At 43.3% G+C, this 57,671-nt stretch carries 46 protein-coding genes; 32 read left to right on the plus strand and 14 right to left on the minus strand.

Annotated features, from left to right (window positions below; genetic code table 11):
• Nucleotides 1-218 precede the first annotated feature (218 nt).
• From AACX38_RS06680 to AACX38_RS06770, 19 genes are all read left to right on the plus strand, one after another.
• Nucleotides 219-2,387 carry a type VI secretion system Vgr family protein gene (locus AACX38_RS06680; RefSeq protein ID WP_228862820.1) on the plus strand — a complete coding sequence of 723 codons (2,169 nt, stop codon included), beginning with the start codon at nucleotides 219-221 and terminating at the stop codon, nucleotides 2,385-2,387.
• A gap of 22 nt (nucleotides 2,388-2,409) precedes the next feature.
• A complete protein-coding gene (locus tag AACX38_RS06685; RefSeq protein ID WP_228862821.1) occupies nucleotides 2,410-4,989 on the plus strand; it encodes a DUF2169 family type VI secretion system accessory protein in 2,580 nt (859 codons plus the stop codon).
• Nucleotides 4,986-6,050 (plus strand): pentapeptide repeat-containing protein, encoded by a 1,065-nt coding sequence (locus AACX38_RS06690; protein ID WP_228862822.1) that lies wholly within the window; start codon nucleotides 4,986-4,988, stop codon nucleotides 6,048-6,050. Before AACX38_RS06685 ends, AACX38_RS06690 begins: the two co-directional genes overlap by 4 nt.
• A 14-nt stretch (nucleotides 6,051-6,064) precedes the next feature.
• Nucleotides 6,065-6,691 (plus strand): DUF3540 domain-containing protein, encoded by a 627-nt coding sequence (locus tag AACX38_RS06695; RefSeq protein ID WP_228862823.1) that lies wholly within the window; start codon nucleotides 6,065-6,067, stop codon nucleotides 6,689-6,691.
• 9 nt (nucleotides 6,692-6,700) lie between these two features.
• Nucleotides 6,701-7,090, plus strand: a complete 390-nt coding sequence (locus AACX38_RS06700; RefSeq protein ID WP_099108116.1) for a DUF4150 domain-containing protein — start codon at nucleotides 6,701-6,703, stop codon at nucleotides 7,088-7,090.
• Between the two features lie 160 nt (nucleotides 7,091-7,250).
• Nucleotides 7,251-7,739, plus strand: a complete 489-nt coding sequence (tssJ, locus tag AACX38_RS06705) for a type VI secretion system lipoprotein TssJ (protein ID WP_099121516.1) — start codon at nucleotides 7,251-7,253, stop codon at nucleotides 7,737-7,739.
• A gap of 13 nt (nucleotides 7,740-7,752) precedes the next feature.
• The gene (gene tssK, locus AACX38_RS06710; protein WP_099121517.1) at nucleotides 7,753-9,102 is read left to right on the plus strand and encodes a type VI secretion system baseplate subunit TssK; all 1,350 of its coding nucleotides are present in this window, start codon (nucleotides 7,753-7,755) and stop codon (nucleotides 9,100-9,102) included.
• Between the two features lie 17 nt (nucleotides 9,103-9,119).
• Nucleotides 9,120-10,346 carry a DotU family type VI secretion system protein gene (locus tag AACX38_RS06715; protein WP_228862885.1) on the plus strand — a complete coding sequence of 409 codons (1,227 nt, stop codon included), beginning with the start codon at nucleotides 9,120-9,122 and terminating at the stop codon, nucleotides 10,344-10,346.
• Nucleotides 10,347-10,356: 10 nt separating this feature from the next.
• The gene (gene tssM, locus AACX38_RS06720; RefSeq protein ID WP_228862824.1) at nucleotides 10,357-14,049 is read left to right on the plus strand and encodes a type VI secretion system membrane subunit TssM; all 3,693 of its coding nucleotides are present in this window, start codon (nucleotides 10,357-10,359) and stop codon (nucleotides 14,047-14,049) included.
• Nucleotides 14,050-14,054: 5 nt separating this feature from the next.
• A complete protein-coding gene (gene tssA, locus AACX38_RS06725) occupies nucleotides 14,055-15,173 on the plus strand; it encodes a type VI secretion system protein TssA (protein WP_099121519.1) in 1,119 nt (372 codons plus the stop codon).
• A gap of 82 nt (nucleotides 15,174-15,255) precedes the next feature.
• Entirely contained in the window at nucleotides 15,256-15,810 is a 555-nt protein-coding gene (gene tssB / locus AACX38_RS06730; protein WP_099121520.1) for a type VI secretion system contractile sheath small subunit, read from the plus strand.
• Between the two features lie 3 nt (nucleotides 15,811-15,813).
• The gene (gene tssC / locus AACX38_RS06735) at nucleotides 15,814-17,316 is read left to right on the plus strand and encodes a type VI secretion system contractile sheath large subunit (RefSeq protein ID WP_099121521.1); all 1,503 of its coding nucleotides are present in this window, start codon (nucleotides 15,814-15,816) and stop codon (nucleotides 17,314-17,316) included.
• Between the two features lie 166 nt (nucleotides 17,317-17,482).
• Nucleotides 17,483-17,974: an Hcp family type VI secretion system effector gene (locus AACX38_RS06740; RefSeq protein WP_099121522.1), complete on the plus strand. Its 492-nt coding sequence runs from the start codon at nucleotides 17,483-17,485 to the stop codon at nucleotides 17,972-17,974.
• A gap of 88 nt (nucleotides 17,975-18,062) precedes the next feature.
• Nucleotides 18,063-19,883, plus strand: a complete 1,821-nt coding sequence (locus AACX38_RS06745) for a type VI secretion system-associated FHA domain protein (RefSeq protein WP_228862825.1) — start codon at nucleotides 18,063-18,065, stop codon at nucleotides 19,881-19,883.
• A 154-nt stretch (nucleotides 19,884-20,037) separates the two neighbouring features.
• The gene (gene tssE / locus AACX38_RS06750; RefSeq protein WP_228862826.1) at nucleotides 20,038-20,592 is read left to right on the plus strand and encodes a type VI secretion system baseplate subunit TssE; all 555 of its coding nucleotides are present in this window, start codon (nucleotides 20,038-20,040) and stop codon (nucleotides 20,590-20,592) included.
• Nucleotides 20,593-20,618: 26 nt separating this feature from the next.
• Nucleotides 20,619-22,493 carry a type VI secretion system baseplate subunit TssF gene (gene tssF, locus AACX38_RS06755; protein WP_099121525.1) on the plus strand — a complete coding sequence of 625 codons (1,875 nt, stop codon included), beginning with the start codon at nucleotides 20,619-20,621 and terminating at the stop codon, nucleotides 22,491-22,493.
• A 14-nt stretch (nucleotides 22,494-22,507) separates the two neighbouring features.
• Nucleotides 22,508-23,539, plus strand: a complete 1,032-nt coding sequence (gene tssG / locus AACX38_RS06760; protein WP_099121526.1) for a type VI secretion system baseplate subunit TssG — start codon at nucleotides 22,508-22,510, stop codon at nucleotides 23,537-23,539.
• Between the two features lie 131 nt (nucleotides 23,540-23,670).
• Nucleotides 23,671-26,328, plus strand: a complete 2,658-nt coding sequence (tssH, locus tag AACX38_RS06765) for a type VI secretion system ATPase TssH (protein WP_228862827.1) — start codon at nucleotides 23,671-23,673, stop codon at nucleotides 26,326-26,328.
• Nucleotides 26,329-26,534: 206 nt separating this feature from the next.
• Nucleotides 26,535-27,536 carry a serine/threonine protein kinase gene (locus AACX38_RS06770; protein WP_193757169.1) on the plus strand — a complete coding sequence of 334 codons (1,002 nt, stop codon included), beginning with the start codon at nucleotides 26,535-26,537 and terminating at the stop codon, nucleotides 27,534-27,536.
• 49 nt (nucleotides 27,537-27,585) lie between these two features.
• Here AACX38_RS06770 and tyrR read toward each other — a convergent pair whose 3' ends face one another.
• The 6 genes from tyrR to pspA form a co-directional block, all read right to left on the minus strand.
• The gene (tyrR, locus tag AACX38_RS06775) at nucleotides 27,586-29,160 is read right to left on the minus strand and encodes a transcriptional regulator TyrR (RefSeq protein WP_228862828.1); all 1,575 of its coding nucleotides are present in this window, start codon (nucleotides 29,158-29,160) and stop codon (nucleotides 27,586-27,588) included.
• Between the two features lie 136 nt (nucleotides 29,161-29,296).
• Complete coding sequence (locus tag AACX38_RS06780) at nucleotides 29,297-30,406, minus strand: YcjF family protein (protein WP_228862829.1); 1,110 nt, start codon at nucleotides 30,404-30,406, stop codon at nucleotides 29,297-29,299.
• Nucleotides 30,403-31,800: a YcjX family GTP-binding protein gene (locus AACX38_RS06785; RefSeq protein ID WP_228862830.1), complete on the minus strand. Its 1,398-nt coding sequence runs from the start codon at nucleotides 31,798-31,800 to the stop codon at nucleotides 30,403-30,405. The genes AACX38_RS06780 and AACX38_RS06785 overlap by 4 nt, the downstream gene beginning before the upstream one ends.
• 120 nt (nucleotides 31,801-31,920) lie before the next feature.
• Nucleotides 31,921-32,280: an envelope stress response membrane protein PspC gene (gene pspC / locus AACX38_RS06790; protein ID WP_228858577.1), complete on the minus strand. Its 360-nt coding sequence runs from the start codon at nucleotides 32,278-32,280 to the stop codon at nucleotides 31,921-31,923.
• The gene (pspB, locus tag AACX38_RS06795) at nucleotides 32,280-32,501 is read right to left on the minus strand and encodes an envelope stress response membrane protein PspB (RefSeq protein ID WP_099108134.1); all 222 of its coding nucleotides are present in this window, start codon (nucleotides 32,499-32,501) and stop codon (nucleotides 32,280-32,282) included. The genes pspC and pspB overlap by 1 nt, the downstream gene beginning before the upstream one ends.
• A gap of 167 nt (nucleotides 32,502-32,668) precedes the next feature.
• Nucleotides 32,669-33,340 (minus strand): phage shock protein PspA, encoded by a 672-nt coding sequence (pspA, locus tag AACX38_RS06800; RefSeq protein ID WP_228858576.1) that lies wholly within the window; start codon nucleotides 33,338-33,340, stop codon nucleotides 32,669-32,671.
• Nucleotides 33,341-33,575: 235 nt separating this feature from the next.
• Between pspA and pspF the strand changes: the two genes are divergently transcribed.
• The 7 genes from pspF to fabI all read left to right on the plus strand — a co-directional run bounded on the left by pspF (nucleotide 33,576) and on the right by fabI (nucleotide 41,274).
• Nucleotides 33,576-34,592: a phage shock protein operon transcriptional activator gene (gene pspF / locus AACX38_RS06805; protein WP_228862831.1), complete on the plus strand. Its 1,017-nt coding sequence runs from the start codon at nucleotides 33,576-33,578 to the stop codon at nucleotides 34,590-34,592.
• A gap of 325 nt (nucleotides 34,593-34,917) precedes the next feature.
• Nucleotides 34,918-36,663: an ABC transporter substrate-binding protein SapA gene (gene sapA, locus AACX38_RS06810; protein ID WP_228862832.1), complete on the plus strand. Its 1,746-nt coding sequence runs from the start codon at nucleotides 34,918-34,920 to the stop codon at nucleotides 36,661-36,663.
• On the plus strand, nucleotides 36,660-37,625 hold the full coding sequence (sapB, locus tag AACX38_RS06815) for a putrescine export ABC transporter permease SapB (protein WP_228862833.1): 966 nt from the start codon (nucleotides 36,660-36,662) through the stop codon (nucleotides 37,623-37,625). Before sapA ends, sapB begins: the two co-directional genes overlap by 4 nt.
• A complete protein-coding gene (gene sapC, locus AACX38_RS06820) occupies nucleotides 37,612-38,499 on the plus strand; it encodes a putrescine export ABC transporter permease SapC (protein WP_228862834.1) in 888 nt (295 codons plus the stop codon). Before sapB ends, sapC begins: the two co-directional genes overlap by 14 nt.
• On the plus strand, nucleotides 38,499-39,491 hold the full coding sequence (gene sapD / locus AACX38_RS06825; RefSeq protein ID WP_099121538.1) for a putrescine export ABC transporter ATP-binding protein SapD: 993 nt from the start codon (nucleotides 38,499-38,501) through the stop codon (nucleotides 39,489-39,491). The genes sapC and sapD overlap by 1 nt, the downstream gene beginning before the upstream one ends.
• Nucleotides 39,492-40,301 carry a putrescine export ABC transporter ATP-binding protein SapF gene (sapF, locus tag AACX38_RS06830; RefSeq protein WP_099121539.1) on the plus strand — a complete coding sequence of 270 codons (810 nt, stop codon included), beginning with the start codon at nucleotides 39,492-39,494 and terminating at the stop codon, nucleotides 40,299-40,301.
• A 184-nt stretch (nucleotides 40,302-40,485) separates the two neighbouring features.
• A complete protein-coding gene (gene fabI / locus AACX38_RS06835) occupies nucleotides 40,486-41,274 on the plus strand; it encodes an enoyl-ACP reductase FabI (RefSeq protein ID WP_099108142.1) in 789 nt (262 codons plus the stop codon).
• 123 nt (nucleotides 41,275-41,397) lie between these two features.
• On the opposite strand, the gene AACX38_RS06840 is transcribed toward fabI, so the two are convergent.
• Nucleotides 41,398-42,366, minus strand: a complete 969-nt coding sequence (locus tag AACX38_RS06840) for a helix-turn-helix transcriptional regulator (protein WP_228862835.1) — start codon at nucleotides 42,364-42,366, stop codon at nucleotides 41,398-41,400.
• A 298-nt stretch (nucleotides 42,367-42,664) separates the two neighbouring features.
• Between AACX38_RS06840 and AACX38_RS06845 the strand changes: the two genes are divergently transcribed.
• Genes AACX38_RS06845 through AACX38_RS06860 form a run of 4 tightly spaced genes read left to right on the plus strand, consistent with a single transcriptional unit; the run spans nucleotide 42,665 to nucleotide 49,466 of the window.
• Complete coding sequence (locus tag AACX38_RS06845) at nucleotides 42,665-44,668, plus strand: TonB-dependent receptor (RefSeq protein ID WP_228862836.1); 2,004 nt, start codon at nucleotides 42,665-42,667, stop codon at nucleotides 44,666-44,668.
• Nucleotides 44,665-45,909: an MFS transporter gene (locus AACX38_RS06850; RefSeq protein WP_228862837.1), complete on the plus strand. Its 1,245-nt coding sequence runs from the start codon at nucleotides 44,665-44,667 to the stop codon at nucleotides 45,907-45,909. The genes AACX38_RS06845 and AACX38_RS06850 overlap by 4 nt, the downstream gene beginning before the upstream one ends.
• Entirely contained in the window at nucleotides 45,899-47,728 is a 1,830-nt protein-coding gene (locus AACX38_RS06855) for an ABC transporter ATP-binding protein (protein ID WP_228862838.1), read from the plus strand. The genes AACX38_RS06850 and AACX38_RS06855 overlap by 11 nt, the downstream gene beginning before the upstream one ends.
• Nucleotides 47,715-49,466 (plus strand): ABC transporter ATP-binding protein, encoded by a 1,752-nt coding sequence (locus AACX38_RS06860; protein WP_228862839.1) that lies wholly within the window; start codon nucleotides 47,715-47,717, stop codon nucleotides 49,464-49,466. The genes AACX38_RS06855 and AACX38_RS06860 overlap by 14 nt, the downstream gene beginning before the upstream one ends.
• 99 nt (nucleotides 49,467-49,565) lie before the next feature.
• On the opposite strand, the gene AACX38_RS06865 is transcribed toward AACX38_RS06860, so the two are convergent.
• The 5 genes from AACX38_RS06865 to anmK form a co-directional block, all read right to left on the minus strand.
• Nucleotides 49,566-50,260, minus strand: a protein-coding gene (locus tag AACX38_RS06865; protein WP_228862840.1) for an IS1 family transposase whose coding sequence is annotated in 2 segments (ribosomal slippage) — nucleotides 49,566-50,023 and nucleotides 50,023-50,260 — 696 coding nt in all. Because the reading frame shifts where the segments join, the coding sequence is not laid out codon by codon here.
• A gap of 224 nt (nucleotides 50,261-50,484) precedes the next feature.
• Nucleotides 50,485-51,363, minus strand: a complete 879-nt coding sequence (gene pdxY / locus AACX38_RS06870) for a pyridoxal kinase PdxY (protein ID WP_228862841.1) — start codon at nucleotides 51,361-51,363, stop codon at nucleotides 50,485-50,487.
• A 102-nt stretch (nucleotides 51,364-51,465) separates the two neighbouring features.
• Nucleotides 51,466-52,737, minus strand: a complete 1,272-nt coding sequence (gene tyrS / locus AACX38_RS06875; RefSeq protein ID WP_228862842.1) for a tyrosine--tRNA ligase — start codon at nucleotides 52,735-52,737, stop codon at nucleotides 51,466-51,468.
• A 218-nt stretch (nucleotides 52,738-52,955) separates the two neighbouring features.
• The gene (gene pdxH / locus AACX38_RS06880) at nucleotides 52,956-53,609 is read right to left on the minus strand and encodes a pyridoxamine 5'-phosphate oxidase (RefSeq protein ID WP_228862843.1); all 654 of its coding nucleotides are present in this window, start codon (nucleotides 53,607-53,609) and stop codon (nucleotides 52,956-52,958) included.
• A 44-nt stretch (nucleotides 53,610-53,653) separates the two neighbouring features.
• Nucleotides 53,654-54,763 (minus strand): anhydro-N-acetylmuramic acid kinase, encoded by a 1,110-nt coding sequence (gene anmK / locus AACX38_RS06885; RefSeq protein WP_099121549.1) that lies wholly within the window; start codon nucleotides 54,761-54,763, stop codon nucleotides 53,654-53,656.
• Nucleotides 54,764-55,097: 334 nt separating this feature from the next.
• Here anmK and AACX38_RS06890 point away from each other — a divergent pair, with 334 nt between their 5' ends.
• A complete protein-coding gene (locus tag AACX38_RS06890) occupies nucleotides 55,098-55,571 on the plus strand; it encodes an outer membrane lipoprotein (protein ID WP_099121550.1) in 474 nt (157 codons plus the stop codon).
• Nucleotides 55,572-55,646: 75 nt separating this feature from the next.
• Here AACX38_RS06890 and slyA read toward each other — a convergent pair whose 3' ends face one another.
• Both slyA and AACX38_RS06900 read right to left on the minus strand, forming a co-directional pair.
• Entirely contained in the window at nucleotides 55,647-56,084 is a 438-nt protein-coding gene (gene slyA, locus AACX38_RS06895; protein WP_099108148.1) for a transcriptional regulator SlyA, read from the minus strand.
• A gap of 679 nt (nucleotides 56,085-56,763) precedes the next feature.
• Nucleotides 56,764-57,003 (minus strand): DUF1289 domain-containing protein, encoded by a 240-nt coding sequence (locus tag AACX38_RS06900; RefSeq protein WP_099108149.1) that lies wholly within the window; start codon nucleotides 57,001-57,003, stop codon nucleotides 56,764-56,766.
• Between the two features lie 252 nt (nucleotides 57,004-57,255).
• Here AACX38_RS06900 and gloA point away from each other — a divergent pair, with 252 nt between their 5' ends.
• On the plus strand, nucleotides 57,256-57,663 hold the full coding sequence (gene gloA / locus AACX38_RS06905; protein WP_228862844.1) for a lactoylglutathione lyase: 408 nt from the start codon (nucleotides 57,256-57,258) through the stop codon (nucleotides 57,661-57,663).
• Nucleotides 57,664-57,671 lie beyond the last annotated feature (8 nt).

A 57,671-nucleotide genomic window follows, 5' to 3' on the forward strand; every position in this document is an offset into this window, starting at 1 on the left:
AGATAAAATATAAACACAAGTTATATATTTCTTAAATAAAACATTCTTTGGTGATTACACATTCTGACTACTGTGCTTAACTCAATATCAGAAACCAACAACTACATACTTATATAGTATATCCGAAATGCCTCACAACAGTAAGTTCCACCAGCTATCATATATTCCCGCATCCGGCCGGAATAGGCGGTAGCTTTGCATACAAGCGAGTCCATATTATGGAAAGACAGTTTATCGCACATACTTCATCCGGCGAAGAGTTATACTTTAAATCACTTAAAGGAATAGAAAGATTATCGGAACCTTATGAATTTGAGATCGAATTACTGAGTAAAAATAGATTATCTGATCCTATATCTCTTCATAATACTGTACTTACCGTAGAAATAAAAACCCCGTCAAAACAAACAAGATATTTAAGTGGCTATATAGAAAAAATCTCTTATTCGCCATTTTATAAATATGATGACAGGCTTTATTTATATACTGCTACAGTAAGGCCTAAGCTTTCGGAACTAAAAAAGAAATCCGGTTATAGCATCTGGCAGGAAAAAACCGTACCTGAGATTGTCACTACAGTATTACAGGGTGCCGATGTTAATTTTGAAGATAATCTCATAGAAAATTATCGCCCATGGGAATATTGCGTTAAATATAACGAAACTGATTTCGATTTTATTCATCGTCTAATGGCGCATGAAGGTATTTATTATTACTTTAAACATGAGAATGGCAACCACACTATGGTATTAGTCGATATGCCCCAAATGCATTATCCAATGCCGGGGTATGACACGATTAAATATTTCAGTGTCGGTAGCATATTCAAGAAACTGGACCAAGAATATATCTATACTTGGAATATTAGCAGTTCGACTATCCCCAACAGTTTCAGTACTGATGACTACGATTTTCGTAAGCCCCGGGCTAAATTACAGTCTCTCACTCAAACATCGCTCAGTTCTGTTGATAGTACAGAGATATTTATGTGGCCGGGACGCTTTATAAAAGGTGATCAGGGGCAATTTTATGTTCGTATACTTCAACAGGCTTCAGAAGCACAAAGTGAGCTGATTAATGGGGAAGGCAATGTATTGGGAATGGCTCCGGGCCACACTTTCACACTCTCTCTGCCTAATAGTATTAAAGGGGATGATTACAATGATTATCTGATTACCGGGGCACAATATTCATTTTATGAATCCGATTATGGCTCAGTCTTTGAGTATGATAGTGATGACGATGATAGTGATGATGATAATCCTGACAAAAATATTGTTCAGTTTGAAGCTATCCCCTCCAATGTCCATTGGAAACCACAAGCCATCACGCTCTGGCCAAAAGCAACCGGTGTTGAAACTGCGGTCGTAACAGGCCCTAAAAATAAACCGATATGGACTGATAAGTATGGCCGGATAAAAGTGAAATTCCGTTGGGATAAAACAGATAAAAAAGACGATACCAGTTCCTGCTGGATACGTGTAGCAACACGTTGGGCTGGCTGGCGTTACGGCAGTATCAACGTTCCCCGTGTGGGAGAAGAAGTTGTTATCAGTTTTGTCAATGGCGACCCGGATAAACCTTTTGTTATCGGTAGTACTTATAACAATGAAAATATGCCACCGTGGGAACTTCCCAAACATGAAACTCGCAGTGGTGTGATGTCAAATACCAAAAATGGTAAGCATGATCAGGCTAACTATCTTTTTATGGATGATGAACCGGATAAGGAGTTATTTGATCTGCACGCAGAGCGGGATATGAATATCTCCGTTGAAAAAGATAAGACAGTCAAAATTGATGGGAAGCGTACTACGGAAATTAAAAAAGAACAAACAGACACGGTAACAGGTAAAGCGAATTTCACCTACAAAGATAATCGGGATACGACTGTCAACGGCAAAGATACCTTAACGATTGATAAAGGGCAGCAACGAACCATTAAAAAAGGGCGAAACACCGAAATCGATGGTGGAGATACTTACAAACTCACAGGCAATTTAACTGCCAAAATTGATGGAAACTGGACTCAAAATATTACCGGAACAACGCTAATCAACAGCCCTAGTCTCATTACACTCAAAAGTGATACTAATATTGTGATGGATTGCCCAACGTCTATATTTTCTTCCAGTATCGGTAAAATAAGTGCCACAGGATTTAGTATTTCTGCCACGGGTTTTAGTGCATCCACCACTCACACTAGTGTCTCAGCCAATGAGCTTGTTACATCCATCACAGGAATTTCCGTCGGTGTTACTGTAATCAATCTAAGTAAAACAGGCGTAAATATTACAAAAAATGATGTCAATGTAGCCGCAAACGCACTTGCTGTTGCACAATCAAACATCCGACTCATTGCTTCTTCCCTACATTTGTTTGTCTGATAATTTAACAGTCAATACTTCAATGAAAATCATCAAACCACTACGCTTAAGTATGCTTTATCGGCCTTATCGCTGGATGCAGAAAAATCATCTCGGCGTCACTGTTATGGCTCTGGTCGATATGGGATTAGCTCCCCGTCTGCGGCCTGAGCCTGAACTTTGGCAACTGGCAGAAAAAGAACTGAAAACCTGTAATGGTATTATTGACCTTGCCATGCCTAAATCCCTACCCGAATTTCTGGCGACAGGTTATGCCTATACCCATCATCAGACTGATAAAACCGCCTGTAATGTGCGTATTAAAGTTGATCAATTAGAAAAAAAACTGGCTGTTTTTGGTGATCGTTACTGGTTGGGTGATACTTCTTCAAAACCTCAGGCTTTTGAACAAATGCGACTGGACTGGAGCCGGGCTTTTGGAGGGGAAGGTTATGATGATAACCCACACGGCATTGGCTTCACGCCGGAAATACTGGAAAACGGCAATAAAATTCATCGGTTACCTAATATTGAAGCTTTCCATAAGCAGTTGTTATCCCCGGAAGATACCCCTGAACCTGCCAGTTTTTGCCCACTGGATTTTACATGGCCACGCCGGTTTGAACGCATCGGTAAGCAATATGATAAGGAATGGCTGGAAAACGAATTTCCGGGATATGCCCATGATATTGACTGGCGGTTATTTAATGCCGCGCCACAGGATCAGTGGTGGGAGCAACTGCCTGCCCTGCCGGTTAAAGCTGCATGGCGGATTGAGAACATGCACCCCCAAAAACCGGTGCAGGAAGGCCGTCTGCCAGCATGGAATGTGCGCTGTTTTATCAAACGGTTACGTCTTAATGAAGAGATTGACGAAGAAATTGTTATGCGCCAGACAACCGTATGGTTTTTCCCTCATCTGGAGCAAATGCTCCTGATATGGCAAGGAAGTACACGAATAAATGAAGATGATGCAGCCGATGTCTTACAGATGATATCCGCGCTGGAACAACAGGATAGCCCGCTACCCGCCAGTCATTATCTGGAAGTTGCCAGACAGCGCATGGACAAAGAAAAAGGTGTGTTATACACGTTCAGGGAAAAAGATCTTATTCCTGAGGACATTATCGGCCCATGGATAGATACAGAGTCCTCAGTAGAAAGCAGCCCGATACAGGAATCGGTACTTAGGCGTCAAAAGCTCCTCCATGAACAGCAAGCAGCGCGTTTAGCTGAACAGGGTTATGATATCAATACAATGATCCCACCCACTTCTCCGGTCGCAGTACCTTCAACCAATCTCCGACTGGATGAACTACCAGAATTCATGGAAAAAATCGAACAGGAGGCCGATCAAAAAAAAGCCGAAGCCGAGCTGAAACAAACAGAGATAACCGCCAAAGCAAAAGAACAGGGTATCGATACGTATTTATCTCTTCCGGAGAGTAATACCAAAGGCCCGGAAGGAATTTATTCAACACGGGATATATTACGTAAGCAACAGCAGCACACCGGATTGAGCGATCAAGAACTGGCACAAATTGAACAGTCGCTACGTGATACCTATTTTTTGACGGTGCAATCCCAGAGTCCTGCTTTGCGACTGAAGGGTGAGTTATCAGAAATCATCCGCAAAAGGGCACAAAAAATTATGGAGCAAGGTGGTAATTTCAGTGGCATGGATTTTACTGGTGCAGATTTATCCAACATGGATCTACGTGGCGCAAACTTTTCCGGCGCATTATTGGAAAGTGCCTGTTTTAATCACAGCCAACTGGATAAAGCGGATTTCAGCGAAGCAATGCTGGCCAGAGCAGAATTTTGTCATACTTCCTTGTCTGGCGTGAAACTGGATAAAGCGAATCTGGTACTGGCTAAATGTGAGCAGAGTGACTTTTCCAATACCGATTTCAAAGAGGTTCAATTGCAGGAAGCCCTATTTGATCACTGTCAATTCAACCACTCCACATTCACCGATCTTTTACTGAGACAATTCTTTATTACACATTGTGATTTTCACTATTCACAATGGAATAACTGTACACTGACAGAACTGGAATTACCCGCTCTCAGCTTTAATCACGCAACACTGAATAAAGTCATTTTTCTTAAATGTAAACTGGAACAGGCCATTTTTGATGACGCACAATGTGAAAGTTGTTCATGGGTAGAAACGGAAGTCAATCACATCCGGTTCTGTTCAGCAAGCCTGTTGAATTGTGCTTTTGTGATGAACAGTACACTTAATCAGGCTGATTTTACTCAGGCAACACTAACTGAGTGTAATTTGCGTCAGATGCCGTTGGTTCAGGCTCGATTTCATTCCGCTATGCTGAATAACAGCGATTTGAGTGAAGCTGACTGTCGGTCAGCCGATATGCAACATCTGAATGCAACAAAAAGTATTTTCATCAGAACGGATTTTCGGGAGGCTCTGTTGAATAATGCCAGCCTGATGGGTGCTCTGATGCAGAAATGTAGCTTGCATGGTACTGATTTACGCGGCGCGAATTTATTTCGGGCCGATATGTCTCAGTCTGTCATTGATGATTCAACCCAGTTTGAAGGTGCTTATCTGCAAGGTATCAAAACCTTGCCTAAACGCGATAAGGAAGTGATATGAATTCACTGTCAGCAGATGAACTGATCGCGAAAATCAAACAGGGTGACATCATTGAAAAAGTCAGTCTGGCACATATCTCACTAGCCCAGCGGGATTTAACCGACGGAATATTCAAAGAAGTCGATTTCTCCGGTGCTGATTTTTCCCACGCTCAACTGAAAGATACCATTTTTACCGCCTGTCAGTTCAAAGAGGTAACATTTGATTCCGCCCTCTTCGAACAGAGTGTTTTTGAACAGTGCAGTCTGGCGAGTGCCACCTTCGATAAAAGCCACATAACCAACAGCCTGTTTAATCAATGTGATTTAAAGAAAACCCGCTTTACAGAAACAATACAGAACAACTCTCAATTTACCTCAAGTATTCTGCAAGAAGCCGATTTCAATCACAGCGATCTTAAGCGAATTGCCTTTATTGACTCATCGCTTGATCAGGCCCGCATCACTTCCAGCGATCTTTTTCTGGTTACCTTTTTTCGCCAGAATTTACGGAAAACGCACTTTTCTGCCAGTAAATTCACGAAAGCGGTTTTTTTTGAATGTGATCTGCGAGGTCAGGACTATCAACAACAACAATTTCAGGAATGTCAGTTTACCGGTTGTCAGCTTGAAGCCGTGAATTTCAGCCATGCCAGATTAACCAACTGTAACTTCAAAGGAGCGGGTTTACAGGGGGCAGTATTATCCAATGTTAACGCGACCCAATCCCTATTTATCGAAGCGGATTTGACTCGGGCACATTGCAGCAACAGCTTATTTATCCAGTCTATTTTTGTCAGTGCCTGTCTCGAATCCGCTGACTTCAGACAAAGCCAGCTAACACAGGCCATTATGCATAAAGTTCATGCCGTCAATGCCCAGTTTACCGGTGCTGACATGACCTATGCCGATCTTTCCTACGCCAACGTCAGCAACAGTGATTTTCGTACCACGCATTTTATGCGAACACTTTTTCATCGTGCTGAACAGGCTGGGGCATTGTTCTCCGATCGTAATGGCATTCTGGAAAATGATCCTGAACTGTTTGCCGCCGAAGAGTGGGAGCTACAACGCAAGATTTAATCAGGAGAACTAAAATGTCAGAACTTTCTTACGCGTCCTATACACTTTCTTCACCTTTGCTTACGGATGAACCCTCACAACAGGTTGCAGGACAGGTTATTAGCCGCCTTCAGGATGGTAGCTTAATGGTGGAAAGCTACAGCCGGGGATGGCATTGCCGACGGGCTGCCAGTTGCTTACTGACACCTGAACTGGGTGATACCGTATTACTCACAAAAGTAGAGGGGCAACTCTGGGTGCTGGCTATATTAGAACGCCCTGAACAACAACAATCGGCAGAAATCAGCGTACCCGGTGATTTGACTATTGCGCCTCAGGGTAATTTACATTTAAACAGCGAAGGATTGCATATTGATGCCAACGATGGGCAATGCCATATCAAGAAAATGCAATACACGGGTGAATCTCTCTCTGCATGGGTGTCAGTGACCCAATTGATTGGCAATAAACTTGAATCAGTCTGGCAGACCGTCACGCAACTCAGTCACCGCCTGTTTCGTCATACCACACAGACAGAACAAGTACGGGCAGGCCAGTTAGATATACAGGCTGAAAACTACCTGCGCCTGCATGCCCAAAATACCATGATGTCAGCAAAAGCCATTACCAAAATAGATGCTGAACAAATTCATATTGGTTAAGGAGGTATTATGTTTGCCAATACTCAAAGCGGGGGAATGGATCTGGCTACCCCTGATGTCTGCATGACCCCCCCTTTTTCCACACCTATACCGTATCCCAATATGGCTCAGGGACCTACCGGTATTACGAATGCCATGAACATCTTATTTGCAGGAGCACCAGCCCATAATCTGATGACAATCTATCCCATGACTATGGGCGATAACGCCGGCGTTAATACTGGTGTGGCTTCCGGTACGGTGATGGGACCAGCACGGCATACATTAGGGGCGAATACTCTGTTAATCAAAGGCGCTCCCGTGACGCGGCTAACCAGCATGTCAATGCAGAACTCGACCAACTCTGTCGGCTGTCGGATTACGCCAAGCCAAACCAAGGTGCTGATTTTATCAGCCTGATACCCAACTTTTCTTTTATTCCATACTGGCTATACTAAAATTATTAATAATTCATGAAATTTATTACCTTATATTTTGTACTGAAAAAAACAAAATATTTTAATAAAAACCTTGTATTCAATTAGTTGTATTCAATTAACTGTTGGGTGATAACTGCTGGATGGCGAAAAGAATTTTATTAACGTTTCTATTAATCATGGCAGGCTGCTCATCACAGCAGCCAGAAAAATTACCTCCTTACCAATTAGTTTTTAATATTGCACCAAATGTTAATGATTCAGCTCCACTGAAGATTGACGTTATGCTATTGAAATCAAAAGAAGAGTTCATGTCGGCAGACTTTTTTTCGCTTCAGGGCAATGCGAAAGCAGCGCTGGGGGATAAATTAGTCAATGAGGATCGGTTTTTTATCCTCCCTACCGAACATGTCCGTCATCTACTGGAACAGAATCAGCCAGAAATTCATTACATTGGAATTGTTGCCGAATACAGGCAATTAGATGGAAAGAAATGGCGTATTGCTCTTCCGGTATCGGTACCAGCAAAGCCTCCGTTTTATAAATTCTGGCGTTCTGCACCTGACAAGCTACAGGTGTGCATTAAAGTTACTGGCTCTGGTTTAACTCCTGACTTAACTTGTGCTGCATGAACTGAAGAAAATCATGAATAAATCTGAAAAAGTCATTTGGACAGAAGGGATGTTCTTACGCCCTCATCACTTCCAGCAGGCTGAAAGCTATCTGGAAGCCTATGTCCGTGATTGGGGGAAAGCCCAACTGCCTTATTATTGGGGTTTTCTGACTCTCGAACTGAATCAGGAATTTCTCAATCAGGGGAAAATTATGCTTTCCTCTGCGAGCGGTATTTTTCCGGATGGAACTCCATTCAGTTTTGATGGTGCTAACGCACCAGAACCTTTACAACTCTCTGAAAATCAGACCGATATTAATGTCATGCTGGCGCTCCCCCACTTTCGGCGGGGCAGAGAAGAAGTCATTTTCAGTGAGCAGAAAAATTCGCTGGCGCGTTTCATCAGTTTTGAAACCGAAGTCAATGACTTTAATGCCATGTCAGTGGGCAGTGCTGCTTTACAATTCGGCAAAATGCGCCTGCGCCTGATGGCGGAATCTGATTTAACACCAGAATGGACTGCATTGAAGATTGTTCACGTAGTGAATAGAACCAGTGATAATAAAATATATCTTGATCAACAGTTCATCCCTCCCCTGCTCAACTGTTATGCCAGCCCGCAAGTAGCCGGGTTTGTAACCGATATTCAGGGGTTACTGGAACAGCGCCGCCAGCAGATAAGCCAGCGTTTATTACAGCTGGGGCGACATAATGACTCTGAAATCATGGATTTTCTCTTACTGTCCCTTGTAAATCGCTACAGTGGTCAGGTAAACCACGCAAACAATTTATCATTATTGCATCCAGAAAGATTATTCAGCGAATGGCTGCAATTTGCCACTGAACTGGCGACATTCTCCCAAAGTCGTGTTCCTGATGAAAATCTTCCTCTCTATGATCATGACAATCTGACCCTGAGTTTTAATCAGCTTATGTTCCATCTGCGTCAGGGGCTGTCCATCATTCTGGAAGAACACGCTATTCAGTTACCACTCACTGAGTACTCTCATGGCCTGAATATCGCCACACTACCTAATGCCAACATGGTGAATACATTCAGCTTTATTCTGGCTGTCCATGCCGAAACCACTAATGAAACCCTGATGAGCCATTTTCCGGCTCAGATGAAAATTGCCCCTGTCGGGCGTATCCGTGAATTAGTGCAGTTGCAGTTACCCGGTATTGCAATACGGGCTTTGCCATCTGTGCCGAGGCAAATTCCCTGGCACTCAGGGTATGTCTATTTCGAACTAGAAAAAGAGGGCGATTTGTGGAAACAAATGGATAAAGCCGGTGGCTTTGCATTGCATCTGGCGGGTGATTTTCCCGGTTTAAATATGGAGTTTTGGGCTGTCCGTAACCAGCCTAAACAACCTAAATGAAGGTAACGACGCCTATGATGAGACAAGAAGCTCTTCATACTGATCAGATATGGCTTGCTGATGACACCCGTGAGAATCCGTTGGTGGCTGCGGCCAATCCTCTGCTGAATACGATCCCAAAAATCCGGCACACCACCTCCCACCCGGATCCTGCAGATTTACGGCAACATCTGATCGATGAAATACGACGCTTTGAAGTCGCATGTCAACAGGTAAACCAACCCTATGAAGTTATTATCGGGGCGCGTTACTGTTTGTGCACCGCCTTAGACGAAGCGGCCGCCCTGACTCCATGGGGAAGTCGTAGTGTCTGGTCAGGTAGTGGATTATTGGTCACGTTTCATAATGAAACCTGGGGTGGTGAAAAATTCTTTCAGCTTCTGGCTAAACTATCACAAAACCCCAAAGAGAATTTATTTCTGCTGGAATTGATTAATTTTTGTCTCCAGCTCGGGTTTGAAGGGCGATACCGCATCATGGATAACGGTCGTTCTCAGCTGGAAACACTAAAACAACGTCTGTACCAGTTGATCCATTCAATCCGAGGCAATTATCCGGCCGAGCTGTCACCTAATTTGCAGTTGCTCAAAAAACCCAATAAAGCCTGGAAACCTTTCTTACCCATGTGGGTTTGTCTGCTATTTCTGTGTTTTTTGGGCTGTATCCTGTATATCAGCCTGAACTGGCAACTGGGTAATATCACTACCCCGGTTTTATCCTCTATCTACCAGACCAGTCTGCCCAATGTGCCCGACAGAAAAATATCATCGCCACCACCTCCTGCACCAGTAAAAAAGGAAAAACCGAATCTTAGAAGCCGATTGCAAGCTGAAATATCTGCCGGAATGTTAACCGTATCCGTGAATGATAAGAATGTGATTACACTGGAGGGTGATGGTGTATTCAGATCTGGTTCATCTCGCATCAAGAAAAACTATTTATATGTTATCAAACGTATTGCAGAAGAGATGAATCATTACAAAGGTGAAATTCTGGTGGTCGGATATACCGACAATGTACCCATTTATTCATCATCTTTTTCCTCTAATTACGCGTTATCGCTGGCCAGAGCCAAATCTGTCCAAAAAGAACTCCAGCGCTATCTGGAGCAGCCGGGACGCGTCAAAACAGAGGGAAAAGGTGCAAGCGATCCTCTGGTACCCAATAACACCCCCGCTAACCGGGCTAAAAACAGACGAGTAGAAATCACGCTGTTAGTTTCTCCTGATGCTCAAATAAAGTGAGGAAACTAAGATGTTGAATGTGCTCCTTTCTATTATCACCAGCAGACTGACATGGAGTTTTATCGGAATAACGATACTTGCTTGCATTATCGGTTTCTGGGGGCCCATTATTTCTGTTGGTGATGTTGTACCATTTAAATCATTTACAATACGGGTAGCCACCATTGCCTTCCTTTACTTTTTTTGGGTTATTAGTTTACTCATCCCTCACTTATACCGGACTTGGCTGAATAAAAAACTGGCTAATCAGCTGAATATTATCAAAGGCAGCGAATCCGAAAAGACGCAGGAAAAACAACAAAATGAACAGCACCTGTCCCTGTCAGAACGTTTTTCTGATGCTGTAAAATTATTGAGAAAGGCTTATTTTTCCGGCCTGAATGGTAAAAATAAACCCACCCTGAGAGGTTTTTTCAGCCGCCAGTACCTGTACCAATTACCCTGGTATCTGGTCATCGGGGCACCGGGTTCAGGTAAAACAACTGCGCTGTCGAATTCCGGCCTGAATTTTCCACTATTAGATTATTTCGGCAGAGCTGCCCTGCACAGCATGCAGGATAGTAATAGCTGTAACTGGTGGTTCACGACTAATGCCGTTCTGCTGGATACCGCCGGGCGCTATACGATTCAGGATAACACTGTCCAAAAATCCAATTTCAGGGAATGGAAAACATTTATTAAGCTGTTGAAGAAATACCGCACACGTCAGCCTATTAATGGAGTTATCCTGACCCTCAGTGTGGAGGATCTGCTGAATCCATCGACAGAAGCCCGTGATAACCACGCCTATATGCTGCGCAGGCGCTTATCGGAATTACATGAAAAATTTAAGACTCAGTTTCCGGTTTATCTTTTTATTACTAAAACCGACTTGTTAAAAGGCTTCACTGCCTATTTTACGCACCTTGATAAAGCATCACGCGAACAAATCTGGGGGCTGACCTTTCCACAAAACAACAAAGTGGACTGGAACATCAACGCTGCCTTTGACGAACAATACCGTCAGTTACAACGGCGGCTGGATGCTGAATTACCCTATATTCTGCTGAATGAATCCAATCCACAGCAGTCTGCTGAAAGTTACCTGTTTCCCCAGGAGTTTGCTGCCCTGCATCCGTATATTGCCCAGTATCTTGAGATAATTTTCGCCCGATCCGGATTTGAAGCTCCCAGTTATCCCAGAGGGCTTTATTTCACCAGCGGTAAACAGGAAGGAATTCCGTTTGATTCTGTGATGGAAAAATTTAATCAAAATGTCCAGTTACCGACTGATAACAATAGTATTTCGATGTCATGGGGCAATGGTGAAGATAAAGGGATGCACTATCCCTCTCAGGCCCAGCAGCCGTACTTTCTGAAAAACTTACTGGAAGGCATTTTTCAGGAAGCCGGGCTTGCCAGTTATAACCGTTGGTGGATATACAAGAATCGGCTGGTTAACTGGTTAGGTTATATGACACTGATAGCGATCCTGATCGCGGTAACCACCTTATTTCTGACCAGTTATCACAATAATGAAAATTATCTTGCTGAAATTCAGGCAAAAATGCCGTCTATTACGAAACTGGGTGATGAGTTAAAGCAAAACACGAATAATGCTAATGAAGCAAATAATATCTATAACTTATTACCGATGTTGAACACGCTGGCCAATCTGGCCCAAAGTCAGCATTTTTCGCTGGACGATCCGCCGATATCTTATCGCATGGGCTTGTACACGGGTGAACTGGTCAACGATGCCGGACATGACCTGTATACGAAAGCACTACAATCATTACTGCTGCCACATGTAGCAAGGCTTATCACCGATCAGCTAAAACAGGTCAGTAATAATGATATCGATAAAACATATAGTGCATTAAAGGCATATCAGATGTTATATCAACCCGACCATTATGACGGTAAGTTCCTGCGTAACTGGGTAATGCAGTATCTGGAGGCACAATTAGCACCCGATACTCCTGAGATACAATTCAAACAGCTGGACTGGCACCTCGGCCAGCTACTGGATAATCAGCCGGTTACATCACCCTATGTCTTTGATAGCTCACTGGTTGAAAGCAGGCAGGCGTTCATCAGCAGTACGCCTCTCGCAGTACGAACCTACGCCAGACTACAAAGCGCTCTGCTGAACAATCCCGATTTAGAACCGGTCAATTTAGTTACCCTTGCCGGTCCACAGGCTGATCTGGCTTTTTCTCATATCAGTAATGAACCAATAACCAGTGGAGTTCCTGGGCTGTTTACGCCAGCGGGTTATCAGAAAATCATCAAAGATATGGAACCGTTGATTGCCGGTTCCTATATACAAGATAGCTGGGTGCTGGGTTCTTACGCCAAAAAACAGCCAGTTAAACTAGTTGAGCAATCTGTCCGGCAAATTTATGTTAATGACTATATTTATCAATGGGATAAATTTCTGGGTGATATTCGTTTAAACCATATTGATGATTTAACGCAGCGGGCTAACACTGCGCGCTTACTTTCATCTTCGGTTTCACCCCTGCGTCTTCTTCTGATCAATATCAGTAAAAATCTAACCCTGAATGATCCGCTCAATAGCCTGATGAATAAAGGCAAGAATATTGCGAAACTGGGTAGCTTAAGCAGCAAGACCAGTAATTTGGCTAATAAAGCCAATAGGTTAGCTAACCTGGCTCCCCAACAGATGATATTACAGAATAACGGGCAACCCTCACCGGAAAATATGTTAGAGGCACATTTTGCGCAAATTACCGATTTGGCGAAAAATCCGGACGGAAAAAACCCGCAAATACCTTTCGATGATATATTGAAAAAAATTAGTGAATTATACCAATACCTGACTTCAGTACAGAATGCCGTGAATACCGGTTCAACGTTTCCACCCAATAATATTATCACTCAACTACAGACCGCATCAGAGCGACTGCCTATGCCGTTCAGGGATATGATCACCTCACTGGCAATCGGTGCCAGCAGTGATGCACAAATCAGCGATATGAGAAGTGTCGGTAAACAGCTCAGCTCTGAAATCGGCGGGTTTTGCAATCAGGCCATCACAAATCGTTATCCGCTGGTAGCTACGGCACATGTCGATATTAAACCAGATGATATGGCTCGCATGTTTGCCCCCGAAAAAGGGATGATGGACAGTTTTTACAAAAAGAACTTAGAGGGAAAAGTCGATACATCCCAGCCCCAATGGCGCTTTATGCCGGGTGTGGATGGCAAACCGCTGCCGGGAGGAGCAAGATTACTCCGGCCTTTCCAACAGGCTAAGATCATCAGTGATACATTCTTTGGGAACGGCACTCCTACACCGTCATTTACTGTCATGGTTCAGCCGATAAGTATGGGTAACCAAATATTGAGCATGGTTCTGAATGTCGGAGGGCAGCAGTTGCAATACAGCCACGGCCCTCAGGTTCCACAACTCATCAACTGGCCGGGGTCTACCGGAGTTAATCAGGCCAGTATTCAACTGAACTTAGCTGATGGTACAACAGCGACCTTATCCGCTTCCGGCCCCTGGGCGCTGAACCGATTGCTGGATAAAGCAAAACAAGTCTCGCATAGCAGTTCTGCCCATCATGATGATTCAGCTCTACAGGCCACATTTAATATTCAAGGTCACACTGTCGTACTGGGATTTACACCAAACAGTATTTTCAGTCCGTTTAAACTGCCTGCATTCTCCTGTCCGAATATGAAGAGCATATAAACGCCATGAGCCATGAAAACAGTACGAATATCGATGCGTTACTTGCGCCAATAAGCAGCAAGTTCCCTTGCGGAGAGAATCTCGAATACGATGATGATTTTCTGCTATTAGAACAAAGTCTCGTTGGCAAAACAGAACAGCAGTTCGGTGATTTCCTGATCCCGGCCGAACCCCCTAACTGGCTGGAAGTAGAAAAACAGGCCACAAACCTACTGCTGTCCCGGACTAAAGACCTGCGTATTATTATCGCCCTGATGCATGCATGGGTAGAAGCGCGTGGATTATCCGGTTATGCCGATGGTCTGGCTCTCCTTAAACAGATGTTGGAACGCTATTGGGATGAAGTGTGGCCAAAACTGGAATTTGATGGTGAATACGATCCTTTATTCCGTCTCAATACGCTGGCAGATATCGAAGACGGCTCTCCGCTGACTCTGAAAGTACAGAATTCGATTCTACTGAAAAATGTTTTGCAGGAATTATCATTCCGTGATGTTTACTCACTGCTCGACGGGTCAATAACCGAAATTAGTGGCTATACAGGAGGACGTACACGTTTATTAAAGGAGTTAAAACAAGAATCGAGCAGCCCGGAAATATCTATACTGGTAGTTATTCGTGATCACGTCACAGCCCTGACTGAACTGATTCACCGGCATTTATCCGCCAGCCATTCACCTGAATTTTCTCTGCTGTTAAAACACCTGAATACGGTGATTGAGTTCAGTCTGTTAAAACCACCAGCCTCAGCAGAAGCTCCTATGACTGATAGCGATAAAGCCGCTTCTGAGTCTGAACCAGTGAGTAAACCGGCATCCACTTCAGTAAAAAATACGGTAATCCCCGAACCATCAGCTGACTTATCCTCATTCGACTGGTATGAAGTGGAAGCTCATAATCGCGAAGAAGTACGTATGTTGTTGGAAAAAGTGAAGCTTTATTTCATCACACATGAACCGAGCCACCCCGCTCCGATGATGATTGACCGCATTCAACAGCTGATTGATCGTAATTTTATCGACATTATTTCTAATCTTGCACCAGAAGGATTACATCAGCTCGCCATCATTTTTGGCTATGCTGATAATTCCGGTACAGATACAGACCAAGATGATACCCACTAACCGCTTATAACCTCTTATTCAGAGATTCAACGCATTATTCACTCTCCCCTTAATCTATCTAGCCAGTATTGGAGAATTTGTCATGAAATCCAGCGGACAAAAATTTATAGCTCGAAATCGCGCTCCCCGTGTCCAGATTGAATACGATGTCGAGCTTTATGGCTCAGAAAAAGTGGTTCAACTGCCGTTTGTCATGGGGGTTATGGCTGATTTGGCAGGGAAATCCACAGAAGCCCAGCCAGAAATTACTGATCGGAAATTTCTGGAAATCGATGTTGATAACTTTGACGAACGCATGAAGTCAATAAAACCCCGGGCTGCCTTTCAGGTTGATAACACCCTGACAGGTGATGGCAAACTGAATGTTGAACTGGTTTTTGAAAGAATGGAGGATTTTCAGCCAGATGCTATCGCTAAAAAGGTAGAGCCTTTGGCTAATCTGTTGGAAGCACGTACCCAACTGGCGAACCTGCTGTCTTATATGGATGGCAAAACTGGTGCAGAACAACTGATTGCCGAAATACTGCAAAACCCAGCCCTGTTGAAATCACTGGCGGAAGCGCCAAAACCTGAAGACAGCATTTCATCTGAAGACAACACGCCAGGATCAGATGAAAGCGCTGAAAATAAGGAGTAATTGATGAGCACGACCGAACAAGAAACCTTGTCTCAACAAGAGCAGACGCTAAAAGAGTACACGGCTGATGAGTTAAGTGTATTGCTCGGTAAGGAATTCCGCCCGCAAAGTGATCAGACCCGTAGTGCCGTTGAAAATGCGGTCAAAACACTGGCGCAGCAGGCACTGGAAAATACAGTGACGCTCTCTGGTGATACCTATCGTACCATCCAGTCACTGATTGCCGAAATTGATACCAAAATCTCACAGCAAATGAACCATATCCTGCACCATGATGAGTTTCAGACACTCGAAGGCGCATGGCGGGGTCTGCATTATCTGATTAATAACACGGAAACGGATGAAATGCTGAAAATCCGTGTGATGTGTCTGTCCAAAAAAGAACTCCGTAACACCTTAAAACGCTTTAAGGGTATCAGCTGGGATCAAAGCCCACTGTTTAAGAAAATCTATGAAGCGGAATATGGCCAGTTTGGTGGTGAACCTTTCGGCTGTCTGGTGGGAGATTACTATTTTGACCACACCGCACCGGACGTTGAACTATTGCGCCAAATATCGCAAATCAGCGCCTCAGCACACTGCCCGTTTATTGCCGGAGCCGCACCCAGTGTGATGCAGATGAGCTCCTGGCAGGAGCTGGCTAATCCACGCGATCTCACCAAAATCTTCCAGAATACGGAATACGCCCCCTGGCGGAGTTTACGTGAATCAGAAGACGTCCGTTACATCGGATTAGCATTACCGCGTTTTCTGTCCCGTTTACCTTATGGTGCTCTGACAAATCCCGTTGATAACTTCAATTTTGAAGAGAATACCGATGGGCCTACCCACGAAAATTATACCTGGGCGAATGCAGCTTATGCGATGGCCGTTAATATCAACCGCTCATTTAAACTGTATGGCTGGTGTACCTCTATCCGTGGCGTAGAATCCGGCGGTATTGTGGAAAATCTGCCTTGTTATACTTTCCCCTCTGATGACGGCGGCGTGGATATGAAATGCCCCACCGAAATTGCCATCAGTGACCGCCGTGAGGCTGAATTAGCCAAAAATGGCTTTATTCCGCTCCTGCACCGTAAAAACACCGATATGGCTGCCTTTATTGGTGCCCAGTCACTACAAAAACCCTCGGAATATTATGATCCTGATGCAACAGCGAATGCCAACCTTTCGGCTCGCCTGCCCTATTTGTTTGCTTGCTGCCGCTTTGCCCATTATCTGAAATGTATCGTCCGTGACAAGATCGGGACATTTCAGGAGCGCAGTGATATGGAACGCTGGCTGAATGAGTGGATCACAAATTATGTCGATGGTGACCCAGTCAATTCAACACCGTTCACTAAAGCCAAGAAACCACTGGCAGCCGCAGAAGTTCAGGTCGAAGAGATTGAGAGCAACCCGGGATACTATCAGGCTAAATTTTTCCTGCGGCCTCACTATCAATTAGAAGGCCTGACAGTTTCTCTACGCCTGGTTTCAAAATTACCCTCACTAAAAGGAGCATGATACTAATCACTTATTTTTCAACACAAAACCCAATATCACTATTTTAGTTATCTTTCTGTAGCAGTACCCCCTCCCTCTATATGTGTATCCCAATAAACATCGATGGGATGCCAATGTTACATACAACTCCTTCATTAAACTTTAATTAAGATTAAGGCGAAAAATTATGTCTACTCTTCCAACGCCCGATGCGTATATTTTCTTCACTGATATTAAAGGCGAATCTGGTGATGAAAAACATAAAGACTGGACAGCTGTCCATTCCTTTAAAATAGATGTGATTAACAACATCAATAAATCTAATCAAGGGACTGGTTTGGGTGGAGGCATCGTTGAAGTCAGCAATCTCCATTTAAATCTTCTGTTTGATAAATCAGCTATCACTTTGCGCAAATATGTTGTTTCAGGGAAACATATTAAGGAAGTTAAACTCCATGTTCGCCGGCAAGGTGGCTCACAAGAATCCTGGTATGAGCTGACCCTGACACAAGCTATGGTTGCAGACGCCAGACTTGTATACGGAGATAGCAACTTCTATTGTGACGTTCAGCTTGCCTTCCAAAAACATAAAGAAAGCTACTTCCCACAAGACTTCCAGGGTAAAAAAGGTGCTGAAGTTACCTATACCTGGGATTCCTACACTAATAAACTGGAATAATACACCGTGGATTTTACTGATAACCTCCTTGAAACAAGGAGGTTATCCTCATCCACATTATCCTTATCAACAATAAGGATCCACGCTTATGCGATTCACCATTGTTAAAAACAACAGTACAAGCCAGCCAACACAACTGAGTTATGAATTCTCTCCTCCGGGGGGAACTATCGGCCACTGTAAAGATAATAGTTGGATTTTACCTGATGCTGAGCAGGGCATTGCCCGTGTTCAGGCTATTGTATCCATCAATACAGATGGCAAATGTCGGATCACCAATCTGGGTTCTGCAACTGAGCTTTTGCTGAATACAATCCCTGTGGCTCCGAATCGTCAGGTTGAAATCCGCGATGGTGACGTACTGAATATTGGCAGTTATCAGATTCAGGTCATTGATCCCTACCAAAATGCACAATTACAAACTGATATTTCTGCTACCAGTGTATCCTCTGAATCGGATACGCAGGGTATTCCCAGTGAAGTCTGGGATGGCCTTGAAAAAATTTTTACGATCCCTGATACTCCGACATCCTCTGACAAGCATCAGGCATCATCGGATGGAAATGACCATAACCCGCTGTTTCCCTCCAGCCAACAAGAAAACGATGAACGTAATCCCATTGATCCATTAGCAAAAATCAAAACAACTGCTGATCTGGATACCTTACAGCTACGAGCGAAAGATCCCGTGACTATGTTCAATTCAGATCCCCTCTTCCGGCAGGAAGATATTCTTAATGATAATACGCCAACAACCTTATTCCAGAATGATAAAGAATATGATTTTGAGCACAATGATAAGGAAGGTGAAATTGATCCACTGGCGTTATTTTCTGACCAGAATGTTAAACAAAAACAAAATACTAAAAATCAAGACCCTCTGGATTTGATGTTAGGCACTGCCGCGCCACTAACATCTCCTGATCATCCCAAAATTGCCGAACCTAAATCGGCTTCTGTCACACAATCTGCATCTGATCATAATACCCAATCAGAAGCTCAACTCTCTCCTTTACCTCCGCTCTTCACAACAGAAGAGCTATCCAGAGAAATAAACCAAGATTTAGTCACAAACCAGTTCAGCACAGAAACAGAAGAAACAATGGGAGAAGATACCGTCTTTAACCCACCTAATAAGCAGACTGACCAGAGTCATCAGCCTTATATTGATCAGCAGATTAAGCAACTTAGCACACCACCACATATCAGTAATGATGACCCTATTTATGAACGGCTGAATATCGATCCCATCAGCTATAAATCCGATGAACATGTGACAGAGGGTGTCAAGCTGGAAGGAAAATTACTGGCAGCCCTACTAGAAGGTATGGGACTCAAAAATCTTCGACAGCCACAGTTTGATGAACACCGTATGTATCAGTTAGGCCAGCTTATCAGCCAGTTATCTCAGGGGCTTGTTGCATTAAATACTTCACGTACCCTACTGAAACGGGAAGCCGAAGCCGAAATAACCCAAATGTTATCAGATACCAATAATCCCTTTAAATTATTACCTTCTGGTCAATCAGTACTGGTTCAGATGTTTGGTGATCATATGCCGGGATTTATGTCTATTGAGCAGGCAACCCGCGATATTTTAATCGAATTACAAGCGCACCAACTGGGAATGATTGCCGGAATGCGAGCCATTACGGTAGATATCCTGCAACTTTTCCACCCCACTATTCTTGAGCAAAAAGCACGGGACGAAGGCGGCATGCCACGTTTGTCATTATCATCAACCTACAAAGCATCTTTATGGGAGTTTCTGACTAAGCATTATCAAAAAACAGCCAGTGAATTTGAGCACAACTCCGGCCTGTTTGGTAAGAACTTCCTGCTAGCTTATGAAAACGAAGTCAATAACTATAAAAATTCCCAGAAAAAAATAAAAAAACAGACCGGATAAAACCATCAACTCCTCAGATACAAATACCCCATGAATTTCAGCTTATGACCTGAAAGACAGCGGGAACAAACCTTTCAGCATATCAACTCTATTGCCCATAGTTATCTATTATCACGACTAACTATCATCACTGCTAATAATTAATAGGCTCCCCATGAATAACGATACGACTTTGATACATGGTAGTTATCATCGTCCGGGTAATACCAGACACATCACTGCCAGAGACAAAATGCAGCCTTCCCTGCTGGACAGGCTCACCGATAATGAACCCGATAAGAAAAAAGAGGCAACCAGTAATCATCTGATATCACATAATATATTACGCCAGAATCTTCTACGGGATTTACAGTGGTTACTCAATAGTATCAACGGCGAATCCGAACAGAACCTTTCCCCTTTCCCTGAAATCCGTCGCTCCGTCTACAACTTTGGCCTGGAGCCTCTGGCCGGTAAGCTCATGTCTGAAATCGAATGGGAGGATATCCAGCATAAGATCACTAAAGCGATACATATCTTTGAACCCCGCATTATTCCTGACGGTCTTGAAGTTAATTGTGTTTCGGATACCCACTCACTGACTTTGTACAACAGATTATCCATCGAGATAAGAGGGTTTTTATGGTGTGTTCCCTGGCCGCTTGAGTTCCTGTTTCACAGTGATATTGATTTAGAAAATGGCTATTTCACTATTAAAGAAGCTGGGTAAGCCGGCAAAAAACAGGAGAATACATTTTGGATAGCAAACTGCTTGAATACTACAATCGTGAACTGATTTATTTACGTGAGATGGGCAAAGAATTTGCCGAGCGTTATCCGAAAGTCGCCAACCGGTTGGGGATGCATGGCATTGATGTGACTGACCCTTACGTTGAAAGGCTGATGGAGGGTTTCGCTTTTCTGACCTCCCGCATTCAGCTAAAAATGGATGCAGAGTTCCCGAACTTTTCCCAACAATTACTGGAGATGCTGTGCCCCAATTATCTGGCTCCCACACCGTCAATGTCTATTGCCGAACTCCAGCCCGATACCAGTAAAGGGGATATCAGCCACGGATTTTTAGTACCACGCGGGACTATCATGCATTGTCAGTCACTGAAAAAAGACGGTATTACACTTCAGTACAGCACGGCACAGGATGTTATTCTGCAACCCCTGCACTTGCAAAAAGTTGAATTGGGAAAAATTCCGGCCAATATTCCTCTGGCATCTTTAAATCTTCATCAGTGCGGTGCAGTGAGTGCGTTACGTATTCATCTCACCTGCAAAGGAAAATTCTTCCTCAGTGAGCTGGAACTCAATAAACTGATCTTTTTTCTTTCCGGACCAGATATTCAGGCTCAGCAATTGCAGGAACTGTTGATGGAACATTGTGTCGGAATGATCTGTCAGACTCTCGGTGATACCCCCCAGTATCAGGTATTACCTGATATCTCCCCGCATCACGAAGGGTTTGATGATGAACAGTCATTATTACCCAATGATCCACGCACATTCAGCGGTTATCGACAGCTGCATGAGTATTTTGCTTTTCCGGCTCGTTTTCAGTTCTTCAGTATTAGCGGCATGCAATCTTTGCTGGAAGAGACTAAAAAAGAGAGTGAGTTTGAACTGATCCTACTTTTGGACAAAATTGATGAGGATTTAGAGCATCTGGTTGATGCCTCTTACTTAGCCCTGAACAGTACTCCTGTCATTAACCTGTTCCCTAAACTGACTGAACGGGTCACGCTAAAAGAGAGTACTAATGAGTACCATTTAGTGGTTGATAATACCCGACCTCTGGATTACGAAATTTTTTCCGTACAACGCCTGCACGGTGCAGATATCAAGCGACGGGAAACTCAGATCTTCCGACCTTTCTGGTCAACATTCAGTGATGATAAAGGAAATTATGGCGCCTATTTTTCCCTTCGTCGTGATCCCCGGATTCTGTCTGAGCACTCCCTGCATTATGGAACCCGAACCAGCTACCTCGGTACGGAATCATTTGTTTCCATTGTTGATGAACAACACTCACCCTGGCCGAATGAACTCAAATTTCTGACTGCGGATGTGATGTGCACCAACCGTGATTTATCTGCGATGTTGCGGCAACAGGATATCGACAGTTTTGTCATGCTTGATTCCATTCCAATCAACCAGATTGTATTTCTTAAAAGGCCGACCATACCACATCCGGCTCTGGCACAGGGTTCAGCTTCCTGGAAATTAATCAGTCAGTTACAGCTCAATTACCTGAATTTCATGGATAAGGATGATGAACAAGGCACTCAGGCATTACGGCAATTGCTGAGTCTTTATGCCAATCTTTCAGAACCAGCCACCGCCCGTCAGATTAATGGTATTCGTCATTGTTCACTGAAGACAATTCATCGCAGAGTACCGGAGCCCGGGCCCATTGTTTTTGCCCGTGGTGTCGGAATTGAGCTGGAAGTCGATGAGCAGGAGTTTGCCGGAACCAGCCCTTGGTTACTGGGTAGTGTTCTGGAACGACTCTTCTCTCATTTAGTTACCATGAACTCCTTCACTGAAATGACTCTCTATAGCCAGCAACGCGGCAAAATCGGTTACTGGCCGGCCCGAATGGGGAAAAAACAGCTGTTATAATGGGGGAAATGACGATGAGTGAAACAGGTGCCGTTGCCATTCACAGCATAAGCCGTCTGCCTGATAATTTCTGGCAAGAACTCACCCAGACGCCGTGGCAGTTCGATCTGTTCCAGACCCTGCGGCGGATAGATGCGCAGTCCGGGGAATATTATATGCTGGGTTCATCCCCATTACCGCGATACGACCTACTGCGGTTAGGGCAAAAGGCATCAATGATATTCGCCCCTTCTACTATTTCTGAAGCAAAACAACGGAAAAACTCAAAACAGTATGATGTACTGATTTACAGTTTTGGTTTATTCGGGCCAAACGGACCACTACCGACTCATATTACCGAATATATCTATGCCCGACAGTATAACTACCAGGATCCGACGCTGACAGCGTTTGCTAATTTATTTCACAATAGGTTAATCCAATTATTTTATCGGGCCTGGGCGAATGCGCAGTCTACAGTATCGCTGGATCGTCAGGATAATCAGCGTTTCTGCCATTATCTCGCCTGTCTGGTTGGTATGGGTTTACCTGCCCAGAAAAACGCAGATTCTATTAATGAACATGCCCGCTATTTATTATCAGGCCATTTGTCCCGTCAGGGGCATGGTGCAGAAGGGCTGGAAAAAATACTGTTCACCTACTTCAATATTCCGTTAAAGATTAAACAAAATATTCCGCAATGGCTGGAAGTTGAGATTCAGGATCAGGCCCGGTTAAAAGCCGGACGTAACATGCCACGTTTAGGACAGTCAGCCTTTTTAGGGACTGCGTTATATGATGTCCAGTATAAATTCCGCATCGAACTTGGCCCGCTGACAATATCAGAATATGAAGACTTCCTGCCAAACCAGCCAAAGTCACAACAATTACGTGACTGGGTACGTCAATATCTTGGGATTGAGTATGCATGGGATATCCAGCTGGCACTTCATCGTACAGATATACAGGGTATCCATCTGTCAGAGCCGGTAAAATTAGGGCTAAGCAGTTGGCTTGGGAAGATGGAACAGAAAATCCATCGTGATGATTTAATCTACAATCCCTAGTTTTGCCCGCATGCTCCCGATCGGCATACCCCTTCCTGCCTTTCGTGATTTAATAACGGGTTGTTATCTAACCACTCATTATTACTTACGTACCTAAACATTATCAACGACAACATCACGGATTACATGCTATGTCAGAAATCAGCCGTTCCGTACTTTTTGGTAAGCTCAACCCGACCCTGTTCACATCATTAGAAGGTGCCACTGCTTTCTGTAAGTTACGTGGTAACCCTTATGTTGAACTGGTTCATTGGCTACACCAAATCATGCAACAACAAAACAGTGATTTACAGAAACTTATCCACCATTTAGGGTTGGATGAATCTGCATTGACCAAAGATATTGTTGCTGCACTGGATCGCCTGCCCCGTGGTGCCAGTGCCATTTCTGATCTCTCAGAACATATTGACAATGCCGTAGAGCGAGCCTGGGTTTACGGTTCACTAAAGTTTGGTGTTGCTCAGATCCGTAGTTCGCATTTACTGATAGGCATATTAAAAACTTTCAATCTTCGCAATGCACTAAAAGCAATTTCTCCTCTGTTTGATCATATCAATGCCGATACCCTAATCGATAATTTCAACAATATATTTGATGGCAGTGATGAGGCTCAGGAAAGCATAATATCATCAACCGAAACTCAGGGAGCGGCCCCACAGGCTGCAACAGGCTCAGCTTTGCAACAATACGGACAGGAGTTAACAGCCCGGGCCCGTAATGGTGAAATTGACCCTGTATCAGGACGCGATGAAGAAATCCGCCAGATTATCGATATTCTGATGCGCCGTCGACAAAACAACCCATTACTGACAGGTGAGGCTGGCGTTGGTAAGACTGCGGTCATTGAAGGTCTGGCTTTGAGAATTGTGGCTGGCGAAGTTCCTCCCCCGCTGAAGAATGTTCAGCTTTGGCTGCTGGATATCGGTATGTTACAGGCCGGTGCGGGAATTAAAGGAGAATTTGAATCCCGTCTGCGGAAAGTCATTGAAGAAGTCCAGTCCAGCCCGACGCCCATCATTTTGTTTATCGATGAAATTCACACTCTGATTGGAGCGGGAGGACAACAAGGTACAGGCGATGCCGCTAACTTATTAAAACCAGCACTAGCACGGGGGCAATTGCGGACACTGGGCGCTACAACCTGGTCAGAATATAAAAAATATATTGAAAAAGATCCGGCCCTGACCCGCCGTTTTCAGGTTGTTCAGGTACATGAACCTGATGAAACCAAAGCTCTGATAATGCTGCGTAGTCTGGTCAATACGCTGGAAAAACACCATCGTATTCTTTTACTGGATGAAGCGGTTGATGCAGCAGTACACCTCTCCCATCGCTATATTCCTGCCCGTCAGTTACCGGATAAAGCCATCGCATTACTGGATACCGCCTGTGCCAGAGTTGCAGTCAGCCAGCATGCAGAACCTCCGCAGCTGGAAAACTGCCGCCATAAGATAGAATCGTTGAATGTTGAACTGGGAATAGTGGAACGGGAATCCAAAGTTGGTCTGGGCGATCCTCAGCGGGCAGAAAATATTCTCAGCCAGTTGGCAACGCTGGCAGAGCAACAAGAGCAGCTAGAAGCGCGCTGGCAACAGGAATTGTTGCTGACAGACAAAATTATTCAGCTACGTCTTCAGTTACATGAAGAACAAGCCGATGAAGAACAAAACAATAATGATAAAATTACTCTTCATACGGAGCTGGCTGAGCTGCAACAACAACTGGAAATGTTACAGGGTGAAGAACCTCTTATCTTTGCCGCAGTAGACAGTAATGTAGTTTCCGCTGTTGTCTCAGACTGGACTGGCATTCCTTTAAGCCGAATGATGAAAGATGAAATTGAGGCTGTATTACAATTAGCCGATACCCTTAACCAGCGTGTCATTGGTCAGTATCATGCGTTAGAAACCATCGCAAACCGGGTACGCACTTCACGGGCAAAACTGGACGACCCTAATAAACCGGTAGGGGTCTTTATGCTGTGTGGGCCTTCCGGCGTCGGTAAAACTGAAACCGCACTCGCTCTGGCGGAAACACTGTATGGTGGTGAACAAAACCTGATCACTATCAATATGAGTGAATTTCAGGAAGCACATACTGTATCAACATTAAAAGGTGCTCCTCCCGGCTACGTCGGATATGGCGAAGGGGGTGTCCTGACCGAAGCAGTTCGTCGTCGTCCATACAGTGTCGTATTACTGGATGAAATTGAAAAAGCGCATCCTGATGTCCATGAAATTTTCTTTCAGGTATTCGATAAGGGGTGGATGGAAGATGGTGAAGGTCGTCATATTGACTTTCGTAATACGATTATTATTCTGACATCGAATGTCGGCGCGGATTTAGTCAACTCAATGTGCTACCAGCATTACCAACAGAGTAATACACTGCCTGAGCCGGAGCAGCTTAGTTCAGCACTACGCAAGCCGCTATTAAACACATTCCCTGCCGCTTTACTGGGGCGTTTATTAGTCATTCCATACTATCCATTAGATGATGAAGTCATGACCAGTATCGTTTATTTGCAGCTTGGACGCATACAGAAACGATTGCTGGAAAACCACGGTATTACTGCCACGTTCGATGAAGCCATGATTGAAAATATTGTCAGTCGTTGTACCGAAGTTGAGTCGGGGGGTCGTACGGTAGATGCTATTTTAACCAATACTCTATTGCCTCAGATAAGCCAGCGTCTGCTATCTGCCTGTGCCCATGGTGAACAATTTAACCAATTACAGGTGTCGCTCGAACAGGGAGAACTTAAATTCCAGTTTTCGAATGATATATAGATCCTGCATGATATCCGTGTGTAATTTGTCATGCGTCGTTTATAAACATTTCCTCAAGAGTATAAATAATTTCATACCAACCATGTCACACTCCCACATAATTTAACAGGAGGACTAAATGTTCGGAGTAAATAAACACAGCCAATAAAGAGGCAACTTGAAAATTCGACAAAAAATAGAACATGAGGTTCAAGAGGCCATCTATTATGCAGAATTCTTACAATAACTCTCTTAAGACCAAGCATCCATTATTACAGGCATTACCCATTGGATACTGTTTCAATGAGTTTGAAATTGAAAAAGTTGTGGGTAAAGGAGGATTTGGTATCGTATACCGAGCCTGGGATCACAGCAAACAGTGTGCAGTTGCCATAAAAGAATATCTGCCATCCATGATTGTGGTTCGCCGTAATGATTTGAAACTAAAATTACGCCACCCAAATTTACAGGAAAGATTCAGAATCGGGCTTCACAGTTTTATGCGTGAAGCCCATATCATGACTTGCTTTAACCATCCGTGCCTACCCCGCTTCATACGTTTCTGGCAACAGAACAGCACCGCTTACATCGCCACTCCCTTTTACCACGGCATTACCCTGAAAGTATTACAGGTAAAGTATGCAAAAATAGTTACACAGAATTGGCTGTGCCATATTTTGTCCCCTCTGCTTGATGCCATCAACACCCTCCACCAGGCTGGCTATCTACACTGTGATATTTCGCTGGATAATATTTTACTTCAGAATGATCGATTACCTGTTTTGCTGGATTTAGGGTCTGCCCGGAAAATAGCAGAACGTTTATCTGACGAAGAAGAAATAACGGTCAGGCCGGGGTTCACACCCTGTGAACAATACACGGCCAATGAAGAGGGGCAGCAGGGCCCCTGGAGTGATATTTATGCGCTAGGGGCAGTATTGCATACTTTGATTGTCGGGAGGCCACCACCGGTAAGCATAGTACGCAATATTGAAGATCGTTATCAGCCTTTAACGGAACGGCGTCTTACCGGTTATTCATTATCATTTCTACATGCCATAGATTGTATGTTGGCAATAAAAATAGCAGAACGGCCATCCTCTATTTCTAAATTAATCCCGATGATAAAATCCCCTATCATCCAAACCTGTTTCCCTCCTAACTTCTCCTCATCTCTACAAAATATCCTTACCACCTGCCCACCTTCAGAAGATTCAGAGCAAGAATAAAAGGGGAAATTTATGCCACAAGAAATCTGTATATTTTATTACCAAAAAATTATTCATCACCCGATTCAGCATGTTTCTTTCCACTCAACCCATATTCACGCAATTTATTCGCAATTGCAGTATGAGAAACCCCAAGTCGTTTCGCCAGCTTGCGAGTACTGGGATAGTGACGATAAAGGCGCGTCAGGACAGAGCGTTCAAAACGTTTGCTGATTTCATCCAAAGAACCAACCAGAATATCCTCGCTGATAAATGAAGTTTCTGCTTCTAAATGCGGTAACTGAATATCCTGTGAGCTTAACTGGTTATCTTCAAGCTGCGTCAATGCCCGATAGATGGCATTGCGCAGCTGCCTCACGTTTCCGGGCCAGTAATAGCTGCATAGGAACTGTTCCAGATCAGGAGCAAATTTTGGTTTTTCTACACCCTGTTCTTCGGCAAAACGGGTTACGAAATAATCCGTCAGTGGCATAATATCCGCCTGACGTTCCCGTAAAGGCGGTAATGTGATAGTCAATACATTAAGCCGATAGTAGAGATCTTCCCTGAACTCCCCTTTCCGTACCAACTCAACCAGATTCTTCTGAGTGGCGCAGATGATCCTGACGTCCACTTTCACTTCATTATCTTCCCCCACCCGACGAAATGTTCCATCGTTAAGGAAACGCAATAATTTAATCTGCATCTGGGGTGACATTTCACCAATTTCATCCAGCAGAACCGTACCGCCATTTGCTTGCTCAAAAAAGCCTTTTTTACTTTCCGTTGCGTTAGGATAGGCACCCGCTGCATAACCAAATAGTTCACTTTCGACTACGTCATCCGGCATAGAGGCACAATTTAAGCCAAGAAAGGGCTGTTTTCCTCTTGAGCTGCGTAAATGACAGGCTTTGGCAAATTCATCTTTCCCTGTCCCCGTATCACCAATCAGCAACAAAGGCACATCCAGCATAGCCATTTTACGGGCCTGCTCTACGACATGGACCATCTTCGGGCTGACAGCAACAATATTTTCAAAAGCCTGATCATCATTGACGATACGTTTTTTCTGGGCAGGCTCTGCCTGCGTGAAGACACGCAGCATAATGACCGCCCCGACACATTTAATTTCCTGATTTTCATCAGTCAGCGGCATCGGGATCACATCCATCAAATAGGTTTTCTCTTTGATGCTTAAAGTGACTGAATGAGGTTCGGGGTGATCACTTTCCAGCCAACGAAGGAAATTATAATTACTGATAAGCTGGCTGATATTTTTCTGGCTGATTTTTTCTTTACTGATGCCAAATAATGATTGTGATGCCAGATTGGCTAAATCAATATTTCCTTTCATATCAACGGACAGAATCGGATCCGGTACAGACTCCAGTAATGTACGCATCGCCCGGTGTTCTTTTTCTGATGGCATAAACGCCACCGTCCTGACATCCATCACGCCATTAATACGGCGGATTTCCGCCATTAACAAGCGGAAGGTATTGAAATCAATTTGAGTAAAATTAAGGTAAATACGACGAGCAGGAGAAATCTCAATTCCTTTCAGGTCAATATTTCTTAAAACCAATAAATCAAGTAACTCGCGAGTCAGTCCGATTCGATCCTGACAAGTAACTTCCAATCGCATTTATTCCGACCTTATTTACACAATGTTCGTAACTGCCTGAAATATTACTCGTTACTGTGCGATAGATGAAGCCCCCTGTCAGTTAAAGTTGACAGTAAGACAGAGTGTCAACTTTAACTGACAATATCACCCTGAGTTATGAGCCTGACTTTTTGGCTTCATTTCCCGTTTTCGGCTTAGTCGCCAGTGTACTTTTTAGCTGGCTAATTAACTGATACCGGAAATCACCTAATTTAGGTTTATCGCCATCAATCCAGGGTAAAGGGCGGCACAACTCCATCGACTTAATTCCCAGCCGGGCAGTCAGCAACCCAGCGCCAATGCCTTGTGCAGCACGGGCTGAAAGCCGGGCGGCAATATCCTGAGACAGCCAGTCCATACCCACTTCCCTGACCAACTCTGATGCTCCAGCAAAAGCAATATTCAACAATACCAGCCGAAATAAACGAATTCGGCTGAAATAACCCAATTCAATCCCATATATTGCCGCAATTCGATTAATAAGACGAATATTTCTCCATGCAATAAAAGCCATATCGACCACTGCAAGCGGACTGACTGCGATCATCAGTGCAGATTCTGCAGCTGATCGCCGGATCTCTTTTTTAGCCTGTTCATCCAGCACAGGCTGAACCAGTTTGCTGTATAATATGACCATTTCCCGATCATTGTGCGTTTCATGTATAGCACTCTGCCAACGCTGTAACGCCGGATGCTGCTCGCCTATACCTGCCTGAACAGCCAGTTTTTCACAAAACTGCCGTCCTTTGCCAATACCATGACTCTGCAATAATGTTTTTGCGATATCACGTTCTTCTGTCCGCTGGCGCAAATGATAAAGACGACTCCACTCACCGATAACAGCACCTATTCCGGCAAAAACAATCATACTGCCTGCGGCTGCTACACCCAGCGCAATCCAGTCCTGATTCTGCCATGACTGATATATCCATTGAATAAACTGAGCGATAATACTAAAACCCAATAACAGTAAAGCTCCTGAAAATATTTTCCGCCACGGGCCGCGTTTAGGTTTCAGGGCCGCATTCACTGCACCTTCAAGCTCACTTTCCTGCTCTTCCGTATTTAATTCTGGCAGAGCCGGATAGAATTCGCTTTCCTGTTCATTAAATTCTTGCTGGGATTTCAGGGAAGGCTCTGAAGATGCTGATAACATGTCATCAAAATCCACTCTTGGTTTTAAAGGAGCAGAATCTTTATCCTCTGTTTTTAAAGAGTCCGTCATGTCAGTTTGTCTCCCAATAAAAACTCCATCGCGCTGTCCATACGGATATGGGGTAATGGTGCATCAATACTGACCTGCCGTGGCCGGAATGATTCAAAATTAAAACCCTGTTTCTGCCAGAAATCATTACTGGGCAGACGCCGTGGCACTTCACCCGGAAAGAATGTCAGTAGTTTGTCATCTGACAGGCGATTTCCTTTGATAGCCGGGATCTGTTCTCCCTCATGCATCACAATACCACTTTCAGTTGCCTGAACAGATGCCAGACCAACACAATCCATGCTGATTCCTTCAAAGGCGGCATTCTGCCACGCTTCCTGCACAAGCTGTTGAAGCAACGAAACAAGATTAACATGCTGATCTGCTGTGATATGATCTGCCTTACTCGCCGCAAACATTAATTTATCAATGCAAGGGGAAAATAAACGGCGAAATAACGTCCGTTTACCATAATGAAAGCTCTGCATCAGTTGAGTCAGTGCCAGGCGCATATCATTAAAAGCGTGCGGGCCGCTGTTTAATGGCTGTAGGCAATCAACCAGAACGATTTGCCGATCAAAACGCAGAAAATGCTCTTTATAAAAACCCTTTACGATATGATCACAATAATAATTAAATCGTTCACGTAACATACCGATATTAGTCTGTTTATCCGCTTTCAGTAATTGAGGTTCTCCGATTCCGTCAATGTCCGACCACGGAAAAAATTGCAGGGCAGGCGCTCCCGTCAGATCTCCCGGCAGAATAAAACGCCCCGGCTGAATGAAATGTAAACCTTCTGCTTTACATTGGTGTAAATAATCTGTGTAGGCCTGTGCAATTCTGCTCAGCAGATTTTCATCCGCAGGCGCCAATGGATCACACTGTTTACATAATTCCAGCCATGGCTTCGCCCACTCAGCTCTGCTTCCTTTCAGTAATCCATTCATTTGCCGTGACCATGCCAGATAACTCTGTTCCAGCATAGGTAAATCCAGCAGCCACTCTCCGGGATAATCGACAATTTCCAGATAAAGTGTTGAGGTGTCTTTGAGATAGCGGAGTAAAGAATCTTCTGAACGATAACGTAGCGCAAGACGAATTTCGCTCACGCCTCTGGTCGGTATCGGCCAATACGGCGGGGTATTGTGCAAAGCAGCAATGTTTTCATCATAGGCAAAACGGGGGACACCCAAATCCCGCTGTGGTACACGTTTCACACCTAATAAACGACCGTCACGTACGGTAGAAAACAGTGGTAATCTGGCACCAGTATGAACATTCAGCAACTGATTGACCAAAGAAGTAATAAATGCTGTTTTTCCGCTACGGCTTAATCCTGTTACTGCCAGCCGTAAATGACGATCTATTCCACGATTAACAAGTGACGTCAGCTCATTTTGCAACCGTTTCATATTCCTCCTGAGTCGGACACTATAATGTTGTAATCTCAAACCAGTCTCCCCTCACCCAACCGGGCAAGGGGCCAACAGTTTCTGTGGTATTCCGCCGTTCTTATTTAAATCTGTTCTGGCTTAGAGCTGGCGAAAACGACTGCGTACATTATAGGTGTCAGAAGTAATATAGCGTTCCATTTGACGCAGACGTTCTTCCCCTGCTCTCAATTGGTAATCAACTTCATCCAGTATTTTCCGGGTTGATGGTGCTCTTGTTTCCTCTGGCTGATATCCCACAGGTGCGGGATCCATCACAAAGGATAAGATAATGTAGGCAACTACCGTTATGGCAGATAAACCAAAGAATATCGACAGTATGGTAATGGTACGGATAAGGGCAACAGGGACATCAAAATAGTTCGCTAACCCGGCACAAACACCTTTGATCACGCCCTGTTCCGGTAAACGATAAAGTTTCCCCCGGTAAGAACTGCTCATTATGACTGCCTCCAGTTTGGATGCTCTGCATCAAGAATATCTTCCAGCGTTTTGATACGTTCCTGCATACGCCGGGCGTTTTCTGACAACTGCTCCAAACGTTGAATTTCATTGCTCTCCAGTTTCCCTCTGTTCTGGTTGTTATAGTGCAACCATAACCAGACAGGTAACACGAAGAGTACAAACAGGATCAGCGGGATCCCCAGAAATATATAAGCCATTACCTTTCCTTAGTTGTGAACGGGTATACGAATAACCTTCTCTACACTTCGTCTTTCAAGCTGCCTCTTTGTTGGCTGCGCTCGCTCACCCCAGTCACATAGTTATCTATGCTTCTGGGGACTCTCTCCCTTGCCGCCGCGATGCAACTTGAAATCCATTGTGTATATCATTGTGGGTCTTTAGCACTCATTTTAGCTTTGAGAGCAGCAAGTTGTGCACTAATTTCATCATCCGCTTTCAGTTCTGCAAACTGCTGTTCCAGAGATTTCTTTTTCCCCAGACCCACTGATTCCGCTTCTGCTTCCATATGGTCAATCCGGCGCTCAAACTGTTCAAAACGAGCCATAGCCTCATCGATTTTACCGCTGTCCAAATGACGACGAACTTCACGAGAAGAAGCCGCAGCCTGATGACGCAGAGTCAGAGACTGCTGTCGTGCACGCGCTTCTATCAGTTTATTTTCCAGCTCAGTCACTTCCCCTTTAATGCGATCAAGGGTTTCGTCCAGAATCGACAGCTCATTTTTCAGTGTTTCAACTAACTGGCTGACTTTCTGTTTTTCAATCAAAGCTGCCCGAGCAAGATCTTCTTTATCTTTGCTCAATGCCAGTTCAGCTTTTTCCTGCCAGCCTTCAATCTGGCTTTCTCCGGTGTTAATACGGCGCAAAAGCTGTTTTTTCTCAGCCAGCGTACGCGCAGATGTTGAGCGTATTTCCACCAGCGTATCTTCCATCTCCTGAATCATCAAGCGGATCATTTTCTGCGGATCTTCTGCTTTATCCAGCAGAGAAGAAATATTAGCGTTAACGATATCAGCAAAACGAGAAAAAATACCCATAGTCATAAACCTCTTTCATTAGAATGTATGTATGTTATGCCTGTGTACTGTTAAATAATGTATAAGATACAAGGTAAGGCATTCAATTAAATACAAGATACATGCCAACTTTTTATTTCTTATTATCACCTTGAAATATATAAATTAATTTTTATTTGCTTTTTTCTTACAATATCTTAATGTAGTTAAATCAACCAATAATTGGCGAAAAATACGATCTGTTAGTGGAGAAATCATGAATCAGTTCACTGATAACCTATTAGGGGAAGCAAACAATTTTATTGAGGTTCTGGAACAGGTTTCTGCACTGGCAAAATTAAATAAACCTGTTTTAGTGTTAGGGGAACGGGGAACAGGTAAAGAGTTAATTGCCCACCGTTTACATTATCTTTCTCCCAGATGGCAAGGCCCTTTCATTTCCCTGAACTGCGCTGCTCTCAACGAAAATTTGCTTGATTCAGAGCTATTTGGCCATGAAGCAGGCGCATTTACCGGAGCACGTTCAAAACATCAGGGGCGTTTTGAGCGGGCAGATGGCGGAACCCTGTTTCTTGATGAGCTGGCGACCGCACCAATGCAGGTACAGGAAAAACTCTTAAGAGTCATTGAATATGGATACCTTGAGCGTGTAGGAGGTAACCAGTCTTTACAGATAGATGTCCGGCTGATTTGTGCTACCAATGAAGATTTACCAGCTATGGCCGCCAACGGAAAATTTCGGGCAGACCTGCTGGACAGGCTGGCATTTGATGTTGTTCAGATACCCCCACTACGCCAGAGACAGCAGGATATTATGGTACTGGCTCAACACTTTGCCGTTCAGATGTGTCAGGAGCTGAATCTTCCTTTCTTCCCCGGATTGACTGAAAAAGCAAAGCGACAGTTACTTGCTTACTCTTGGCCCGGCAATGTCCGTGAACTGAAAAATGTTATAGAGCGCTCTATCTACCGTCATGGAGATAATCAAAATGCCTTAGACACCATCATTATTAATCCCTTTGCCGTATCTTCAGAAACTCATGCACAAAAGTCAGCCAACGATTCATCCATCAAACATAAGACTGATAATCGCTCTCTGCCTGATTTACCACTCGATTTAAGGCAATGGCAGAATGACTGTGAAAAGCAATTAATTATACAAGCAATAGCAGAAAGCCAGTTCAATCAGAAAAAAGCAGCAGCAAAACTCAGCCTGACATACCATCAATTACGCGGGTTAATAAAAAAGCACAACATCAGTGTGACGGATTAAAAAATTCAATAAATGATATACCCAATGGATTTCGGGCTGGAGCGCTGCGGCAAGGGAATAACAGATAAAAAAATAGCCAGCACCCGAGCTGGCTAATAAAAAATACTGGAAGCAATGTGAGCAATGTCATGCGTATCGAGATCTCAGACTGGGGTCATAAAATACATATCTCAACAGCACGATGAGAATGATAATGCTTATCACTTATGTTTGTAAAGCATTTTATTGAGAATTTTTCTCACCAGCGTGATTTGGTTGTTGTTTTTGAGCAGAAAGGGCTAATTAAGTTACAATAGCCAGACTTTTCCCATAATTGATGTTTTATATGCGCTATTTGATTTACTGGATCATATTATTGCTTTCAACTCCCGCTCTGGCGATTGAGAAAGCAATTCCAGAAACGACTAAAGCTACAGCCAAAGTTGCTTACAGACAGTCGTCGGAAAGCCTATCCTACGCTCCGGCAACTATACGGCAGCATGGCTTTATTTATTGCGTCAACGGCAATCTGAGTACGTTTAACCCGCAAATGGCTATCAGCGGCCTGACCGTGGATACTCTGGCTGCCCAGATTTACGACCGTCTGTTGGGAGTAGATCCCCTGACCTATCGGCTAATTCCTGAATTAGCTTCTCGTTGGGAAGTTCGGGATAACGGAGCAACATATCGCTTTTATTTGCGCCATAATGTCGCGTACCAGTCAACGGCGTGGTTTACTCCGACCCGCACCATGAACGCCGATGATGTTGTTTTCAGCTTCCGCCGGTTATTCGATAAGAAACATGACTATCACTATGTTAATGGTGGGCATTATCCCTATTTTGATAGTTTACAATTTGGTGATTCCATTCAGGACATCCGAAAAATTGATAAATACACTGTCGAGTTCCGCCTGAACGCTCCTGATGCCTCCTTTCTCTGGCATCTGGCGACGCATTATTCGCCTATACTGTCTGAAGAATACGGACAAAAACTGCATAGCATAAATAAAGAGGAACAAATTGACTGGAATCCGGTAGGAACCGGGCCATTCATGCTGGAAGATTATCAAATGGGGCAATTTGTCCGTCTTATCCGACATGATAACTACTGGAAAGGCAAGCCACTGATGGAACAAGTTGTTGTAGATATCGGAGCAGGTGGTACTGGCAGAATCTCCAAACTGCTCACAGGTGAGTGCGATGTATTAGCCTATCCTACAGCCAACCAATGGGACATACTCCACAATGACCCCAATCTGCGTCTGACCCTGCGTTCAGGAATGAATATTGCCTATCTTGCTTTCAATACCAGTAAGCCACCTCTGGATAAACTGGAAGTTCGTCAGGCCATTGCCTATGCCATTAATAATCAAAGACTGATGCGAGCCATCTATTATGGTACGGCTGAAACTGCTGCTTCTATTTTACCAAGAGCATCATGGGCTTATGATAACCGGGCAGAAATTACCGAATACAATCCTGAAAAATCCCGCCAGATACTGAATAAACTGGGGCTAGACGGTCTGGAACTGACACTTTGGGTTCCCACCACGTCGAAACCCTACAACCCAAGCCCATTGAAAATGGCAGAGTTGATTCAGGCAGATTTAGCGCATGTTGGGATTAAAATGACTATCCGCCCCCTTGAAGGCCGTTTTCAGGAAAGCCAGCTCATGGATAAATCCCATGATATGACTTTAGCAGGTTGGTCCACTGACAGTAACGATCCCGATAGTTTTTTCCGCCCACTGTTTAGCTGCGCAGCTATCGCATCTCAGACAAACCTGAGCCGCTGGTGTGACGCGACGTTTGATAATGCAATCCATCAAGCATTGTTAGATCAACAATTAGCGGCTCGCATAAAAAGTTATCATATTGCTCAGCAGATCCTTGCTCAGCAGTTACCTGTTCTGCCACTGGCTTACCCAATGCGATCACAGATATTTCGTTATAACATTAAAGGATTAGTTCTTAGTCCGTTTGGAAATAGCTCATTCGCCGGTGTTCACCGGGAACAGGAACACTCTGTTTCTTCTGAAAAGACGTCCACCGGAAATATATCCGCTGAAAATAAAAAAGGAAGCAAATGATTATTTATATATTACGCCGTTTGCTACTGCTGCTTGTGACACTGTTTTTTCTCTCACTGATCAGCTTCAGCCTGATGTATTTTACGCCTCACGGCCCTTTAAGCGGCGCATCTCTGCTTGATGCTTACCTGTTCTATTTTCATGGATTACTGCAATGGGACTTTGGCATTTCCAGCATCAATGGTGAGAGAATTGTTGACCAACTCTATGAGGTATTTCCGGCAACGCTTGAGCTCTGTCTGCTTTCATTCACTCTGGCATTATTAATTGGTATTCCATTAGGGATTGTTGCCGGCGTATGGCGTAATAAAAAAGCAGATAAAATTATCAGCACACTTGCGCTATTTGGTTTTTCCATTCCGGTATTCTGGTTAGCCCTGTTACTTACTCTGTTGTTTTCACTTCATCTGGGCTGGTTACCGGTATCAGGGCGGATTGATTTACTGTACCGAATGGAGCCTGTAACGGGCTCTGCCCTGATTGATGCATGGTTGTCAAAAAGCCCTTATCGTAACGAGATGATCATGAATGTAATACTACATATGATATTACCTGTCATCACGTTGTCTGTCGCACCAATGACTGATGTTATTCGTTTAATGCGTAACAGCGCAGAAGAGATTTCAGCATCAAACTACATAAGATCAGCCGCGACTCGCGGGCTATCAAAATTAACCATTATCCGTCGCCACTTATTGCATAACGCCCTGCCCCCTATTATTCCCAAGCTGGGGCTACAATTCTCAACCATGCTGACCTTAGCTATGGTGACAGAACAGGTGTTTAACTGGCCGGGGCTGGGACAATGGCTTATCAGAGCCATCCGCCAGCAGGATTACTCCGCAATTTCAGCAGGTGTAATGGTAGTAGGTACTTTAGTTATTTCGGTCAACGTGCTGACTAATATTATTGGCGCGATGGCTAATCCTTTAAAACATAAGGAATGGTATGCCATTAGATAATTTTTACCGTGAAAAGAAAACGCCATCGCCCCTGAGAGTTATTTGGCGCTTTTTCTATGCCGATGCACTGGCAATGACGGGTTTTTACGGCGTACTAATTTTAATTATATTAAGTCTTTTTGGTAGCCATCTTGCACCTTATCAGTTTGACCAACAATTTATTGACCAGCTGATGCCTCCTTCGTGGTCACACTACGGTAATGTTGCCTTTTTTCTTGGGACAGATGATCTGGGGCGGGATATATTCAGTCGATTACTGATTGGTACTTCCTCCACATTTGGTGCTGCGCTGGTTGTGACTAGCGCGGCGGCAATTGTCGGGTTAGTTATCGGCAGTCTTGCCGGCATTACACACGGGCTGAAATCTGCGATCCTGAATCACATTCTTGACACCCTGCTTTCCATACCTTCACTGTTATTAGCCATCATTGTCGTTGCTTTTATGGGAGCCAGCCTGCAACATGCAATGCTCGCTATCGGGCTGGCATTACTGCCAAGAATTGTGCGGGCAGCCTATACCGCTGTACATGATGAACTGGATAAAGAATATATTATCTCTGCCCGTCTGGATGGCGCTTCAAATTATCATATTTTACGTTATGCTGTTTTTCCGAATATTACCGCTGTGATAGTGAACGAGTTAACCCGTACTTTCTCGATTGCCATCCTTGATATCGCGGCTCTGGGTTTTCTCAATCTTGGCGCACAATTGCCCTCACCTGAATGGGGCGCTATGCTCGGTGGATCACTGGAGCTTATCTACACAGCCCCGTGGACGGTGATGTTACCGGGAGCAGCCATCATGCTGAGTGTCCTGCTGGTGAATTTACTGGGCGATGGCCTGCACCGTGCCATTAATGCAGGAGTCGAATAATGCCACTACTCGATATTCGTAACCTCACCATTGAATTCATGACGTCAGAAGGCCCCGTAAAAGCCGTTGATCGATTAAGTATTTCATTAACAGAAGGTGAAATCCTCGGGCTGGCTGGTGAATCCGGTTCTGGTAAAAGCCTTATCGCCAAGGCAATTTGTGGTGTTGCAAAAGATAATATTACAGTTACCGCAGACCGCTTCCGGTTCAATGATATTGATTTATTACGCCTGACGCCGCGACAGCGCCGTAAAGTGATTGGTCACAATATTTCGATGATATTTCAGGAACCTCAGTTATGTCTCGACCCGTCAGAAAGTATTGGTAAGCAACTCATTCAGTCTATCCCCGGCTGGACATTTAAAGGCCGCTGGTGGCAACGTTTCAACTGGCGAAAACGTCGGGCCATTGAACTGCTCCACCGGGTGGGTATTAAGGATCATCACGACATCATGAACTCCTATCCTTATGAGTTAACTGATGGAGAGTGTCAAAAAGTGATGATTGCCATTGCGCTTGCCAATCAGCCAAGACTACTGATCGCGGATGAACCGACCAATGCGATGGAACCAACAACGCAGGCCCAGATATTCCGCCTGTTATCGAGCCTGAACCAGAACAACAATATGACAATTTTGCTGATTAGCCATGACCTGCAAATGATGAGTAAATTAGTGAAACGTATCAACGTGTTATATTGCGGACAAACCGTGGAAAGCTCTACACCGGATGATCTGCTGGTTACTCCTCACCATCCTTATACACAGGCACTGATCCGGTCTATTCCTGATTTCGGCAGCCCTCTGCCCCATAAAAGCCGCCTTAATACACTGCCGGGCGTCATTCCGTCACTGGAACATTTGCCTATCGGATGCCGTCTCGGGCCTCGTTGCCCTTATGCCCAGAAAACCTGTATTGAAGCACCACGGTTACGGGGCAGCAAAAGCCATACTTTCGCCTGTCACTTCCCCCTGAACATGGAGGAACAATAAATGGTCGAGACACTACTGGAAGTTAAAAACCTGACGAAAACTTTCCGTTACCGTACAGGCTTGTTCCGGCGTCACCATCTTGATGCAGTGAAACCCGTCAGTTTTACCTTGCAACCACGAAAAACACTGGCAATTATTGGTGCAAACGGTTCTGGCAAATCCACACTGGCCAGAATGCTGTCAGGTGTAATAGAACCGACATCAGGTGAAATATTAATTAATCATCACAAGCTGGTTTATGGCGATTATAGTTATCGCAGCCAGCTCATTCGCATGATTTTTCAGGATCCGAGCACATCATTAAATCCCCGCCAGCGTATTGGTCAGATTCTGGATATGCCCTTAATTCTGAATACAGAGCTGCCTCCTTCTGAACGGGAAAAACGCATCAATCAGACACTACGTCAGGTTGGTCTCCTGCCAGACCATGCCAACTATTACCCACATATGCTGGCATCTGGTCAAAAACAGAGAGTAGCACTGGCGCGGGCACTGATATTACAACCTCAGGTTATCGTTGCTGATGAAGCACTTGCTTCTCTTGATATGTCGATGCGTTCCCAGATTATTAATCTGATGCTGGAATTACAGGAGAAACATGGTATTGCTTATATTTATGTCACTCAACATCTTGGTATGGTGAAACACATCAGTGATCAGGTGTTGGTGATGCATCAGGGAGAAGTCGTAGAACGCGGTAATACTGCTGAAGTGCTGGCTTCTCCGTTACACGATATCACCCGCAAGCTGATATCCAGCCATTTTGGTGAACCTCTGTCTACCGAAGCCTGGAGACAGGATATCACTTGATTTTTACTGAGCAGATTTTATTCACTCATCGGAACAGCAGTGGAAACTCAACACATTTTTCTCCGGCGTGGTAGAATCTCCTCCGTTTACTAACAACGAATACCCGATTTATGTAGGTTATATTTTTAATACACTACACTATTAACTCTGGTATTTTGAACATTAAGAACAATAAGGAACTGATATGGGTTTCATGACCGGCAAGCGCATTCTAATTACTGGCGTCGCCAGCAAACTGTCTATTGCTTATGGAATTGCGAAAGCAATGCACGAACAAGGTGCAGAACTGGCTTTTACCTACCAGAATGACAAATTGAAACCTCGTGTCGAAGAATTCGCGGCATCTCTGAATTCAAACATCGTTCTGCCATGCGACGTGGCTCAAGATGAAAGTATCGACACATTGTTCGTTGAACTGGGTAAAGTATGGCCGAAATTCGATGGTTTTGTTCACTCTATCGGTTATGCCCCTGCCGAACAACTTGATGGCGATTACGTTAATGCCGTCAGCCGTGAAGGTTTCAAAATTGCACATGATATCAGCGCATACAGCTTCGTCGCGTTGGCAAAAGCATGTCGTAGTATGCTGAATCCTGACTCAGCGCTGCTCACTTTAAGCTATTTAGGTGCAGAGCGTGCAATCCCTAACTACAACGTGATGGGATTAGCAAAAGCTTCTCTGGAAGCAAACGTGCGTTACATGGCGAATGCTATGGGTGCTGAAGGTATTCGAGTTAACGGTATTTCCGCAGGCCCAATCCGTACTCTGGCAGCATCCGGTATCAAAGATTTCCGTAAGATGCTGGCACACTGTGAATCAGTCACGCCTATCCGCCGTACCGTCACTACAGAAGATGTAGGTAATGCGGCTGCATTCCTGTGTTCTAACCTGTCTGGTGGTATTACCGGTGAAATCCTGCATGTTGATGGCGGGTTCAGCATTGCTGCCATGAACGAACTGGAATTGAAATAATTTCAATAACCTTTTGATATAATTAAATAAGCCCAGAGATAGTTTTATCTTTGGGCTTATTTTTTACTCATAGATACATATTGATTAATAAAACATCACCACAAGCAAAGTATCTATTGCTTCCTATACAATGTACTCTGTGCTTACTGTATGATTCGCGGCATATTTTGCCTGCCATGCCTTGGGGTTGATCAAATAGTGTTGCCGGAAACGTTTAGAAAAATGACTGGGGCTGGAATAACCCACTGCTGTAGCAACTTCAATCACCCCCATTCCCTTTTTCAATAAATCTTCCGCTGTGGTCATACGAACATTTTCCAGATATTGATGGAAAGTACTAAAAACAACGGCACGAAATCCTTCTTTTAATTTTCGTTCGTTTAAACCTACTGCTCTTGATAATGATTTTATTGTCCAGGGTGAATGATAGTCGCTATTAATGATTTTTACTGCATTAAAAACAGCGCGGCGTTGTAAACTGTTAATCGCGTTATATTTACAATCATAAATTTGAGCTGTCACACACGCGATGATTTCTAACGCTTTCGCTTTTAGATAAACCTTTCGGATACTGCCAACTAACTGACACTCTTCTATCTGATTGACCATTTGCATAAATGGAGGATAGATAGGACAGGACATCATCAAGACATCACAATAACTGGCATTTTTTTCAAAACCTGCTGTTAATTTACTAAAAGATGGTAACTCCTGAGCTTCAATTTCTTTCAGAGAAAAACGGATATCAAGAATATGCCATGTTCCACAGCCAAAAAAATTCATTCCGCGCGTTCTCTTTGGAGAATAGAAAAAAATCATTGTTCCCGGGTTAACTTCTAAATCATCTCCATTCTCTATTGCCATCTTCCCTTTTCCACTTAGAACAAAGGAAATTGATACTGTTGGTGGTCCTTCACAATATTCGGTGAAGTCTTTATCCAATTCAAAACAAATACGGTTTATATGAATACCGTCAGATAATTCCTCCGTGAGGAATGGCGGATTTATACTATTCTCTGCCTCTTTTAAGCGCTTATAGTTGCAATGATCGGCAGTGAAAATATCTAGTTTCTCACTATAAATCGTCTTCATCAGTTCCTCTGTAAAATTAGCATTAGATTCCATTTCAAAAGCTATTTTCACAATAAAAACAGCATATTGCGTGACACTTGGCCGTTATAATTATATTTTATATACATATATGATGTAAATGTCACGCAATCTATCATTAATGATAATCATTATCAATAGTACGTATTACGTTACTTTTGTCCGTATCCCGTTAGCCCGATTTTTCTACTCGAGTTAGTCTTCTTTATTAATTCTTTCCGTTCTACTGTGCTTGTTTTTTGTAAAAACAAAATTTGAGAAGGCATAACAAGTCATCAATATGAAAAAAAAATATGCTAACGCATCTATTTTATGCTGCCTGATTTCACCTATAACCTGGGCTGAACATGCTTCTGAAGCAAAAAAAGATATTTTAATCGTGACTGCTAATAAACAAGAAGAAGCGTTAAATAAAGTTAATGGCAGTATTTTAGTTAAATCAGGTGAAGAACTTGAGCAGTCAGGGATTACTCAAGTACAAGATCTTGAACGTGCGTTCTCTGGTTTACAAATTCGCTCTCGGGGCAATCGAGTCTATTCAGCTACCACTATCCGAGGTATCAGCTCCCCTGACTATTACTCACCTTCTATCCGAATTTATGTTGATGGAATTCCGCAGGATCATCAATTCCTGACACAAGAATTAATCAATGTAGAACGCGTAGAATTATTACGTGGTCCTCAGGGATCTTTATATGGCGGAAATGCTCAGGCGGGGATTATCAATATTATTACGCGTTCCCCAAAAGAAGGCCCCTGGCTTAACCTATCCGGTAATTATTCCAGATTGAAACAAGGCAGTTCCTTCAGTGGGTCAACGTCTCTTATTGAAGACATTCTTTATGGCAGTACCAGCCTTCGCTGGGTAAAAGAGCCTGGGCAAATAAATGCAACAAATTATAAAAATATCGACTCCAGCACAATCTGGTTAGGTAAAGGACAATTAACATATGCACCGGATGGTTCACCTTTCAGTGCTGAATTTAGTTTTGCTCATGAAGCTCTCCATTCACATGAAGAGCTTTATTTAAGTAACGAACAGTTTCGTCGGAAAGAGTACAACGGCCCAATTCCCGATTTAAAAAGACAAGTAAACAGCTACGCACTGAAGGCTGAATATGATTTTGGCAACAATACATTGACCAGTATTACTTCTTATCAGGATCGTGATATTTCCCGTAATTTCATTGGAGGTAAATGGAAAGAGAAACATCATGCCACAACTCAGGAGTTACGCTTAAATTCCAACTATACAAATGGAATAACCAGTGTTTTAGGCGGTTGGTTATCAGATGAAAATAATAAACATCTGGTTGGTGCTTACCCTAGTTACTACAGTAATTCACTTAATACCATTAACACAAAATCACTGGCGCTGTTTGGTGAAGCTAAATTACCGTTTGCTACTCAGTGGGATCTAACCCTTGGTGGACGCTTATCCCATGAAAAATCACAAATAGATTATGCTGGTCGCTCTGGCATGATGAAAATCGATGCTTTTAGCAATCAGGTTTCCAACAATGAACTTACGCCTAAAGCAGCTTTGGGCTGGCAATTTACGCCAGGTACCCGTTTCTATATTTCTACGACTAAAGGTTATAAACCGGGCGGATTCAATCACATTATTTCCGTTGTTGATGACAAAAAACCTTACCATACTGAAAACTCAGACAATTATGAATTTGGCTGGAATACAGCATTCTTTGATGATGCCATAACCTTAAATGGTGCAATCTATTATATCCATTCAAAAAATAAGCAAATTTATGTCGGCTCTCCGGGCATGCAATCTATTCGCAATGTCGGAAAAGCAGAAAGTAAAGGCATTGAACTGAATAGCCAAATCAAACCGATAAAGGGGCTCAGATTATCTCTTGGAACTAGTATTGGTAAATCCAGTTTTACTCATGCTACCGATACTACAACTGACGTAATAAGTTATAACGGCAAACGTCTACCTTATGCGCCAGATGTCATGATGAATGCCAGTATTGACTATCTGATTAATCAAACATTCTTACCAGGCAATCTCTATTTAAATGCCGGTGCCCACCATTACTCAAAAAGCTACTTTAATGAAGCTAATACGCTTGGGCAAAGTGCATATACACTCTATGACGCTTCACTCAGTCTAGAAATGGCTCATGGTATCAACATCAAACTATATGGCGAAAACTTAGGTAATAAAAAGTATCGGGCTTCTGCTTTTCAGCTCGGAAATAACGAACTTAGTATGCTTGGTAAGGGATTAAATGTTGGCCTAGATATGAGCATTGCGCTATGACAAACAAGAGAAGCTCCCACCAAATCTCTCTATTATTTCTGACTTTAGCTGGTGTTTACACCATTCAAAGTACCATCAGTATGGTAACGCTACAGAGTATGCCGGCATTTCTACGCAGCCACGGTGTAACACAAGATAAAATAGGGCTACTTTACCTACTGATGTTACCTTGGGCATGTAAATTCCTTTGGGCACCAATCGTAGAGCGTTATCGAAAATCAGGTTCGGGGGATAATCACCCCCGCCGCATCATGCTCTACGGTACTATTTTAATTTTTCTGCTTTTTTGCTTAATGTCATTGTCAGAACCTGCCGAACATATGCCCCTAATTCTAATGGCATTGTTTTTGATAACATTTTTCCTGACTATAGTAGATACCACTACAGATGCTCAGGCTATTGACAGATTACCCGCACAATATCGCCCCTGGAGCAATGTGATGCAAGTTGGTGGTGGTTATGTGGGAACAATGATCGGCAGCGGCCTGTTTTTATATCTGACCTCACTATATGGCTGGCATATTGGCACAAGCGTATTAGCTATAGTGATACTTTTAATGTCACTGCCTATTTTCTTCACTCGGAAAACCCCGGAGAAAAAAAAGCCGGATGAAGCAAATATAACAACATCCCCATCTCTCAGAAGTGCATTACACCGTTCACCAGTAAAGCAGGCACTGATTTTAATTCTGTTATGTATGATCGGTACACGCCTATCGCTCGGTATGTTTTCCCCATTTTTAATCGATCACGGAGTAGATTTAACTCAACTGGGCATTATTGCAGCCAGTGGTGGCGCATTGGCCGGATTATTCGGGGTTATGTCCGGCGGAATTATTGTACGCAAATTTGGTGCTGTTCAGACATTATTAGGTGTTATGCTGCTTGAATGCCTAGTCTTCGCCGGGATGTTCTGGCTTGCTCAACAATCCAAAACCTCTGTATTCCTGCTTTCCTCGGCATACATTCTCATCACATTAATCAACGCTACCAAATTCGTTGCTTTGTATACACAGATGATGTCTTTAGCAGCAAGCAACCAATCTGGGGTAGATTTTGCCCTGATGCAATCAGCAGATATGAGTATTGCGATCATCAGTTCAATGCTTGGAGGGTTGATTGTCACGAAAGCGAGCTATTCTTCCCTTTTCGCTCTCGCATCAATCTTTACTCTTGTCGGTCTGTTCTGGACATTACACAAGTGCCGAGATCTCCAGAAGGAAAACACCTATGCCCAATAATGATTCTTCTGTCAAGAATGTACCTGAGCAGCGTTCCACTGATGCCGGTGTTCTTAAGACATTGTGGAATATGATGCGCCCATACCGTGCAATGAGTTATCTGGCTATTACGCTTGCTATTGTTTCCGCTGGCTTGCAAATTTTACCCGCTGCGATTGCTGGCCTGATTATGCAGTCCATCTACGATGGGCAATCTGACACACTCCTGAGTTACGGCATTATATTATTAATTTCTGCCGTTGCTGCTATGTTGATCTTCAGTGGTTCAACCTTTATTTCTCATTTGATTGCCGCCGACGTTCAAGCTGATGTACGTCGTAATATCAGTACTAAGCTGAAATCTATCCCCCTTGGTTTCTTCATGCAAACGGATAGCACAGAAATTAAGAAGATGATGCTAGATGACGTCGAACAGCTTGAAGATGGGATTGCTCACATCATTCCAGAAATATCAGCAACACTGTTCGGCCCATTAATTGCGTTGAGTGTCATGTTGGCTATCGACTGGCGGCTGGCATTGGCAGCATTCGCCCCAACTTTGGGAGCATTTCTACTCTTTATCTATATTCAGATGAAAGTTCAAACCACAACTCAGCGCTTTTACGCAGCCCAAAATCGTATTGCCTCAACAATGAGTGAAGTTATTAATGCAATCCCCGTGGTAAAAACTTATTCAGGCAGCAAACATTCCGGTGAAAATATAGCACTAGAGCGTGCCGAAAAAACATTTACTGCTTTGACAAACATTATTGATATTTGGGTTGAGAAAGTTCAGGTTAAATCCAGCCGTTTTTTTGTCCTATCCAGCACCAATTTACTATTTGTGCTCCCTTTGGCAGTCTGGTTATTTAACCAACATGAAATTTCAATATTTGAATTAACCTTTTTTATTCTGGCTGCCATAGCATTCAGCAATATTGCTTCCTCCATGTTCGCTGTAATGACTCGCGTGCAACAACAAGAAGCATTAATTACACGTTATCACTGGTTAATGAACCAACCTGAACTAGCTCCATGTACTCAGAGTGACACAGCTGTTGATAATAGTGTGGCTTTGCATAATGTCAGTTTTTCCTATCAGGATGGACAGGATAATGCCTTAAATAACATTTCCCTTTCCATTCCTGCCGGAAGCTCACTGGCTCTGGTCGGTGCCAGTGGTTCTGGTAAATCCACCGTAGCTAGTTTGATTGCTCGTCTTTGGGACCCGCAACAAGGAAAAATTACTGTCGGTGGTGTTGATATTCGAAATATGGATGAATCGACTCTGCGTAAAAACATATCCTTTGTTTTCCAGCGAGTTTTTTTGTTCAACGATACAATCGCCAACAACATACGTCTAGCTCGCCCTGATGCTTCGCAAGATGAGGTTGAATCCGCAGCTCTCGCAGCTCAAGCACACCAATTTATTCAACAGTTACCGCAAGGTTACAACACAGTACTGAACAGCGGTATCAGCTTGTCTGTGGGAGAGAAACAGCGTATCGCCGTTGCTGCCGCTATCCTAAAAAACTCACCAATCCTTGTATTGGATGAAGCGACCGCCTATGCCGATCCAGAGTGTGAGAAAGAGATACAACAGGCACTCAATGCACTATGTCATCCCCAGACAGATCAGAATAAGACAATAATTGTTATTGCTCATCGCCTACCGACCATCCGCCATCTTGACCAAATAGTCGTTTTGGATAAAGGGCAAATCATTGAGCAAGGCACCCATGATGAATTAATCACACGACAAGGGGCATATACCAAGCAGTGGGCTGCCTGGCAGGAAGAAAGTACCGCTACAGGAGCAAATTACCATGGGATTATTTAATCGTCTCCAACAACATCTATCCCCGAAACTGAAACGGACCTGGTTCATTGGCCTGTTATATAAGCAACTTGATACCATTGCGATTCTTGCTCAACTTGCCATCGCAGCTTGGGCTATCACGCATCTGGAGGATTATCATCAAAAAACGAGTGGCTCTGATATGCTGCCACTTATTACCCTGATATTACTGATTTTCTTATTGTTATTTCGGTTCACGATTATGTCCCGGGCACTGCGTAAACTCACCATTGCAGCTTATGAGTTAGGTATCGAAATCCGTCGCTCTTTGCTACAACGGATTGTGAGTATGTCGGTCGCGACAATTCGGAGTTTAAATGCCGGAAAAATAGCACTGACATTATCCGAAGATGTGCAATGGCAGGAAAATCAGTCAGCCTATACCACTCCACAAATCATCTGTCAGATTGTGATGCTGACATTCATGTATCTGGCCTTATTTTGGTTCGATTGGGTTATAGCTGGCAGTACACTATTAGTATTGATAGCTGGATTACTTATCCTGATCCCAATTCGTCAAAAACTCCATGAGATCCTAAATCAAAGAGCCACTATGATGGCTGATGCATCTGAAGCGATTGTAGAATATGCACAAGGTATAGCCTTCATCCGTGCGGCAGCGGCAACTACAACTGTAGAACAACGTTTTGATCAGAAAATTGAACAATTACGTAGCGCATTCCGCCGAGGAGTATTCAAAAGCATACCGCTATTGAGTCTGTTCTACATCATTATTGATACTAGTGTGGTTGTGGGAATACTGGCTAGCGCTCTGCGCTTCCATGTACCAGAAACACTCGCACTTTCAGAAATGCTCATCACAATCCTGATACTGTTTGCCACAATAACCCCATTACGTGGGATTATTCCCCTACTCAATATCACCGCATTAACAAAAGTGGGCGAAACACATATTGCTGATATTGAAGCGATTGCAACGCAAGCTTCTGGGCCATTACCTGCGCCTAACCGGTACGATATTGAAGTTAACAATATTTCGTTTAGTTATCCGGGTACTAACCAACCTGCTATCCAAAATATTTCATTTCAGGCATCACAAGGCAGTATGACCGCCATTGTGGGGCCTAGCGGCAGCGGTAAATCTACGCTTGCTTATTTATTGCTCTCCTTCTATCAACTAGACGAAGGTGAAATTCGTCTGGGTGGAAATCCTATCCACCATTACCAAACTAAAGCACTGTATGACACCGTCACAATGGTATTTCAGGAAACAGCCCTATTTCAGGATACCGTCGCTAATAATCTCCGTTTGGGGGATCCAAATGCTACTCAGTTAGAATTAGAACAAGCTGCCCGTCTTGCCAATATTCACGACACAATTATGGCCCTACCACAAGGATACGACACCCTTTTAGGTGTAGATGGCGGAACATTATCCGGCGGTGAACGCCAACGTCTTGCCATTGCCCGAGCCATCTTAAAACAGTCTCCAGTTTTATTTTTGGACGAAGCAACCTCTTCATTAGACCCTGAAAATGAACGACTTATACAACAAGCATTTTATTCTCTTACCGAGAATAAAACTGTCTTTGTTATCGCTCATCGACTAAGCACGATAATCCGTGCTGACCAGATATTGGTAATGGATCATGGAACCCTTTGTGATAGTGGAACCCATGATGAATTACTGCAACGTTGTCCACTTTATCAATCACTTTGGAAAAATCATCTTGGTTCAGAAGAGAGTTGGAATTTATAACCCCAGTATTTATTCGAGGCATCTACCTAAAAACACTCATTTCAATAAGTTGTAACTGAATTTATTGATTTATCAAATAACTGGTCATGCCTCCAACAGTTAGATTGCTTCTGAAAGAGAGTATTCACGCTCAATGAACATGCCTATCACTTTGTCGTGCGTTTCTTCGGATTTAGAGTAGCCAATCGTTTTCCGATTTAGCTGTTTGATGCGAGTACGCAGGGTGAGGTTGGTTCTTTCGATACGCTGAGTGAACTTTTTACCTCTGAGGTATTTTTCCACCGGAAGGCAACTGTAAACGGCATAATCATCTGTACAGTAAAATTTAATTTTGAACGGAGCCAGAAGTGACAGCAAGTTTTTCAGTGTATTCTGACTGCGGTCACCAAATACATGCGCCACTATCCGCTTCTCCTTTGGCTCCCAGGCATACCAAAGCCAGCGCTGATTCCTCTTATTACCGACAAATGACCACTGTTCGTCGATTTCATAGATAATATGAATCTCACTTCCCGTCAGAGGCCGTGTCGTTACCTGTCTTGGTTCAAGTTTTTTAACGTGCGAAGAACGGTGTTGATATCGACCTTCAGGACACGAGTGGTGTCTCTGATACCATCGTTATTCTCTGATATATCAATGACTTGTTCTTTCACTCCGGGTTTACAGGCTTGATAGGTGTAATTCAGTTGAAAGGTTTTACGGCAGGCATAGCAGTGATATCGAAGATGTCCACTGCTTCCTTTGACATCTTCTGTTTTGTGACAGTAACGACAAACTACATCAACTTTAGCCATATCTCACCAGTAATAAAAAGTGAGAAGTTTATCGCAACATCTAATTATTGGGAGCATGACCAAATATGTTCGCATTCACTCCAACATAAAAAACCAATAATATCTTAAAATAAATTTCATTTGATTGGTTCCGCACTAATTATTCGATGTGGAGTGATTAATTTAAAACAACTGCTTCCGGTACAACTTTACCGGAAGCATAAACTTATTAACTGTTTTTATTCTTAATCGATTTGCACAGCGTTGAATTTATGGACTGGAGTCACCATCTTATCCTGGGCAGCAACAAGCTGTAATTCAAATTCTTCGCTTTTTTGCGTTTCCAGCATGACTTCATAAACACCTGCTGTCGTATGCTCCAACGCTTCCTGTAAGACTGAATTTGTTAACGATGGGCTTTTCAACAAATTAGCAAGGAATAAGCCACTGGTTAAATCACCAATTCCAACGGGCTGACGTTCACCTGTATCAATCAATGGACGGCTGATATGCCAGCTATTTTCTTTAGTCACCAGCAACATTTCAAAGTTATCTTTCTGATAACCAGCTCGGCTGAGGTGTTTGACTAAAACAATTTTGGTGCCTTTTTGGCATAGCTCACGGGCTGCTGATACTGCCTGCTCCACATTTTTAATTTCCGTTGCCGCCAGTGTTTCAAGCTCCAATAAATTAGGCGCAATGATATCACTGATAGGCAATGCCTTTTCACAGAGGAATTCAGAAACTCCCGGAGCCACAATACATCCTTTCTCTGGGTGGCCCATGACAGGATCACAAAAATACCATGCTTCAGGGTTAGCCTGTTTCACCTGCTTTACAATATCAAGGATATAGTTTCCCTGCTCCGCAGAACCAATATAACCACTGAGAACAGCATCACAGGATGCCAATTTATCAATTTCACCAATTCCCTGCACGATTTCAGCCAGATGTTCTGGCGGCATCACACAGCCACGCCATTGTGGATATTGAGTATGATTAGAAAATTGGACTGTATTTAGTGGCCATACGTTCACTCCCATACGGCACATCGGAAAAACAGATGCGCTATTTCCTGCATGGCCAAAAACAACATGAGACTGAATTGAAAGAATGTTTTTCATGATTAGGCCTGATTTGTTATTTTAAGAACCGTAAATATGTTATAAAACAGACAGATACTTTAAGGGCAACAATGATGTTGCCCTTAGTAATACTTTTATGAATTATTTCCAATCAATTAGGCAATAATGTTTTTTACCACGACGTAATAAAGTATAACGCCCGAACAGACGATCTGCGTCCACAAATACATACATCGCTTCAGACTGTTTTTCACCATTGACAGAAACAGCATTAGAACTAATCATGGTACGAGCCTGCCCACGGGAAGGTACAAACTCAGCGGTGATCAGTGCCTGCTGTAAATCAGCACCATTCTCAAGCTCAATCGCTGGCATACCATCCTGTGCCAACTGTGCAAAGTCATCTTCGGTTAAATCAGCGACTGCTCCAGAGAACAAACTCGCTGTGATACGCTTCGCCGCCGTTAAACCTGCTTCTCCATGAACCAGTTTAGTGACTTCTTCTGCCAGAACATACTGCGCACGCGGAGCTTTACCACTGTTTTTATCTTCTTCTTCCAACGCATTAATTTCTTCAATGTCCATGAAAGTGAAGAATTTCAGGAAACGGTAAACATCTGCATCAGCTGTGTTAATCCAGAACTGATAAAATTTGTATGGACTGGTTTTCTTCGGATCCAGCCAGACTGCTCCACCTTCTGTTTTACCAAATTTAGTACCATCGGATTTAGTAATCAAAGGTACTGTCAGACCAAATACCTGTTTCTGATGTAAACGGCGAGTCAAATCGATACCTGATGTAATGTTGCCCCACTGATCAGAACCACCAATCTGCAATTCAACACCATATTTTCCATTCAGATTAGCAAAGTCATAAGACTGCAACAGGTTATAAGAAAATTCAGTGTACGAAATGCCAACATCATCACGATTCAGGCGTTGTTTAACCGCTTCTTTATTGATCATCTGGTTAACGGAAAAGTGCTTTCCGATATCACGCAGGAAAGAAAGGACATCCATTTGGCCAAACCAGTCATAGTTATTGGCCAATTCTGCACCGTTTTCACCCTCAAAACTCAGGAACGGAGAAACTTGGTTACGGATTTTCTCAACCCACTTTTTAACAGTGTCTTCTGTGTTTAATTTGCGCTCCGTCGCTTTAAAACTAGGATCACCAATCAAACCTGTCGCACCACCTACCAAAGCTACCGGTTTATGTCCATTCAGCTGGAATCTTTTTAAACACAGCAAGGGAACCAGATGGCCCAAATGCAAGCTGTCAGCGGTAGGATCGAAGCCGCAATAGAGAGAAACCGGACCTTGCGCCAGTCTTTCCGCTAACGCTTCTTCATCCGTTACCTGGGCAATAAGGCCCCGCTCTTGCAGTTGTTTAATCAGGTTATTGCTAGACATCAATGACTCCATTGGTTTGTATTCTTTACTTATATCCTTCATCTTCCAAGTTGCAGCTTTATCGGGTGTATCATTTATTCTTGATACTACCGGGCTGCAACTTGCAATCTATCAGGCATATATCATTGTCTAATTGTCGCGACTCGCTGTAAATCGCGTGCTATAGCATAAAACGCCAGTACTATAAGTGCCAGTATTAAAAACGGTAATTAATGCAGTTAAGGCGCCAGACGATCAATATGCCACTCATCTCCTTCACGCAGGTATAGAAAACGATCATGCAGACGACTTGCTCCCCCCTGCCAGAACTCTACCGAATCAAATTCAACCCGGAACCCACCCCAAAAACTGGGCAATGGCACTTCGCCATTCTGGAACTTCTGCTTCAGCTCTAAAAACTTCCCTTCTAAAATACTTCGGGCAGAAATACGGGAAGATTGTTGTGAAGCCCAGGCTGCAATCTGACTGTCTCTCGGGCGGCTATGGAAATATTTCACTACTTCGAGAGGTGATAAACGCTCGGCTTTGCCCAGAAAGCTGACCTGACGCTCAAGCTGATACCAGGGGAAATGGAGGCTGATACGGTTATTCTGAGCTAAATGTTTCGCTTTACGGCTACCAAGATTGGTATAAAAAACCAGACTGCGGTTATCAAAATGCTTCAATAGAACGATACGCTGATAAGGCTGCCCATTCTCATCGACTGTTGCTACACACATCGCTGTTGGGTCGCTAAGTCCAGCATCACAGGCCTGTTTCAGCCAAAGCTCAAAAAGAGCCATCGGCTCTTCAGTAAGATCCTTTCGCCGTAACCCACCACGCATATATTCACGGCGCAGCTCTGCTATATGAGTATCATTATGTTCTGACATGTCTAATTCTCTATTTCTAAGTGAGTTTCAGCATAACATTGTTATCAGCCAGCAACAGGATAAATTGCGCCTAAAATTGTTTCCCTATCAGCACCAGTCACCGATGGCAAGTTACCCGACAACCCAGACATGGTACGGAATGCCAGCCAAGCAAATGCCAACGCTTCCATATCATCACCACTTAATCCATATTTGTCTGTTGTTGCAACTTCAGTATCAGGCAACAAAGCAGATAACCGACGCATTATAAGTGGGTTTCTGGCACCACCGCCACAAACCAATAAGCGCTCACAGCCGTTATTTAACAGTACTTGTTCAGCAATGCTAACAGCAGTCAGTTCAGCAAGAGTGGCCTGTACATCGACCGGACTGACATCAGGGAAATCAGCCAGCTGTTTTTCCAGCCATGCCATATTGAAATATTCCCGCCCGGTGCTTTTTGGTGCAGTACGTGCAAAATAGGGGTCTGAAAGCATCTTCTGAAGCAGAGCTTTGTTTACATTACCCTCTCCTGCCCATTGTGCATCTTTATCATAAGGCTGCTGTTTATGACGCCATGTCCAGGCATCCATCAACATATTACCCGGCCCGGTATCATATCCCTTAACCGCAGAATTTGGCAGAAGAGCGGAAATGTTCGCAATGCCGCCAATATTCAAGATCACACGCCTTTCCGTTGGATTGCCCAATACCGCCATATGGAAAGCAGGAACTAAAGGTGCACCTTGACCGCCATAAGCCATATCACGACGGCGAAAATCACCTACTGTTGTAATATCGGTTAATGCCGTTACGCGGTTATTGTCACCAATTTGCATCGTAAATGGCTTTTCACCATCCGGTTCATGCCATACAGTCTGACCATGACACCCAATTGCAGTGATATCATTCGCAGTTAATCCGGTCTTCTTTAATAACCCTTTGACTGATTCGGCAAAAAGCGTTCCCAACTCATAATCGAGCTGCCCAACTGTTGATAATGTAGTTTGCTGACCCTGACAAATCGCCAGTAATTTTTGTTTAAGTTCCTGAGGAAATGGATGACTGTAATTTTCCTTTTGTATAACAGCCTTATCACTGATTTCTGCTAAAACGACATCGACTCCATCCATACTGGTGCCAGACATCACACCAATATAACGTCCTGACTTCATAAATATTCCCCTATTTAAAGAATGGATTACATCTGTAAATAAACCTGTGTAACTATAAAACACATTGATTTGGACTATATATGTTTCACTCAGAATATAAGAGATAAAATCTGAGTTTTGGAGAGCTCTTCACAAAACATGCTAAACTTTTGGTCAGGAATTATTCCTATTGGCGTTCAATGTAGAAATTTATTATATATTTATAGAGAGGCTATTAATGTATAGAATAAGTAACTCGTAAAATTATTATACTTGTTACTGATCATTGTAGCCGAATGCTTGATTGTAGGGTTATTACCAGATTTCTCTCGAGGCATTAAAATTAGGAGTAACTATGTTCAAACGTTTCCTGGTTGGTGCAGTTGTAGTAACAACATTATCCGGATGTGCTGACATGGGAGCACTGTCTAGTGATACTTACTCAATTGATCAGGCCAAACAAATTCAAAACGTAACCTACGGGACTATTTTGTCTGTCCGTCCGGTCACTATAAAAGGCTCTCAGTCTGGCAACCAAAACATGCTAGGAGCGATTGGCGGAGCAGTATTAGGGGGATTGTTAGGTGATTCGGTTGGCGGCGGTAGAGGGCAGAGGCTTGCAACAGCCGCTGGTGCTATTGTCGGTGGAATGGCAGGTCAAGGAATTGAAGGTGCTATCGATCAAACAAAAGGTGTCGAATTGGAAATCCGTACTGACAGCGGAAGAAATATTGTTGTGGTGCAAAAACAGGATCAGGTTTTATTCAGTAAAGGACAACGTATCAAAATTGCCGATAGTGGCGACTCAACAACGGTCTCTCCTATCTAATAGAGTTAAAGTATATTTAAAAAAATCGCGGATCACCAAAATATGGCCCGCGATTTTCTTTTTATCGATTAATTTTTATATTACCTGTTTATGTAATTGGCTAATATTTTTTTCGATTTTTTTTATTACAGAAGCAAGTAGAATTAACTCATCATGAGTAATTCCCTCCAAGATGTCTTTCCTCGTCGAACCAATAACACTATCCACTTCTCTGATAAAATTTTCTGACTCTTCTGTTAATTTGATTCTTTTAGCGCGCCTATCATTAGCACATGTGTGCCTTGTAATGAGTTTCTTTTCTTCTAATTGATCTAAAGTTCTTACCAGGGATGGTTGTTCAATACCAATTGCTTTTGCAAGTTGTATCTGTGACTGCTCCGGTGGTAACAAACTAATATTGTAAAGAGTAACCCAATGTGTCTGAGTTAATTTCAACGGCTTCAAACGATGATCAATTAAAGCGCGCCAAACACGAACTAAACGTGCCAGGTCTGATCCCAATGTCAATTCCAATTACCCCTCCTTATAATTAGAGACTCATATAACATCAATGAATTATCCAATCAGTTTATTCATATGAATAATGGATACGCATCCTATATCTTGCTCACATTAGTAGAGTCAGATATTTCGCTAATTACTTAATTAGTATCGCGTTGGCTTGTTACTTAAAGTTGACATCTTCGTCGCCCTAAAGAGCGAAGTTTTACGGCGCACCGAATAAAATCGCGCATTAATCCACCAACGATATAAACTGTATAAAATAATCCTCCAACTTAACTATTAAGATTTTAAATATCAACGAAACAGATACAAACTCCAAAAAATAGACACAATACCGCTCGGTTAAAGTTCTATAAGAATAACCGCCATCCAAATACTAATCTATATATTTTTACATTAATATCATTTTTATCTTACAGTTAGCGTTAAATAGATAATAAAATTCATTAAAAACAAACAGATAACTAATTAGCGCGATTATTGTTCAATAATTAATTATTTGATAAGAAACCTTTACCTTAAGGATTTAATTAGTCAATCTCTGTAATATTTTTAAATGACCTATATCAAATAAAAAATAGGTAATATGAATAAAATATCACTTTATCATGGCAAAAGTTCTTAACCACAATGAAAATATGAAATATTATTCATATAAGAAAATTTCATTAACAGTTAAAAATGTGAATTAAAATAACCCAAGCTGTTTTGATGGGACAACTTCATCATGCCCGTTATTTTTCAGTGTCCGCAGATATCTAGCATGGCATAACCGCAATATTTCTCTTTTTTGCCCATCAGATAATTTCATCCACATAAAGCGCTCTTCTCGATTGCGATAGCAACCTCGACAGAAACCACGGGGACCAGATTCACAAATCCCCTTGCAAGGATTAGGAATAACAAAAAACTCTAGTTGCTCAGCCATGTCATCCTCCTGTATACAAAATTACCTAAACGATTATCTCTGAGAGAATTGCAACACTAGCTAGATCCAGCTCACATCAAATAATGATTACAAAATAGTAGCGAGTAAAACAAAGGTGAAAGGACGCATTGAATTACCTTATGTTTACCATATATAGTTAAAAAACAATGGGGTCAGAGCACGAAATTTTGATCTTTTGCTATTTCGTAAAATTAATATTTTTATATAAAACCATAAACATAAGAGGTAATCATGCGTCTACTTCATACAATGATCCGTGTTGGCAACATGCAACGCTCGATTGATTTTTATACTAAAGTAATGGGCATGCGTCTACTTCGTACGAGTGAAAATCCAGAGTATAAATATTCCCTCGCCTTTGTAGGTTACTCTGATGAAAGCCAGGGTGCGGTCATCGAATTAACATACAACTGGGATGTTGAAAGCTACGAAATGGGTACAGCATTCGGCCATATTGCTTTAGGTGTTGATGATGTTGCGGCAACGTGTGAGCGTATCAAACTTGCCGGGGGAAATGTCATTCGTGAAGCTGGGCCAGTGAAAGGCGGAACAACTGTTATCGCTTTTGTTGAAGATCCTGACGGCTATAAAATCGAACTTATTGAAAATAAAAGCGCCAGTAGTGCATTAGGCCATTAACTATTTTC

The sequence above is a fragment of the Xenorhabdus sp. PB30.3 genome, assembly GCF_963895965.1.
Taxonomy (GTDB): domain Bacteria; phylum Pseudomonadota; class Gammaproteobacteria; order Enterobacterales; family Enterobacteriaceae; genus Xenorhabdus; species Xenorhabdus stockiae.

What these genes read in the sequence shown, in the direction of transcription:
- AACX38_RS06680 (WP_228862820.1), top strand. Translation starts at nt 219, where the DNA reads ATGGAAAGACAGTTTATCGCACATACTTCATCCGGCGAAGAGTTATAC.
- AACX38_RS06685 (WP_228862821.1), top strand. Translation starts at nt 2,410, where the DNA reads ATGAAAATCATCAAACCACTACGCTTAAGTATGCTTTATCGGCCTTAT.
- AACX38_RS06690 (WP_228862822.1), top strand. Translation starts at nt 4,986, where the DNA reads ATGAATTCACTGTCAGCAGATGAACTGATCGCGAAAATCAAACAGGGT.
- AACX38_RS06695 (WP_228862823.1), top strand. Translation starts at nt 6,065, where the DNA reads ATGTCAGAACTTTCTTACGCGTCCTATACACTTTCTTCACCTTTGCTT.
- AACX38_RS06700 (WP_099108116.1), top strand. Translation starts at nt 6,701, where the DNA reads ATGTTTGCCAATACTCAAAGCGGGGGAATGGATCTGGCTACCCCTGAT.
- tssJ (WP_099121516.1), top strand. Translation starts at nt 7,251, where the DNA reads ATGGCGAAAAGAATTTTATTAACGTTTCTATTAATCATGGCAGGCTGC.
- tssK (WP_099121517.1), top strand. Translation starts at nt 7,753, where the DNA reads ATGAATAAATCTGAAAAAGTCATTTGGACAGAAGGGATGTTCTTACGC.
- AACX38_RS06715 (WP_228862885.1), top strand. Translation starts at nt 9,120, where the DNA reads ATGAGACAAGAAGCTCTTCATACTGATCAGATATGGCTTGCTGATGAC.
- tssM (WP_228862824.1), top strand. Translation starts at nt 10,357, where the DNA reads ATGTTGAATGTGCTCCTTTCTATTATCACCAGCAGACTGACATGGAGT.
- tssA (WP_099121519.1), top strand. Translation starts at nt 14,055, where the DNA reads ATGAGCCATGAAAACAGTACGAATATCGATGCGTTACTTGCGCCAATA.
- tssB (WP_099121520.1), top strand. Translation starts at nt 15,256, where the DNA reads ATGAAATCCAGCGGACAAAAATTTATAGCTCGAAATCGCGCTCCCCGT.
- tssC (WP_099121521.1), top strand. Translation starts at nt 15,814, where the DNA reads ATGAGCACGACCGAACAAGAAACCTTGTCTCAACAAGAGCAGACGCTA.
- AACX38_RS06740 (WP_099121522.1), top strand. Translation starts at nt 17,483, where the DNA reads ATGTCTACTCTTCCAACGCCCGATGCGTATATTTTCTTCACTGATATT.
- AACX38_RS06745 (WP_228862825.1), top strand. Translation starts at nt 18,063, where the DNA reads ATGCGATTCACCATTGTTAAAAACAACAGTACAAGCCAGCCAACACAA.
- tssE (WP_228862826.1), top strand. Translation starts at nt 20,038, where the DNA reads ATGAATAACGATACGACTTTGATACATGGTAGTTATCATCGTCCGGGT.
- tssG (WP_099121526.1), top strand. Translation starts at nt 22,508, where the DNA reads ATGAGTGAAACAGGTGCCGTTGCCATTCACAGCATAAGCCGTCTGCCT.
- tssH (WP_228862827.1), top strand. Translation starts at nt 23,671, where the DNA reads ATGTCAGAAATCAGCCGTTCCGTACTTTTTGGTAAGCTCAACCCGACC.
- AACX38_RS06770 (WP_193757169.1), top strand. Translation starts at nt 26,535, where the DNA reads ATGCAGAATTCTTACAATAACTCTCTTAAGACCAAGCATCCATTATTA.
- tyrR (WP_228862828.1), bottom strand. Translation starts at nt 29,160, where the DNA reads ATGCGATTGGAAGTTACTTGTCAGGATCGAATCGGACTGACTCGCGAG.
- AACX38_RS06780 (WP_228862829.1), bottom strand. Translation starts at nt 30,406, where the DNA reads ATGACGGACTCTTTAAAAACAGAGGATAAAGATTCTGCTCCTTTAAAA.
- AACX38_RS06785 (WP_228862830.1), bottom strand. Translation starts at nt 31,800, where the DNA reads ATGAAACGGTTGCAAAATGAGCTGACGTCACTTGTTAATCGTGGAATA.
- pspC (WP_228858577.1), bottom strand. Translation starts at nt 32,280, where the DNA reads ATGAGCAGTTCTTACCGGGGGAAACTTTATCGTTTACCGGAACAGGGC.
- pspB (WP_099108134.1), bottom strand. Translation starts at nt 32,501, where the DNA reads ATGGCTTATATATTTCTGGGGATCCCGCTGATCCTGTTTGTACTCTTC.
- pspA (WP_228858576.1), bottom strand. Translation starts at nt 33,340, where the DNA reads ATGGGTATTTTTTCTCGTTTTGCTGATATCGTTAACGCTAATATTTCT.
- pspF (WP_228862831.1), top strand. Translation starts at nt 33,576, where the DNA reads ATGAATCAGTTCACTGATAACCTATTAGGGGAAGCAAACAATTTTATT.
- sapA (WP_228862832.1), top strand. Translation starts at nt 34,918, where the DNA reads ATGCGCTATTTGATTTACTGGATCATATTATTGCTTTCAACTCCCGCT.
- sapB (WP_228862833.1), top strand. Translation starts at nt 36,660, where the DNA reads ATGATTATTTATATATTACGCCGTTTGCTACTGCTGCTTGTGACACTG.
- sapC (WP_228862834.1), top strand. Translation starts at nt 37,612, where the DNA reads ATGCCATTAGATAATTTTTACCGTGAAAAGAAAACGCCATCGCCCCTG.
- sapD (WP_099121538.1), top strand. Translation starts at nt 38,499, where the DNA reads ATGCCACTACTCGATATTCGTAACCTCACCATTGAATTCATGACGTCA.
- sapF (WP_099121539.1), top strand. Translation starts at nt 39,492, where the DNA reads ATGGTCGAGACACTACTGGAAGTTAAAAACCTGACGAAAACTTTCCGT.
- fabI (WP_099108142.1), top strand. Translation starts at nt 40,486, where the DNA reads ATGGGTTTCATGACCGGCAAGCGCATTCTAATTACTGGCGTCGCCAGC.
- AACX38_RS06840 (WP_228862835.1), bottom strand. Translation starts at nt 42,366, where the DNA reads ATGAAGACGATTTATAGTGAGAAACTAGATATTTTCACTGCCGATCAT.
- AACX38_RS06845 (WP_228862836.1), top strand. Translation starts at nt 42,665, where the DNA reads ATGAAAAAAAAATATGCTAACGCATCTATTTTATGCTGCCTGATTTCA.
- AACX38_RS06850 (WP_228862837.1), top strand. Translation starts at nt 44,665, where the DNA reads ATGACAAACAAGAGAAGCTCCCACCAAATCTCTCTATTATTTCTGACT.
- AACX38_RS06855 (WP_228862838.1), top strand. Translation starts at nt 45,899, where the DNA reads ATGCCCAATAATGATTCTTCTGTCAAGAATGTACCTGAGCAGCGTTCC.
- AACX38_RS06860 (WP_228862839.1), top strand. Translation starts at nt 47,715, where the DNA reads ATGGGATTATTTAATCGTCTCCAACAACATCTATCCCCGAAACTGAAA.
- pdxY (WP_228862841.1), bottom strand. Translation starts at nt 51,363, where the DNA reads ATGAAAAACATTCTTTCAATTCAGTCTCATGTTGTTTTTGGCCATGCA.
- tyrS (WP_228862842.1), bottom strand. Translation starts at nt 52,737, where the DNA reads ATGTCTAGCAATAACCTGATTAAACAACTGCAAGAGCGGGGCCTTATT.
- pdxH (WP_228862843.1), bottom strand. Translation starts at nt 53,609, where the DNA reads ATGTCAGAACATAATGATACTCATATAGCAGAGCTGCGCCGTGAATAT.
- anmK (WP_099121549.1), bottom strand. Translation starts at nt 54,763, where the DNA reads ATGAAGTCAGGACGTTATATTGGTGTGATGTCTGGCACCAGTATGGAT.
- AACX38_RS06890 (WP_099121550.1), top strand. Translation starts at nt 55,098, where the DNA reads ATGTTCAAACGTTTCCTGGTTGGTGCAGTTGTAGTAACAACATTATCC.
- AACX38_RS06900 (WP_099108149.1), bottom strand. Translation starts at nt 57,003, where the DNA reads ATGGCTGAGCAACTAGAGTTTTTTGTTATTCCTAATCCTTGCAAGGGG.
- gloA (WP_228862844.1), top strand. Translation starts at nt 57,256, where the DNA reads ATGCGTCTACTTCATACAATGATCCGTGTTGGCAACATGCAACGCTCG.